The sequence below is a fragment of the Bacillus sp. NEAU-242-2 genome, from assembly GCF_027853835.1.
Lineage (GTDB): Bacteria > Bacillota > Bacilli > Bacillales > Bacillaceae > Bacillus > Bacillus velezensis.
Map to the genome: position 1 here is coordinate 1,035,773 of NZ_JAPNNY010000001.1, position 57,671 is coordinate 1,093,443.

The 57,671-nt window shown below is 47.3% G+C and carries 59 protein-coding genes, 1 tRNA gene and 1 riboswitch (1 of these 61 cut by a window edge); of the genes, 10 read left to right on the forward strand and 50 right to left on the reverse strand.

All coding sequences use genetic code 11. The features are described 5' to 3' along the window. The 10 genes from OWN49_RS04555 to OWN49_RS04600 form a co-directional block, all read right to left on the reverse strand. A protein-coding gene (locus tag OWN49_RS04555) for a phospho-sugar mutase (protein WP_071392057.1) crosses the window boundary here: on the reverse strand, positions 1–793 show its 5' portion. It extends 950 nt beyond the left edge of the window; the window shows 793 of its 1,743 coding nt (coding positions 1–793); the start codon lies at positions 791–793; the stop codon falls past the left edge of the window. Positions 794–932: 139 nt separating this feature from the next. Beyond that, entirely contained in the window at positions 933–2,600 is a 1,668-nt protein-coding gene (gene glpD, locus OWN49_RS04560; protein WP_003155341.1) for a glycerol-3-phosphate dehydrogenase, read from the reverse strand. A gap of 138 nt (positions 2,601–2,738) precedes the next feature. Continuing rightward, on the reverse strand, positions 2,739–4,229 hold the full coding sequence (gene glpK / locus OWN49_RS04565) for a glycerol kinase GlpK (RefSeq protein ID WP_007610291.1): 1,491 nt from the start codon (positions 4,227–4,229) through the stop codon (positions 2,739–2,741). 16 nt (positions 4,230–4,245) lie between these two features. Beyond that, positions 4,246–5,073, reverse strand: coding sequence for an MIP/aquaporin family protein (locus OWN49_RS04570; protein ID WP_077721989.1), 828 nt, complete (start codon positions 5,071–5,073; stop codon positions 4,246–4,248). 172 nt (positions 5,074–5,245) lie between these two features. Beyond that, complete coding sequence (locus OWN49_RS04575) at positions 5,246–5,821, reverse strand: glycerol-3-phosphate responsive antiterminator (protein WP_003155344.1); 576 nt, start codon at positions 5,819–5,821, stop codon at positions 5,246–5,248. A 16-nt stretch (positions 5,822–5,837) separates the two neighbouring features. Further along, entirely contained in the window at positions 5,838–7,190 is a 1,353-nt protein-coding gene (locus OWN49_RS04580) for an aspartate aminotransferase family protein (RefSeq protein ID WP_102422641.1), read from the reverse strand. A gap of 242 nt (positions 7,191–7,432) precedes the next feature. After that, positions 7,433–8,971, reverse strand: coding sequence for a bifunctional GNAT family N-acetyltransferase/carbon-nitrogen hydrolase family protein (locus OWN49_RS04585; RefSeq protein WP_003155346.1), 1,539 nt, complete (start codon positions 8,969–8,971; stop codon positions 7,433–7,435). After that, positions 8,964–9,653, reverse strand: coding sequence for an HAD family hydrolase (locus OWN49_RS04590; RefSeq protein WP_003155347.1), 690 nt, complete (start codon positions 9,651–9,653; stop codon positions 8,964–8,966). The genes OWN49_RS04585 and OWN49_RS04590 overlap by 8 nt, the downstream gene beginning before the upstream one ends. A gap of 127 nt (positions 9,654–9,780) precedes the next feature. After that, entirely contained in the window at positions 9,781–10,203 is a 423-nt protein-coding gene (locus OWN49_RS04595) for a CBS domain-containing protein (protein WP_003155348.1), read from the reverse strand. Between the two features lie 130 nt (positions 10,204–10,333). Next, a complete protein-coding gene (locus OWN49_RS04600) occupies positions 10,334–10,729 on the reverse strand; it encodes a DUF5365 family protein (RefSeq protein WP_007408448.1) in 396 nt (131 codons plus the stop codon). 109 nt (positions 10,730–10,838) lie between these two features. On the opposite strand from OWN49_RS04600, the gene OWN49_RS04605 reads away from it, so the two are divergent. Continuing rightward, a complete protein-coding gene (locus tag OWN49_RS04605; RefSeq protein WP_176283216.1) occupies positions 10,839–11,747 on the forward strand; it encodes an RluA family pseudouridine synthase in 909 nt (302 codons plus the stop codon). Here OWN49_RS04605 and OWN49_RS04610 read toward each other — a convergent pair. Both OWN49_RS04610 and OWN49_RS04615 read right to left on the reverse strand, forming a co-directional pair. Beyond that, entirely contained in the window at positions 11,744–12,340 is a 597-nt protein-coding gene (locus OWN49_RS04610; RefSeq protein WP_176283215.1) for a class D sortase, read from the reverse strand. The genes OWN49_RS04605 and OWN49_RS04610 overlap by 4 nt on opposite strands. Continuing rightward, on the reverse strand, positions 12,337–14,391 hold the full coding sequence (locus OWN49_RS04615; protein ID WP_176283214.1) for a 5'-nucleotidase C-terminal domain-containing protein: 2,055 nt from the start codon (positions 14,389–14,391) through the stop codon (positions 12,337–12,339). The genes OWN49_RS04610 and OWN49_RS04615 overlap by 4 nt, the downstream gene beginning before the upstream one ends. Positions 14,392–14,584: 193 nt before the next feature. Here OWN49_RS04615 and OWN49_RS04620 point away from each other — a divergent pair, with 193 nt between their 5' ends. Further along, a complete protein-coding gene (locus OWN49_RS04620) occupies positions 14,585–15,250 on the forward strand; it encodes a spore coat protein (RefSeq protein WP_014304688.1) in 666 nt (221 codons plus the stop codon). Here the strand turns inward: OWN49_RS04620 and OWN49_RS04625 are convergent. Continuing rightward, the gene (locus tag OWN49_RS04625; RefSeq protein ID WP_003155360.1) at positions 15,210–16,154 is read right to left on the reverse strand and encodes a hypothetical protein; all 945 of its coding nucleotides are present in this window, start codon (positions 16,152–16,154) and stop codon (positions 15,210–15,212) included. The genes OWN49_RS04620 and OWN49_RS04625 overlap by 41 nt on opposite strands. A 120-nt stretch (positions 16,155–16,274) precedes the next feature. Then, positions 16,275–16,814 (reverse strand): YhcN/YlaJ family sporulation lipoprotein, encoded by a 540-nt coding sequence (locus OWN49_RS04630; RefSeq protein WP_003155362.1) that lies wholly within the window; start codon positions 16,812–16,814, stop codon positions 16,275–16,277. 144 nt (positions 16,815–16,958) lie between these two features. On the opposite strand from OWN49_RS04630, the gene OWN49_RS04635 reads away from it, so the two are divergent. Continuing rightward, a complete protein-coding gene (locus OWN49_RS04635) occupies positions 16,959–17,531 on the forward strand; it encodes a hypothetical protein (protein ID WP_094247116.1) in 573 nt (190 codons plus the stop codon). Between the two features lie 67 nt (positions 17,532–17,598). Here OWN49_RS04635 and OWN49_RS04640 read toward each other — a convergent pair whose 3' ends face one another. Then, a complete protein-coding gene (locus tag OWN49_RS04640) occupies positions 17,599–18,990 on the reverse strand; it encodes an L-cystine transporter (RefSeq protein WP_003155366.1) in 1,392 nt (463 codons plus the stop codon). Between the two features lie 151 nt (positions 18,991–19,141). On the opposite strand from OWN49_RS04640, the gene OWN49_RS04645 reads away from it, so the two are divergent. After that, positions 19,142–20,221 (forward strand): GGDEF domain-containing protein, encoded by a 1,080-nt coding sequence (locus tag OWN49_RS04645; RefSeq protein ID WP_071392064.1) that lies wholly within the window; start codon positions 19,142–19,144, stop codon positions 20,219–20,221. Positions 20,222–20,237: 16 nt separating this feature from the next. Here OWN49_RS04645 and OWN49_RS04650 read toward each other — a convergent pair whose 3' ends face one another. Then, positions 20,238–21,068 carry a MetQ/NlpA family ABC transporter substrate-binding protein gene (locus tag OWN49_RS04650; protein ID WP_176283213.1) on the reverse strand — a complete coding sequence of 277 codons (831 nt, stop codon included), beginning with the start codon at positions 21,066–21,068 and terminating at the stop codon, positions 20,238–20,240. Between the two features lie 382 nt (positions 21,069–21,450). Here OWN49_RS04650 and cspB point away from each other — a divergent pair, with 382 nt between their 5' ends. Beyond that, the gene (gene cspB, locus OWN49_RS04655) at positions 21,451–21,651 is read left to right on the forward strand and encodes a cold shock-like protein CspB (protein ID WP_003155376.1); all 201 of its coding nucleotides are present in this window, start codon (positions 21,451–21,453) and stop codon (positions 21,649–21,651) included. Positions 21,652–21,742: 91 nt separating this feature from the next. Here cspB and OWN49_RS04660 read toward each other — a convergent pair whose 3' ends face one another. From OWN49_RS04660 to queG, 18 genes are all read right to left on the reverse strand, one after another. Further along, positions 21,743–22,690, reverse strand: a complete 948-nt coding sequence (locus OWN49_RS04660; protein WP_003155377.1) for an ABC transporter permease — start codon at positions 22,688–22,690, stop codon at positions 21,743–21,745. After that, the gene (locus tag OWN49_RS04665; protein WP_101562845.1) at positions 22,683–23,600 is read right to left on the reverse strand and encodes an ABC transporter ATP-binding protein; all 918 of its coding nucleotides are present in this window, start codon (positions 23,598–23,600) and stop codon (positions 22,683–22,685) included. Before OWN49_RS04665 ends, OWN49_RS04660 begins: the two co-directional genes overlap by 8 nt. Next, positions 23,601–24,317 carry an ATP-binding cassette domain-containing protein gene (locus OWN49_RS04670; protein WP_070081545.1) on the reverse strand — a complete coding sequence of 239 codons (717 nt, stop codon included), beginning with the start codon at positions 24,315–24,317 and terminating at the stop codon, positions 23,601–23,603. After that, positions 24,307–24,684, reverse strand: coding sequence for a GntR family transcriptional regulator (locus OWN49_RS04675; RefSeq protein WP_069473671.1), 378 nt, complete (start codon positions 24,682–24,684; stop codon positions 24,307–24,309). Before OWN49_RS04675 ends, OWN49_RS04670 begins: the two co-directional genes overlap by 11 nt. Before the next feature lie 2 nt (positions 24,685–24,686). Then, the gene (locus tag OWN49_RS04680) at positions 24,687–25,454 is read right to left on the reverse strand and encodes a hypothetical protein (protein ID WP_069473224.1); all 768 of its coding nucleotides are present in this window, start codon (positions 25,452–25,454) and stop codon (positions 24,687–24,689) included. Between the two features lie 119 nt (positions 25,455–25,573). Next, the gene (locus tag OWN49_RS04685; RefSeq protein WP_003155385.1) at positions 25,574–25,945 is read right to left on the reverse strand and encodes a hypothetical protein; all 372 of its coding nucleotides are present in this window, start codon (positions 25,943–25,945) and stop codon (positions 25,574–25,576) included. A 12-nt stretch (positions 25,946–25,957) separates the two neighbouring features. Next, positions 25,958–26,491, reverse strand: a complete 534-nt coding sequence (locus OWN49_RS04690; protein WP_003155386.1) for an NAD(P)H-dependent oxidoreductase — start codon at positions 26,489–26,491, stop codon at positions 25,958–25,960. A gap of 24 nt (positions 26,492–26,515) precedes the next feature. Then, positions 26,516–28,111 carry an MFS transporter gene (locus tag OWN49_RS04695; RefSeq protein WP_003155387.1) on the reverse strand — a complete coding sequence of 532 codons (1,596 nt, stop codon included), beginning with the start codon at positions 28,109–28,111 and terminating at the stop codon, positions 26,516–26,518. 40 nt (positions 28,112–28,151) lie between these two features. After that, positions 28,152–28,817 (reverse strand): HlyD family secretion protein, encoded by a 666-nt coding sequence (locus OWN49_RS04700; RefSeq protein ID WP_007610259.1) that lies wholly within the window; start codon positions 28,815–28,817, stop codon positions 28,152–28,154. Between the two features lie 36 nt (positions 28,818–28,853). Then, positions 28,854–29,318 (reverse strand): MarR family transcriptional regulator, encoded by a 465-nt coding sequence (locus tag OWN49_RS04705; protein ID WP_003155389.1) that lies wholly within the window; start codon positions 29,316–29,318, stop codon positions 28,854–28,856. Positions 29,319–29,503: 185 nt separating this feature from the next. Beyond that, the gene (gene yhbH, locus OWN49_RS04710) at positions 29,504–30,682 is read right to left on the reverse strand and encodes a sporulation protein YhbH (protein WP_166705989.1); all 1,179 of its coding nucleotides are present in this window, start codon (positions 30,680–30,682) and stop codon (positions 29,504–29,506) included. Positions 30,683–30,872: 190 nt separating this feature from the next. Further along, on the reverse strand, positions 30,873–32,768 hold the full coding sequence (gene prkA / locus OWN49_RS04715; protein WP_077721982.1) for a serine/threonine protein kinase PrkA: 1,896 nt from the start codon (positions 32,766–32,768) through the stop codon (positions 30,873–30,875). Between the two features lie 358 nt (positions 32,769–33,126). Further along, positions 33,127–33,837 carry a hypothetical protein gene (locus tag OWN49_RS04720; protein WP_077721981.1) on the reverse strand — a complete coding sequence of 237 codons (711 nt, stop codon included), beginning with the start codon at positions 33,835–33,837 and terminating at the stop codon, positions 33,127–33,129. Between the two features lie 11 nt (positions 33,838–33,848). Further along, positions 33,849–34,562 (reverse strand): polymer-forming cytoskeletal protein, encoded by a 714-nt coding sequence (locus OWN49_RS04725; RefSeq protein WP_229153921.1) that lies wholly within the window; start codon positions 34,560–34,562, stop codon positions 33,849–33,851. Beyond that, positions 34,553–35,185 carry a YhbD family protein gene (locus OWN49_RS04730; RefSeq protein WP_077721979.1) on the reverse strand — a complete coding sequence of 211 codons (633 nt, stop codon included), beginning with the start codon at positions 35,183–35,185 and terminating at the stop codon, positions 34,553–34,555. Before OWN49_RS04730 ends, OWN49_RS04725 begins: the two co-directional genes overlap by 10 nt. Before the next feature lie 136 nt (positions 35,186–35,321). Continuing rightward, positions 35,322–35,804 carry a tRNA (uridine(34)/cytosine(34)/5-carboxymethylaminomethyluridine(34)-2'-O)-methyltransferase TrmL gene (trmL, locus tag OWN49_RS04735; RefSeq protein ID WP_007610253.1) on the reverse strand — a complete coding sequence of 161 codons (483 nt, stop codon included), beginning with the start codon at positions 35,802–35,804 and terminating at the stop codon, positions 35,322–35,324. Between the two features lie 36 nt (positions 35,805–35,840). Further along, the gene (locus tag OWN49_RS04740) at positions 35,841–36,752 is read right to left on the reverse strand and encodes an amidase domain-containing protein (protein ID WP_094296108.1); all 912 of its coding nucleotides are present in this window, start codon (positions 36,750–36,752) and stop codon (positions 35,841–35,843) included. Positions 36,753–36,826: 74 nt separating this feature from the next. Next, entirely contained in the window at positions 36,827–37,987 is a 1,161-nt protein-coding gene (queG, locus tag OWN49_RS04745) for a tRNA epoxyqueuosine(34) reductase QueG (RefSeq protein WP_176283212.1), read from the reverse strand. Positions 37,988–38,071: 84 nt separating this feature from the next. On the opposite strand from queG, the gene OWN49_RS04750 reads away from it, so the two are divergent. After that, positions 38,072–38,695, forward strand: coding sequence for a hypothetical protein (locus OWN49_RS04750; protein ID WP_077721977.1), 624 nt, complete (start codon positions 38,072–38,074; stop codon positions 38,693–38,695). An 89-nt stretch (positions 38,696–38,784) separates the two neighbouring features. On the opposite strand, the gene OWN49_RS04755 is transcribed toward OWN49_RS04750, so the two are convergent. Next, a tRNA-Gly gene (locus OWN49_RS04755) sits at positions 38,785–38,858 on the reverse strand. A 188-nt stretch (positions 38,859–39,046) separates the two neighbouring features. Here OWN49_RS04755 and OWN49_RS04760 point away from each other — a divergent pair. Together OWN49_RS04760 and OWN49_RS04765 are read left to right on the forward strand one after the other, a co-directional pair. After that, complete coding sequence (locus OWN49_RS04760) at positions 39,047–39,250, forward strand: helix-turn-helix transcriptional regulator (RefSeq protein ID WP_003155407.1); 204 nt, start codon at positions 39,047–39,049, stop codon at positions 39,248–39,250. Further along, positions 39,247–39,714, forward strand: a complete 468-nt coding sequence (locus tag OWN49_RS04765; protein ID WP_012117138.1) for a hypothetical protein — start codon at positions 39,247–39,249, stop codon at positions 39,712–39,714. The genes OWN49_RS04760 and OWN49_RS04765 overlap by 4 nt, the downstream gene beginning before the upstream one ends. Before the next feature lie 20 nt (positions 39,715–39,734). On the opposite strand, the gene rpsN is transcribed toward OWN49_RS04765, so the two are convergent. The 6 genes from rpsN to OWN49_RS04795 all read right to left on the reverse strand — a co-directional run bounded on the left by rpsN (position 39,735) and on the right by OWN49_RS04795 (position 45,104). Beyond that, complete coding sequence (gene rpsN, locus OWN49_RS04770) at positions 39,735–40,004, reverse strand: 30S ribosomal protein S14 (protein WP_021494887.1); 270 nt, start codon at positions 40,002–40,004, stop codon at positions 39,735–39,737. A 174-nt stretch (positions 40,005–40,178) separates the two neighbouring features. Further along, positions 40,179–41,315: an FMNH2-dependent alkanesulfonate monooxygenase gene (ssuD, locus tag OWN49_RS04775; protein WP_077721976.1), complete on the reverse strand. Its 1,137-nt coding sequence runs from the start codon at positions 41,313–41,315 to the stop codon at positions 40,179–40,181. A 24-nt stretch (positions 41,316–41,339) separates the two neighbouring features. Next, positions 41,340–42,173: an ABC transporter permease gene (locus OWN49_RS04780; protein ID WP_176283211.1), complete on the reverse strand. Its 834-nt coding sequence runs from the start codon at positions 42,171–42,173 to the stop codon at positions 41,340–41,342. Further along, positions 42,173–43,162, reverse strand: a complete 990-nt coding sequence (locus OWN49_RS04785) for an aliphatic sulfonate ABC transporter substrate-binding protein (protein WP_176283210.1) — start codon at positions 43,160–43,162, stop codon at positions 42,173–42,175. Before OWN49_RS04785 ends, OWN49_RS04780 begins: the two co-directional genes overlap by 1 nt. 15 nt (positions 43,163–43,177) lie before the next feature. After that, positions 43,178–43,945: an ABC transporter ATP-binding protein gene (locus OWN49_RS04790; protein ID WP_007610240.1), complete on the reverse strand. Its 768-nt coding sequence runs from the start codon at positions 43,943–43,945 to the stop codon at positions 43,178–43,180. Positions 43,946–44,168: 223 nt separating this feature from the next. Beyond that, positions 44,169–45,104, reverse strand: coding sequence for an amidohydrolase family protein (locus OWN49_RS04795; protein ID WP_014304669.1), 936 nt, complete (start codon positions 45,102–45,104; stop codon positions 44,169–44,171). A 256-nt stretch (positions 45,105–45,360) separates the two neighbouring features. Here OWN49_RS04795 and katA point away from each other — a divergent pair, with 256 nt between their 5' ends. After that, positions 45,361–46,806 carry a catalase KatA gene (gene katA, locus OWN49_RS04800; RefSeq protein WP_003155420.1) on the forward strand — a complete coding sequence of 482 codons (1,446 nt, stop codon included), beginning with the start codon at positions 45,361–45,363 and terminating at the stop codon, positions 46,804–46,806. A 72-nt stretch (positions 46,807–46,878) separates the two neighbouring features. Here katA and OWN49_RS04805 read toward each other — a convergent pair whose 3' ends face one another. The 6 genes from OWN49_RS04805 to OWN49_RS04830 all read right to left on the reverse strand — a co-directional run bounded on the left by OWN49_RS04805 (position 46,879) and on the right by OWN49_RS04830 (position 52,666). Next, complete coding sequence (locus OWN49_RS04805; protein ID WP_176283209.1) at positions 46,879–47,844, reverse strand: ABC transporter ATP-binding protein; 966 nt, start codon at positions 47,842–47,844, stop codon at positions 46,879–46,881. Continuing rightward, entirely contained in the window at positions 47,837–48,823 is a 987-nt protein-coding gene (locus OWN49_RS04810; RefSeq protein WP_176283208.1) for an ABC transporter ATP-binding protein, read from the reverse strand. Before OWN49_RS04810 ends, OWN49_RS04805 begins: the two co-directional genes overlap by 8 nt. Next, complete coding sequence (opp4C, locus tag OWN49_RS04815) at positions 48,820–49,725, reverse strand: oligopeptide ABC transporter permease (RefSeq protein WP_052585569.1); 906 nt, start codon at positions 49,723–49,725, stop codon at positions 48,820–48,822. The genes OWN49_RS04810 and opp4C overlap by 4 nt, the downstream gene beginning before the upstream one ends. 12 nt (positions 49,726–49,737) lie before the next feature. Beyond that, entirely contained in the window at positions 49,738–50,694 is a 957-nt protein-coding gene (locus OWN49_RS04820) for an ABC transporter permease (RefSeq protein ID WP_176283207.1), read from the reverse strand. Between the two features lie 68 nt (positions 50,695–50,762). Further along, on the reverse strand, positions 50,763–52,484 hold the full coding sequence (locus tag OWN49_RS04825) for an ABC transporter substrate-binding protein (protein ID WP_058906656.1): 1,722 nt from the start codon (positions 52,482–52,484) through the stop codon (positions 50,763–50,765). 2 nt (positions 52,485–52,486) lie between these two features. Then, positions 52,487–52,666, reverse strand: a complete 180-nt coding sequence (locus tag OWN49_RS04830) for an FbpB family small basic protein (RefSeq protein WP_058906655.1) — start codon at positions 52,664–52,666, stop codon at positions 52,487–52,489. 254 nt (positions 52,667–52,920) lie between these two features. Here OWN49_RS04830 and OWN49_RS04835 point away from each other — a divergent pair, with 254 nt between their 5' ends. Further along, the gene (locus OWN49_RS04835) at positions 52,921–54,276 is read left to right on the forward strand and encodes an FAD-binding oxidoreductase (protein WP_069473670.1); all 1,356 of its coding nucleotides are present in this window, start codon (positions 52,921–52,923) and stop codon (positions 54,274–54,276) included. A 40-nt stretch (positions 54,277–54,316) separates the two neighbouring features. On the opposite strand, the gene thiC is transcribed toward OWN49_RS04835, so the two are convergent. The 3 genes from thiC to OWN49_RS04850 all read right to left on the reverse strand — a co-directional run bounded on the left by thiC (position 54,317) and on the right by OWN49_RS04850 (position 57,651). Then, entirely contained in the window at positions 54,317–56,089 is a 1,773-nt protein-coding gene (thiC, locus tag OWN49_RS04840) for a phosphomethylpyrimidine synthase ThiC (RefSeq protein WP_069473211.1), read from the reverse strand. 120 nt (positions 56,090–56,209) lie between these two features. Beyond that, a riboswitch (TPP riboswitch) is annotated at positions 56,210–56,320 on the reverse strand. A gap of 49 nt (positions 56,321–56,369) precedes the next feature. After that, positions 56,370–57,068 carry a peptidase E gene (locus tag OWN49_RS04845; RefSeq protein ID WP_176283206.1) on the reverse strand — a complete coding sequence of 233 codons (699 nt, stop codon included), beginning with the start codon at positions 57,066–57,068 and terminating at the stop codon, positions 56,370–56,372. Between the two features lie 73 nt (positions 57,069–57,141). Then, positions 57,142–57,651: a Na+/H+ antiporter NhaC family protein gene (locus tag OWN49_RS04850; RefSeq protein ID WP_229153915.1), complete on the reverse strand. Its 510-nt coding sequence runs from the start codon at positions 57,649–57,651 to the stop codon at positions 57,142–57,144. Between the last annotated feature and the right edge of the window lie 20 nt (positions 57,652–57,671).

Here is a 57,671-nt window from a genome sequence, read left to right on the forward strand (position 1 = left end):
GCTCTTGCTCCTTTACGACGGTGACGTTTTTGTAACCGAGTGCTTCAAGACCGCGGCGCACCGGTTTATTTGCCGTGCCGTGCAGCGGAGTGAACACGACGCTGACATCCACTTCATCCGAAAGCTCGGGATGTACGGAGATGGAAGTCAGTTTTTCAGTATACGGTTTATCAATTTCTTCACCGATTATTTTAATCAAACCTTTTTCTTTCAGCGACTGTTCATCTTCAACTTGAATCGTTAATTCATTTTCTATGGCATTCACTTCCGCAATGACGATGTCCGCTTCTTTCGGCGGCAGCTGTGCGCCGTCATCGCCGTACACTTTATATCCGTTATATTCAGGCGGGTTATGGCTGGCCGTCACGACGATGCCGGCATAAGCGTTCAGCTTTCTCACCGCAAAAGACAGCTCAGGCGTCGGGCGGAGCTCATCAAATACGTATGTTTGAATGCCTTGGGAAGCAAGGGTTTTTGCAGCTTCCATCGCAAACTCAGGAGATTTATGACGGGAGTCATATGCGATCGCAACCCCTCTTTTTTTCGCGTCTTCCCCCTGTTTCGCGATATACGCCGCAAGTCCGGCGGATGCTTTGCGGACCGTGTAAATGTTCATTCTGTTCGTACCCGGCCCGATTTCTCCTCTCATGCCTCCTGTTCCGAACTCAAGATTTTTGTAGAAAAAATCTTCCAGCAGCTGCTCGTTTCCTTCTGCGTCCGCCAATAATTTTTTCAATTCTGAATCTAATTGTTCGGCCTGATTCCAGCGTTCGTAACTCTTACTCCAACTCATGTTCGTCCTCCTATAATTTCAGCTTATGACCATATTTTAATATGAAGCGGCTGCCCGTGTCACTTGATAACTTAACCAAATGCTTTATGTAAAAAGATAAAAGAAGGGCTCATGCCTTTTCGGCACAGCCCTCCGGTTATTATTGTTCGAGCGGAACAACCGCGTCGTGCAGCAGCGTATTTAACCACTCAGTGTGTTTTTCTTTCGTTTCGTCATTCCATTGGAATCGGTCGCTCATGTAATCAATCACGGCCGTTTTATACGTTTGCACCCATTTGATGTCGAAGAACAGTCTTCCCGTTCTGCGGACGAAGAAATCGGCAGGTGTCGCAGCCATTTCTTCTTCGATGCTGTAAGCCGCTTCCGCCAGAATGTGAACCGGAATCTGGCGTTTTTCCGCTTCATCTTTCAGGCCTTCAATCCGGCTGAATACATTTTCAACGTTAGAGCCGTATCTGATGGCTAACTGCTTAGCGGTTTCCTGTGATAAACCGATTTTCAAGCCGTCTTTTGTCTTTGCTTCCACAAATGACTCGAAGTTTTTAGAGCCGCCGACATGTCCGCCGGAAATCGGCATCGTCTTCGTCTTGCAGCCGCCGAAGTCCTGGCCGCCCTCTTCTTTCAAGCGGTCGCGGACAAGATCGACAATGTGCTCAGCCATTTTACGGTAGCCCGTCAGTTTTCCTCCGGCGATCGTAATCAGGCCTGATTGAGATGTCCAGATTTCATCTTTACGGGAGATCTCAGACGGGTCTTTCCCTTCTTCGTGAATAAGCGGTCTGAGGCCGGCCCAGCTTGATTCAATATCGTCCGCCGTAATGTTCAGTTCCGGGAACATATAATTGATGGAGCTGACGACATAATCGCGATCCTGCACCGTCATGCGCGGGTGCTCAAGTTTTTGTTTGTAAACCGTATCGGTCGTACCCACATATGTTTTTCCTTCACGCGGAATGGCGAACACCATCCGGCCGTCCGGCGTATCAAAGTACACCGCCTGTTTAAGCGGGAATACGGATTGGTCGAATACGAGATGGACCCCTTTTGTGTGCTGGAGATGTTTTCCGCTTTTGCTGTGGTCTTTTTCTCTCAGCTCGTCGACCCACGGACCTGTCGCATTGACAATTTTTTTGGCGTACACTTTGTATTCCTTGCCTGACAGCAGATCTTCAATTAAAACGCCGACAACTTTTCCTTTTTCATAAAGCAGTTCTTTCACTTTAGAATAGTTGACAGGCTCCGCACCGAATTTAACGGCTTCTTTCATGACTTCAATCGTCAGTCTCGCATCGTCCGTCCGGTACTCTACATAATAGCCTCCGCCTTTTAAGCCGTCTTTTTTGACGAGCGGCTCTTTTTGCAGCGTTTCTTTAGCAGACAGCATGCTTCTGCGCTCTGATTTTTTTACTCCCGCTAAATAGTCATACACACGCAGGCCGATGGAAGTAGAGAATGAACCGAACGTGCCGCCTTTATGAAACGGCAGCAGCATCCATTCCGGCGTCGTGACGTGCGGGCCGTTTTCGTACACGATGGCGCGTTCCTTACCGACTTCAGCCACCATTTTGACTTCAAATTGCTTCAGATAACGCAAACCGCCGTGGACAAGCTTTGTGGATCGGCTTGATGTGCCGGCCGCGAAATCCTGCATTTCGCTCAAAGCGACTTTCATTCCCCTTGAAGCAGCGTCAAGCGCCGTACCGGCACCCGTAATACCTCCGCCTATAATAAACAGATCGTATGTTTTTTTAGTCATGTCTTCCAGCATATGATCCCGTTCCAAACTTGAAAATTGGTGATTCATCATTACGCTTCCTCCTTGTTGTCACGGTATAGAAAAAGAGACCACAACAGCCAAAGCGCATGTCATCACTTTGGTGCTGTGGTCTCTCCTCATCTCAGGACCGTTCCTATTAACTTGTTTTCAGTATACCATAATTTTATCTTATTTAAAAGCCATAGCTGCATTTACTGCTTTTTTCCATCCGCCGTACAATTCATCGCGTTTTTCATCTTCCATTTCCGGTTTGAATTGCTTATCAAGGTTCCACTGATCGGCGATTTCAGTGCTGTCCTTCCAATAGCCGACAGCGATTCCGGCCAAATACGCGGCACCGAGCGCCGTCGTTTCATTAATTTCCGGACGTTCGACCGGCACATCAAGCAAGTCGCTCTGGAACTGCATGAGGAAGTTATTTTTTACCGCTCCGCCGTCTACACGCAATGTTTTTAAAGAGATGCCTGAATCAGCCTCCATGGCATCAAGCACATCTTTCGCCTGATATGCGAGAGATTCAAGCGTGGCCCGGATAAAATGCTCCTTCGTCGTTCCGCGTGTCAGGCCGAAAACTGAGCCGCGCACGTCACTGTCCCAGTACGGTGTGCCCAATCCGACGAAAGCGGGCACGACATAAACACCGTCAGCGGAATCCACACGCTCTGCGTATGTCTCGCTTTCTTTCGAATCCTGGAACATCCGCATGCCGTCTCTCAGCCATTGGATGGCAGAACCTGCGACAAAGATGCTTCCTTCCAATGCATACTCGACTTTTCCGTCTAATCCCCAGGCGATTGTCGTCAGAAGGCCGTGATCAGAAGTGATGGCTTTTTCTCCGGTATTCATCAGCATAAAGCAGCCTGTGCCGTATGTGTTTTTCCCCATGCCTTCTTCAAAGCACGCCTGACCGAACAGCGCAGACTGCTGGTCTCCGGCCGCTCCCGCAATCGGAATGTTCTTACCGAAGAAATGATAATCAACCGTTTTCGCGTACACATGAGAAGACGGTTTCACTTCCGGCAGCATGGATTTCGGCACGCCTAAAATATCAAGAAGCTCGTCATCCCATTTTAATTCATGGATATTAAACATCAGCGTTCTTGAAGCGTTTGAATAATCCGTTACGTGCGCCGCGCCTCCGGACATTTTCCAGATGAGCCATGAATCAATCGTTCCGAACAGAAGATTTCCGTTTTCCGCTTTTTCCCGCGCGCCTTCTACATTGTCAAGAATCCATTTGACTTTCGTTCCTGAGAAATAAGGGTCGATCAAAAGTCCCGTTTTTTCTCTGAATGTATCATTATATCCTTTTTCACGAAGCTCTTCGCAAATGCCGGATGTTTGTCTCGATTGCCACACAATCGCATTGTATACCGGCTTTCCGGTATCTTTATCCCATACGACCGTCGTTTCCCTTTGGTTCGTGATGCCGATACCGGCAATTTGATCAGCGCTGATTCCGGACTCGGAAATCACAGTCGCGATAACGGCGAGCACCGATCCCCAGATTTCGTTCGCATTGTGCTCCACCCAGCCCGGCTGAGGGAAATGCTGTGTGAATTCCTTTTGAGCGGAATGCACGATTTTTCCTTCTTTATTAAAAAGAATCGCTCTTGAACTTGTTGTGCCTTGGTCAATTGATAAAATATAGGTCTCCATGATGCCGCTCTCCTTTTTAAATATATTCAGAATTTGATAATGTTTTCTGTGATTGAGATTTCTTGGTATAAATATAGAGTATGAAAAGCACTACAACCATTATAACGCTTACAAACCAAAAGCTAGGTGTCACATTTCCTTTAAACGCGGCATTGTAAAATACGCCGCCGAACGCACCGCCCATGATCGGACCGATTACGGGAATCCAGGCATATTTCCAATTTGACGGCCCTTTTTTCGGGATCGGCAGAAAGGCGTGAGCGATTCTCGGCCCCAGATCCCGCGCAGGGTTGATCGCATATCCGGTCGTCCCTCCAAGAGAAATCCCGATGGCAACGATGAGGAATCCGACAATCAGCGGGTTCAGCCCTTTTGTAAATTCATTCGCTCCGATTGCCAAAATGCCGAGCACAAGCACAAACGTACCAATGACTTCACTTATCATATTCCCAAATGTATGAGGAATACTCGGGCCGGTCGAGAAAACGCCCAGTTTAGCGGCCGGATCATCCGTCGCCTTCCAATGCGGCAGATAATGAAGGTACACAACAACCGCACCGATCATTGCTCCGATCATCTGTCCCGTAATATAAACAGGGACGTCTTTCCAAGGAAAGCTGCCTTCAAGCGCAAGGCCTATCGTTAAAGCCGGATTCAAGTGAGCGCCGCTGATGCTGCCGACGGCATATGCCGCCATGGCTACTCCCAATCCCCAGCCGAATACAATAACAATCCATCCGGATTGGTATGAAAGCGATTTCTTTAAGTTGACTCCCGCACAAACGCCGCCGCCGAAAATAACAAGCAGCATTGTACCGATTACTTCTCCCCAAAATGCTGTCATCATCATTCCTCCTAAATGACAAAATAGCAGGTTTGACAGAGTTATAGAGAATAAAAAACCCACAACAAACCGCTTTACGCTTTATTGCTTCCGTAAAGAGCTGTTGTGGGTCTCCGGGTCTCCATCACATAGTATTAACCTAGGTCTATTGTAACAATGGGTGTAAGCGGTGTCAATCTTTTTTTGTCATAGAATGTTCATATTTAGCCCATAGTTCGGTGTCTGAAGTCGTCACGGCCGTTGCTCCTGCCTGCAAGGCGTTTTCAACGTCCTGCTCCGTGCGGATAAAGCCGCCGGCAAAAATCGGAATCCCCGTCATTTCTTTAATTTCTCTGATTAAAGTCGGAACGATGCCCGGGAGAACCTCGATAAAGTCAGGCTTATGCTTTCCGACGAATTCCATGCTTTTCTCCATGGCGCTCGTATCCAAGAGAAACAGACGCTGGATCGCGTATATTTTCTTTTGTTTCGCTTTGACGATGACGGCGGATCTCGTCGAAATGATGCCCGCGGGCCGGATATCCTGACAAATAAACTCCGCACCGTATTCGTCATGCTTAATGCCGTGAATTAAATCGACGTGAACCATCAGAAGTTTTCCGTGTTTTTTCGCTTCATTCACGACACCTTTTAATTGACCGAGGTGGATATCTAAAATGACGCCGTATAAGAACGGACTCTCTAAAAATGCATCGAATTGCTTCATGTTCCGGATAGCCGGTAGAATCTTCTGGTTGTGAAAACTCATGTTTTACTCCTTTACATTAAAAATCAATGCTCAGCACGCTTTCCTTGACGGTCGAAATGATGAAAGAGAGCTCCTCGTCGGACAGGCAAAAAGGCGGAGACAGCTGAATGACATTATTATATCCCGCTACAGTATCACCATTTTTCCCGACAAGCAGGCCTTTTTCTCTGCAGGCGGTGATGACGTGCTGTACAAGGGCGGCATCAGCGGGTTCCTTCGTGATTTTGTCCTTGACGAGCTCAATGCCGGCAAGAAGGCCTTTGCCCCGTACATCACCGACCGCCGGATGTTCTCTGAGCGGCTCAAGCTCACGGAGCAGCCGTTCTCCAAGCTCCCGGGAGCGGGCGATCAGATTTTCGTCCTCCATCAATTGCAGGTTTTTCAAAGCAAGGGCGCAGGCTGCCGGATTGCCTCCGAATGTATTCACGTGCCGGAAGCGGCCGTACGGCTCACCGCCTGAATACGCCTCAAAAATCTCCCGTTTTACTGCCGTTGCCGACAGCGGCAGATAAGCGCTCGTAATGCCTTTTGCCATTGTGACGATGTCCGGTGAAACGCCGTAATGCTGAAATCCGAACGGCTCTCCCGTGCGGCCGAAACCGCAAATGACTTCATCACTGATCAGAAGCGCGCCGTGGCGGCGGCAAATGTCCTCTACCTTTGCCATATACCCGTCCGGGGGCATCAGTATCCCTCCGCCTGTAATAATCGGTTCCATAATAACGCCGGCAATCGTTTCGCTTAACTCCCACGTCATGATCCGGTCGATTTCATGCGCGCTTTCCAATGTGACGGCATCGCCGGGATTCCGATAGAGATCAGGCGGCGCCGCGTGCAAAAAACCTTGTGAGAGCGGCTCATATTTATATTTTCTCTGCGCCTGGCCGGTAGCGGCGAGCGCCCCCATCGTATTGCCGTGATAGCCTCTGTACCGGGAGATGAATTTGAAGCGGCTGTGATCGCCGTTTTCAATATGGTATTGGCGGGCAATTTTGAACGCGGTTTCATTTGCTTCCGATCCGCTGTTGGAAAAGAAGATTACATAATCGCCGCCGAGCCATTCATTCAGTTTTTCCGCAAGCTCAATCGCGGGTTGATGGCTTTGGGTCAGCGGATAATACGGAAGCTCCTTCAATTGGCTGTAAGCCGCATCGGCAAGCTCCTTTCTCCCGTATCCGATATTGACGCACCACAGTCCTGACATGCCGTCCAAATACCGCCTGCCGTCAATATCCGTAACCCAGGCGCCTTCCCCTTTTTGGACGATTATGCTGTCATCCGGCTCCGCCCCTTTCATCGCGTGCCAAATCAGCTCTTTATCCTTTTGTTTGAGTGACTGATTTTTTTGTACATGTTCCACACCGCTCATCTCCCTTTCAATATCATTGCACTGTATCGAAAGCTGCCCGGCTTCTGCGCCGATTCTCATGGTGAAGTTTTCCTCTTAATAAGAATATAAAGGCGCGGCATGGGCGAGTCAATAAAGCGGCGGCAATTAAAAAAACGCTTTCTCCCAGTAAGCGAAAGGGCTACAAGAGCATATCCCGAAACCGGGGCCGGCGCAAGTGTTTATATAAAAAAACCCGCCCCTTAAGCGGAGCGGGCGTTTTTTCATTTCAGATGCGTAATCCGGTAAATATCTTTGCGCCGGTCTTTCAGCTGGCGCACGGTTCCGTTTTCACGCTGCCTTCTTAAGATTTCAAGGTCCACATCCCCGATCACGACCATTTCGATATTCGGATTCGTTTCACCGACGATTCCGTCTCTGGCGAATTCAAAATCAGACGGAGCAAAAATGGCTGACTGCGCGTATTGAATATCCATATTTTCTGTTTGCGGCAGGTTTCCGACCGTACCTGAGATGACGGTGTAAATTTGGTTTTCAACCGCTCTCGCCTGAGAGCAGTACCTTACGCGCAAATAGCCTTGGCGGTCTTCAGTGCAGAATGGCGTAAAGATAATTTTCGCCCCTTGATCCGCGGCAATTCTCGCAAGCTCCGGAAATTCGATATCGTAACAGATCTGAATGGCGATCTTTCCGCAGTCCGTATCAAATACGCGCACCCTGTCTCCGGCGCTGATGCCCCACCATTTCCGCTCATTCGGCGTAATGTGAAGCTTATATTGTTTTTCAATCGTGCCGTCACGTCTGAATAAGTAGGCGATGTTATAAATTTTCCCCTCTTCTTCAACGAAGTGGGAGCCGCCGATAATGTTCACATTATATTTCACCGCGAGATCTGTAAAGAGGCTGATATAGTCCTCGGTATATTCGGTAATCCTCTGAATGGCCAGACTCGGAGAACGCTCTTCGAGAAATGACATAAGCTGCGTCGTGAAAATCTCCGGGAATACCGCGAAATCAGATCTCGCATCTGAAGCCACATCGACATAATATTCAACCTGATTGGCAAATTCCTCGAAAGAATAAATCTTTTTCATCTCATATTGAATGACGCAGATGCGCACCGGAAATGCCGATTTGTAATAGCGCTTTGACTGCGGCAGATAATCGACATTGTTCCATTCCATTAATGTCGCATATTTAATGGACGCGGTGTCATCCGGGAGATAATTCGGATTGATCCGCATGAGCGTAAATCCGTTCATCAGCTGGAAAGAAAGCACCGGGTCATAAATCTGATGGCGCGTCACCTGTTCGACATAGGCTCTCGCCGTCATTTCTTCCGCATACTTATGATAATTCGGAATCCGCCCGCCGATAATGATGCTTTTCAGATTCAATCGTCTCGCCAAGTCTTTTCTCGCCTCATACAGCCGGTGTCCGATTTTCATCCGCCTGTATTCCGGGTGAACCATTACCTCAATCCCGTACAGATTCAATCCGTCCGGGTTGTGGTTCGTGATATAACCGTCGTCTGTAATGTCCTGCCACGTGTGGCGGTCATCATATTCATCGAAATTGATGATCAGGCTTGAGCATGAACCGATAATTTCCCCTTCATACTCGGCGCAAAACTGACCTTCCGGAAAGTGCGCGAGATGGCTGATTAAATGCTCAGGCTCCCACGGCTCCATCCCCGGAAAACAATCCTTTTGCAGCTCAATAATTTTGTTGATATCTTTCTCTTCCATATTCCGTATGACCATTTTCTTTTCAAAACGGGTCAGATCAAGTTTCTCAGACAATGCTGCTTCCCCCTGCCGGTTCGTTTTGATCGTTCAATCGCTGTAAGAGTAATTCAAGTTCCATTTCCGCCATCGATTCCAGTCTGTGATCGTATTCTTCAAATAACAGGGCGCTCGTTACCTTATTCGGCACGATGACACATTTCATGCCGGCGCGTTTGGCTGCGATTGAGCCGTTGACCGAATCCTCAAAGGCAAGACATTCAGAAGGTTCAACGCCTAAATGTTCCGCAGCTTTCAGATAGAGCTCCGGATTGGGCTTCACTTCTTCTACGTCGTCAGCCGTCTGAATCACTTCAAATTCATCAAACAGGCCTAATTCCTTCAGATGGCCCGACACCCATTTAAAATCTGAGCTGGAAGCGAGCCCCACCTTCAATCCTAATTCTTTTGCCGCGGCTAAATAAGCCTCCACTCCGGGACGCGCCGTTTCCGTCTTCATCCGCTGTTCGAAGCGCCCGCGCCTGATCGCCGTCAGTTCATCATGATCGAGCTTTCTTCCCAGCTGCTCCTCTAAATATGCGAACGGCTTAAATCCCGCCGCCGTTCCGATAACCTTTCCCCAGACGGATAAAGGCAATGTTGAACCGTGTTCCTCAAACATTTCCTGCAGCACTTCATATTCATGGGTTTCTGTATCTAAAATTAACCCGTCAAAATCAAAGATTAATGCTTTTATCAATGGTTACAGCTCCTTTAGCTAAACGTACTGACCTATGTATACACTATACCGTGAATTTCTTTTGCATTCAAAATGTAACATTCTCACGGAAAGAAGAGCCTGCATGAGTGCAAGCTCTCTTCATCCGTTACTGTGTGTTTTGACTGGAAATATTGGAAAGAGCCGCTCCCGCAGACTCATTTGAACGCTGATCGACCGCTAAGTCTCCAAGCGCAACGATCCCGACCAGATGATTTTGATCGACAATGGGAAGGCGGCGGATTTGGTGTTGGGCCATCAGATGTGACGCCTCTTCAAGACTCATTTCCGGGTTTCCGGATACAACTTGAGAAGACATCACGTGTGAAACAGGTGTTTGGCCGTCGCGGCCTTGAGCCGTTGTTCTCAATGCGATATCACGGTCTGTCAGCATTCCTTTTAATTCCCCTCCGTCAACGACGGGAATTGCTCCGACATTATGCTGGTGCATCAGCGCAGCCGCTTCCTGGATCGTTTGGTTGGGAGAAACGGTAGCCACGTGGGTAGTCATTGATTGTTTGATTGAACTCATTGTAAAGCACCCCTTTCGCATTTTATTATGCTCGGGGATTTGACTCATTATAAAGGGAGTTAGAGGAAAGAAATTGTGGTATCATGTCAAGGAAGCAAAAAAGAGCCTGTCAAAAGGCTCTTTATACCCGTCAGATCAGCCTTCTGTGACCGCAGGCTTCTGATCCGGCCCCTGTCTCGAAATCATCATAGGTAAAGGGAAAATTCATTCCGCATTCATTCAGCAAAGCGCAATTTTTATCAAACAGCGCCCGCTCTTTGACGTCATATACGGGGTGCGGCTTTGACAGCATGATATGTACCGTTTGCAGACAAGCCATAATTTGAAACGCTTCTTTTAAAGTTCCTTGGTAACGTTGGTTTTGTAAAGACAATACGCCCCTTTTTTTAAAGCGCTGAATTTCCAGTTCGGAGAAATAAAGAGGAAAGACATTTTGAAACAATTCAGAGGAAAGCTCTTGTATCGCGCTTTCTTGTCCGTCAGTCGCTGCGTTCACAATTCTCACATCAATCACCTTTCTTGCCATGTGAATATCCTTAATCTTTATCAAGAATAGCATAGAAAAAAACGCGAAAGCTAAGGTAAGTGTTTCCTATTGAAACAGCCGCTTTCCGCTTGAAAAGGAGCTTTATGATATGAAACAAAATGACCGCGGTCTGGAACTCCTGATTACGGAAAAACACGCCGGACAATGGCTGTTTTCAGTCCTGAAATCTGAATTCCAGGCGTCAAAACCCGTGATAACGGAATGGATGAACCAAGAAAGCATTCAGGTGAATCGGACATCCCCGAAAAACAACATCATACTGAAAACCGGAGACCGCTTATTCATTGATCTTCAGGAAAAAACGGGTTCTTCGGTGATTCCTGAATACGGAGAGCCGGACATTTTATTTGAGGACAGTCATATGCTGATTGCAAATAAGCCGGCGGGAATGCCGACTCATCCAAATGAAGAGGGTCAGACCGGAACCCTCAGCAACCTGATCGCTTACCATTTTCAAATCAACGGCGAACAGGCGAAAGTGCGCCACGTTCACCGTCTTGACCGTGACACGTCAGGCGCGGTCGTTTTTGCGAAACACCGCCTGGCCCATGCAATCCTTGACCGTCAGCTCGAAACCAAAACATTAAAACGCACCTATATCGCCGCGGCGGAAGGAAAAGTCACGCCGAAAAAAGGCACGGTTGACTCGCCGATCGGCCGCGACAGGTCACATTCCGTCAGACGGCGCGTATCACCCGGCGGACAAGCCGCCGTCACCCATTACAAAGTGAAAGGCTATCATCCCGGTGCGCAGCTTACATTGGCAGAGCTTGAACTGGAAACCGGGAGAACACATCAAATCAGGGTGCATATGGCAAGCATCGGCCATCCGTTGGCGGGCGATGACCTGTACGGCGGAAGCAGGGCGCTGTTTCACAGGCAGGCGCTTCACGCCAAAAAAGTCAGTGTCGTCCATCCGATCTCAGGAGAAGAAATCGTTGCCGAGGCGCCGATGCCGGCTGATCTGGCTCATTTTACCGAAACGTATTTTTCTTAAACCGGGTCGGCATATATAATATATCGTTTCGGCGCATTTCCAATGTAAGAAAACGGATAGCAAGTGGTCAGGATCAGTTCCTCCCGCTTGTGTTGAAGGGTGATGACAGACGTATCATCCCGGCTGACGATTTTTGTGCGGCTGATTTTATAAGAAAACGTGCCGTAAGACAAAATCACGTTCAGTCTGTCTCCTTTTTTCAGTTCGCCGGTCCGGCGGAACACCGTGTCCCTGTGGCCGGATAACACAATTTGGCCGTGATCGCCAGGATAATAGCTGTCCTTATAATGTCCGACGCCTTTTGCTAAATCATCTGCGTCAGTCCCTTCGACGATCGGGAGCTCAGCGTCAATTTCAGGGATTTCTAAAATGCCGCTTGCCTCACCCGTTTCGGGGTGAAATTCTTTTTTGCGCTGTGTCAGCACAGCGCTTTTTGTTTCGTTCTTTTCCAAGACAGGTTCTGTTGCTTTTTTTGCTTCTTCAAGCGATTGGTTCGTTTTCATATGTGAATCAATGATCTTCCAGCTTCCGTAACATGTGATGATAACACCTGCGATGATGACGAGAAGCGGAATATGTTTCAGTTTGTTCATCGTGTGCGGGTTCCCCTTTTCTTTCTGAAAAGCCAATATACGCCGGCACCCGTGATCACCAGGCCGGCCAATGCCGTCTGATGGCTGCCCGCTGAAGTATCAGGCAATGGGCGGCCTTTTTGTGTGCCGCTTTCAGTCTGTTCTGTGCTTTGTTCCGAATTTGCAGCAGACGCCGGACGGGATTCGGGAATTGACTGCACTGTATCAGATGCTGTTTCTTCTGCGACAGGACGTTCAAGTTTTTTGGCTTGATCAGGCTGTTCTGCTGCATCCGGTTTTTTAGCGGGTTTTTCCGCTTGAGGTTTTTCTCCTTTATCAGGCCCGGTGCCGCCCGGTGTTTCCCCGCTTCCCGGCTGATTGCCGGTGTCATCAGGTGTTTCGGTGGCTGATGCCGTGCGGATGCGGCCGTCGGTTTGATAAGAAATCGGTGCGGAAAAGCTTTTGACATAGTCTACGGTCGCTTCCAAATCCTCAGGCCCCGTCACCGGATTCTTGCCGAGTTTCCCGATCGGACCGTATTTTGCCCCCGCCGCTGTCGCCATAAATTGATTGACTGTTACTGTATATCCTTTTTCGGGCTGTATGTCTGTGCCGTCCGCCATCTTTATATCCACCGCTTGTCCGGTTTCCGGGTTCCATGTATAGGAAAATCCGCTGATGCTGTAATCCGGTCCGTACACCGGAGATATTTGCGCGTTGATGATCTCCCGCAAATCTTTTCCTTTGATTTCAAGCTTCGTCAGCACATTGCCGAACGGCTGTACATTATATAGGTCTCCCCATGTGATCGTCCCTTTTTTTATGCCGTCCCGGATGCCTCCCCCATTCATAAGCGCAAAATCGGATTTCATCTTCGCTTTCATACCGTCGGCAATCAGATTTCCGAGCGCCGTGTCGCCGTCATTTGAATACCCGCCCGTTATATCACGGGCCGCTTCCCCGACCGTTTCGCTGATAATCGGTTTCACTTTCTCTTCATATTTGCTTAATATGCCTGCCGCATCCGGATCAGGCTTGATTTTACTTTGATCGATATATTGGATTTCCGCTGATTTTTTCACGATATCCTTCGATTCTTTATCTAGTTCGAGATCGGCGATTCCGATTGCTTTTCCGTATTCAAATGCCTGCACGATCAGCTTGCCGTTGATTTCTCCGTTTACGACTTTATGATTGTGCGCGGCGAAAATCACGTCAATCTCTGAGTCTGTTCCGCTTGCAAGCTTTGCGGATTCTCCCGTGATGGCTGAGCCATTTTGTTCAGCAGACATATGGGCGAGCACGGCGATTGCTTTAATTCCTTTTTTCTTCAGGTCAGCGGCGGCGTCATTGACGGCCTTTACCTCATCCGTAAACGTAATATTTTTAATTCCGTCCGGAATGACCATGCCCGCGGCCGATCTGGTTACAACCCCGATAAATGCGACCGGAATTCCGGAAACGTATTTGATTTCATACGGCGGCAGAAAGGACTCCCCTGACTTCAATTTACAGTTGGCGCAGACGAGCGGGAAATCTTGGCCGTCATAACCGCTTGTCCCCTTACCGTCCGGATGATCTCCTCCATTGATGATCCGTTTAAGCTCATTCGTTCCTTCATCGAATTCGTGATTGCCGACAGTTCCGACATCAAAACCGATGTCTTCCATCAGTTCTACTGTCGGTTCATCCTGAAAAAGGGCTGACACGGGAGAGCTGCCCCCGATCATATCGCCCGCATGCACGACAAAGGCGTGTTCTTTCTCGGCTTTCGCCTTTTTAATGTACGCGGCGGCGTAGTCCATCCGTCCGAAAGTGCCATCCGGTTTACCGTCTCCGTTAAGGTCAAGCTCATATTGCTGATCAATTTTTCCGTGCAGATCATTCATGCTGATGATTCTGAGCGGGATACGGCCGGAGTCTTCAGTCTGCCGTTCTTTATACGCTTTATCCGTTCCAGCTTCATTCAGTGATCCGGCTTGCCCGATTGCTTCCGCATCTTTCACGCTGAACATCATAAAACAAACCGTCAGCAAACAGCACGAAAGACGCAAACCCCTTTTTTTCTTCATTCATTTCCCCCCTTGTCTTCTAAGAAATACGTTAGCTTATTTTCTTAAGAATCACATCACTTTTTTGTAAAGATTGTCTTCGCTGGCGCAAAATAGTAAATAATCCCCATGTAACGAAATATGTCTTGATGTATAACGGATCGGCTTTTTTCACATCTTAAATGTGATTTGACATGAAGGAGGAAAACAACCAGTGGAACAGCAGCAGAATCAGCAGCAGCCGCCAGTAAATCAGGGGATTCCGGGTTCACCGCAAGTGAATCACGGAGGACATGAGCTTTTCGATATGCATGAAGTGCTGGCCGGAACAGTCGGCGTTTTGGATCAATTTATGATGCTCAGACAGTTTATTCAGGATCAGCAGCTGGCCGACATTCTTGACCGCCAGTATCAATTCATTCTCGGACTCTATAATCTGACGGCAGAATGCTTTAAGACCGGCCAAAAACCTTCTCAGGAAACGTCGACATATATGATGGAGGAACAGAACCAGGCCGTCTACGGTATAAAACCGACTCAGCCGAAAAAACCGAATCAATCATTAAATGATGTCAAAGATCTCGGAATAAGCGGCCATATGCTCGGCCTGATTAAAGCTCAAGCTTCTCTCTTGACGATGAGCTCGCTTGAAATGACCAATCCCGTCACAAGAAGAGTGCTCTCCGCCCAAATTCAGCAATATGTCGAAATGGCGTATGAAATCTTTTTATACCAAAACAAACACGGTTATTATCAGGTTCCTCAGCTCAATGCACAAGATATGCAGACCATGCTGAATTCATTTGCGCCGGCGCAGGGACAGCCGCAAATGCCTCCGATTAAAGGACAAATGGGACAGCAGCAGCAAAACCTCCATTAATGAAAAAAACGGCGTTGGAAACCTGACTCTCCAATGCCGTTTTCTTTTTTTCATATGCTTTTGTGAAATCATGTTCAAATTGTTTCAGACTTTCTTTCGTAGCCGCTTCAAAGCCTTTTTCAAAATCCTGTGTTTCGGCGGTTTTATTGATAATGGTTAAGATAATGCCTTCTCCGAATGTTTCGGTTAAATCCTTTATCATATAGAAACTTTGCAAATAGACATCCGTTTCATATTCCATACGCGATTTCTGCCATTTTCGGTCGGTCGTTAATTGATCAAACGGCACGACGGAAAATGCAATCGGATCAATGACCACATCATAATGCGCAACCCACTCGCTCAGCCCCTCATGAAACCAAAGCGGAAATACAGACGTATCCGTCCCCAATTGCCGCGTTTTTTGATGAAACGCGTAGTGTGTATATTCATGTATAATCAATTGCTTATACATGAAAACGGCCAGCTCATCTTTTTTCAAAAGCTGTTTTTTCTCTTCAGGCAAAAGCCCCATCATCTGCTCCTGCTCTGAATAAAAACCGACTACATTTTTCAATCCTGAGTATTGCTCCATTTCAGCTTCATCCGAAAAGAAAATGAGTTCAAGAGGCGCCGCTCCTTTATAGCCGACAATGATTTGGTTGATACGCTTTGCGTGGTCCAGCGTAAGCTTGGTCAGATCCAAGAGCGGCTTTTCATCCGCCGTATAGTAAATCGCTGTATGTTTGTAAATTTCTTTATTCATGTGTTCAGTCACTTGTTCCTTCGTCGGAACAGAGCGGCTGTTTTGGCCTGACAGGACGTACATCATACTTACTGAAACGGCTGAACTGACAGCCAATATGACAAGGACTCCGCACAGGATCAGAGTGAATGCCGCCCGTTTCCCCATGCCGTCACGCAAACAAGCTCCCCTCCCCGATCCTTTAATTTTCATCTCATTCTTTACTTTATGCTCAGGAGCGCTGGGTCGTGACGGCAGATAAAATAAAAAAGCCGCAGCAAATGCGGCTTTTCCATTCATTTATTTATTGGGGTTTGGGAATACACGCTGCACCATTTGGCCGAATTCATCAAACAGTCCGGATACCGGATGGCCGTTTTGGATTCGTTTTCCGTAGCCTTGCATACGTTCAACGAAGTCCGGGTTCGCTGATACATATACAGTCCGGACATGTTTATCGGCTGATTTCACCTTATCGGTAATCTTATTTTTCAAATGGTTGGCGATGGCGCCTTTTTGTCCGTTTGTCAGAACAACGGCTACATAAGCGCTGTTTCCGGCAACGATCACAGTCGCATTTTTAACTTCTTTTAAATCAGTCACCTTGTCGGCGGCTTTATCAGCCACTCTCAGGTTACGGTTGTCATTGTGATCGGTGTTTTGGTTATGACGGTTCACTGTATTCATATTTGTCGCACCGTCGTTAGGCGTGTTGCGGTAATTTACATTCTGGGTGCGGTTGTCATTTCGTTTTCCTTCTCCCTGGTTCCCCATACTGCACCCTGCGGTAATCAGCATCGGCAGAAGAAGGGCAGAAATAACTGCTTGTTTTTTTATCATGTGAATTCCTCCTTTCTCACTTTACGTATAGGTTTTTCTATTCGGCGGGATTTATGCACGCCGTTTGCATTCTGAGCGGTTTGGATAAATATCAGAAGGAAAGGGAAAGGTAAGCGTAATCAATTGAATGAGGAGGGATTTAACTTGTTCAGACAAAAAAGCGGCATCAGCCCGACAGCGCTGCTGATCGGATCATCGATTCTGATCGCAGCTTTATCACCCGAAATCCGCCGGAAAATCTCCGGAATGGTTTCAGGCCGAATGCAGCATAAAGATGGTACACACTCCATGCAGCCTGCTGACCTGATTCAACAGGCTTTCAGCGGGGAATCCGGCGGACAGCAGCACACGGACAAAGCACGGCATTCACAAACCGGCTCCATGCAGCCTGCTGAGCTGATCAAACAGGCTTTCGGCGGGGAATCCGGCGGACAGCAGCACACGGACAAAGCACGGCATTCACAAACCGGCTCCATGCAGCCTGCCGAGCTGATCAAACAGGCTTTCGGCGGGGAATCCGGCGGACAGCAGCATGAGCAGACTTCCCGCAACCACTCCGGCTCATCCCATACGGACGGACAGGCAGACCGCAGTAAAAAAACTTCGCCGAAGCCTCACTATACCGAGCCGATTCACTTCGAAGAAAGCGCGGTAAATGTTTTAAATGACAGCACCGTGATGAATATGCTGGAAGAAATTGAACCCGGAAATCATTAGAAACGAAAAAATCCTTCATTAGTTCAACGATGAAGGATTTTTCGTTTTAGCGCTATCTGCTTTTTTATTAAGCTTCTTCAGCTTCAATGACGATTGAGGAATCATTGTAAACCGCGGTATCGGTTTCCTTCGTCATTTTACTTGTTAACAGCCCTGCGGTCATACTGCCGCTGACATTTAAGGCGGTACGCCCCATGTCAATTAACGGCTCAATTGAAATGAGCAGCCCGGCAAGCGCGACAGGCATGTTCAAAGCGGATAGGACGAGCAGAGCCGCAAATGTCGCGCCGCCCCCCACGCCTGCTACACCGAATGAACTGATTGCCACGATGGCGATGACGGAGATGATAAATCCCGGTTCAAACGGGTTTTGCCCTACTGTCGGCGCAATCATCATCGCGAGCATCGCCGGGTAAATGCCGGCACAGCCGTTTTGACCGATCGATAAACCGAATGAACCGGCGAAGTTCGCAATTCCTTCAGGGACGCCCATACTTTTTTGCGTTTTAATATTAAGCGGCAAAGCCCCTGCGCTTGAACGGGACGTAAACGCAAACACCATGACAGGAAATGCTTTTTTCACGTATGTGATCGGATTTAAACCGCTGAACGTAATCAGCAGCAGGTGAATGATAAACATGACGATAAGCGCGGCGTATGAAGCGATCACAAACATCCCCAGTTTCGCAATGCTGTCGATGTCGCTTGTCGCGATCGTCTTTGTCATAATCGCCAATACCCCGTAAGGCGTCAATCTTAAAATTAACGTCACGACGCGCATAATAATCGCGTATACCGCATCGACAATTCCGCTGAACGTCGCAGCGTGCTCCGGCTGCTTCCGTTTCACGCCCAGAAAAGCGATGCCGAGGAAAGCGGCGAAAATAACGACTCCGATGGTGGAAGTCGGTCTGGCTCCCGTGAAATCAAGAAACGGATTTCCCGGCAGAAGCTCAACGATTTGCTGAGGCAGCGTTTTGGCCGTCATATCCTCAGATTTTTGCTGCAGCTCCTGGCCTCTTGATAACTCGGTGCTTCCCTGGTCGATATGGACGGCTTTCAGATCAAAAGAAAGCGCCGAAACAATTCCGACTGCCGCGGCAATTGCTGTCGTGGCGATCAAAATTCCGATGATCAGTCCGCTGATTTTCCCGATGTTATGGGTCAGTTTCAGCTTCGTAAATGCGCCGAGAATAGAAATAAAGACTAGCGGCATGACGATCATCTGAAGCAATTTGACATAACCGCCGCCGGCGATATTAAACCAATCGGCCGTTTGTGTCACGATATGTGATGCCGGCCCGTAAATCAATTGCAGTGCAAAACCGAATACAATGCCTAGTCCGAGCGCGGTAAAGACACGTTTAGAAAAGGAAACGTGTTTTTTTTGCATGACAAACAGACCTGCTATAAGCAAAAGCATAATAAAAACATGTAAGACTACAAATAAATTCTCCAAAACAGGTAAACACTCCCTTGCTCATTATCCTTTAACACTATATTATATCAATTCCGATCGGTCAAGTAAGGATTGACAATATATGTATTTTTATTGATTTTTCTCTTTTCTTTCCACCCTTTCTCTAGTAACTTATATAAGGGTGATTGTTATGCTGAAGGAACTGTTTCTTAATTTAACGATTTTAATCACATTTAATTATCTGTTCACCCTTCTTTTTAAAGAGTCGCTTTCGTATAAAGAAGACCGTCCGATGTTTCAATTACTGAAGGGAACGGTCTGCGGGCTTTTAGGGGTTTTTCTGATTGTTTTCGGCTTTTCTTACTCCGATTCCATCATTGATCTCAGAAATATCCCCATTATCATCGCCGCTCTTTACGGAGGCTGGGTGTCTACGGCAGCCGCCTTTGCGATTATCGTCGCAGGCCGTATCCTGATCAATTTCAATGCCAGCGCCATTTTTTCCATCGCCGCAGTCGGGGTTATTGCGATACTTTCTGCGGCCGTCCTCAGAGGAAAAAAGCCGGATCACAAAAAGGCGTTCGTTATGCTGCTTTTTTCAAATGTTATTTTCACCCTGACGCTGCTGTTTCTTATGCCTGAACAGCCTGCCGGGGCCCTCGTTTATTATTGGCTCATTTCCGTCTTGGGCGGAATGCTGTCACTGTATATCATCAAACACGAAGCCGATGCCCGCGTTTTGTTCAAGCAATACAAGTTTCAAGCGAATTATGATTTTCTGACGGGGATTTTTAATAAGAGAAAATTCGAGGACGTCTCGCGCGTTCTGTACGATCGGGCGTCTCAATCCCCCTCGTCTCAGCTCGCGCTTATTTATTTGGATATTGATCACTTTAAGCAGATCAATGATCAATACGGCCATTATGAAGGGGACCAAGTGCTGAAGGAACTGGGCGCGCGCCTGAGGTTCTTACTCAGCAGTTCTCATACGTCAGCCCGCATCGGCGGGGAAGAATTTGCCGTGCTTATGCCCAATTGCACCTATACAAAAGGGCTTCACCTCGCAGAGGAAATCAGGCACACGATTGACGCGAACCCGATTCTGCTGACGAGCGGAGATACAATTCCCGTGACCGTTTCCCTCGGCATCGCGCATTATCCGACAAATACACCGGATCCTCAGACATTGCCCCTGATCGCGGACCGGATGCTGTACAAAGCGAAAACATCAGGGCGCAATCAAGTGTGCAGCACTGAAAAAAAAGAATGATCGCCCGAAGAGGAAATCATTCTTTCTTTTCAGTGAGAAAGCCGCCCCTCAGGAAAACGGGAATCAGGCTGCCCTCATATTCTTTTTCAATCAACGCCGCGGTATCGTCTGATTGATACAAAGACAGGAGTTTTTGCAGCCGTTCATCATCTTTATCCTCAGCTCTGACGGCGATCAGATGAATATACGCTTCCTTCATTTGCGCCGATCGGATCAGCGCGTCCTTCTCCGCATGAAATCCTGCTTTTTTCGCCTCGCTTTGACTGAGAACTGCTGCGTCAGCATGTTCCGCCGCCTGATAGGCGTTCTTTTTTGTTTCCGTTTTTAAGGTCAGATGCTTCGGGTTGTCCTTGATCATATCCGTTGAACCCGTACCGGTGAATCCCTTTTTCAATGTAATCAGTCCGGCCTCCTGCATGAGAAAAAGCGCCCTGCCGAAGGCCGCCGCTTCATCAGGCACGGCAATGACCGCTCCGTCCGGTATATCCTTCAGCCGTTTATGCTGCTTGGAATACACCCCCAGCGATGCCGCATATGTCGTTCCTAAAGGAGCCAGCTTCTTTTTCACATGAGGCTGCAAAGATTTAAAATTAGTAACGGATTGAAACGCATTGGCGTCGAGATCCCCGCCGGCAAGTGCCAAATCGGCCTCGGCATAATCCGAAAACGTTACCAAAGAAAGCCGCAATCCTTCCTCACCGGCTTTTTTCGCGACAAACTCCCAGATCGATTGATCAGATTCATTGATTCCGATAGTAATGGTCCGGTTCCCATCAGGATAATGGCATGAAGTAAGTGACATGATCAAAATGAAAAGAAACAGACTGTTTATAAGCCGCAGGTTCAAGTTGACCTACTCCCTATCTATTTTTATGTACAGAAGCTGCACCATGGTATTCGGGCTCATGATTACATACAATACCGATTAAAAAAAGGGTTGTCAATTGCTTCCTTAAGAGGCTGCAATGCGGTTTTTATCAGCTGAAAATGGGCCGTTCTGGTCTCAAATCAGATTTCCGTATCAGAGCATTTTCCTCTTAAAACATGTTATTTCGAAAAAAGTTACATTTAGCAGTTGTTTTTTCTTCGGATTGCTGGTAGAGTAAAGGTAATTATTTTTGTTCGAACTATCTTTAAGAAGAAAGTTTTGTAAGAGTTTTCGTCTTGGAAGTTTGTTTTAGAGCAAGAATAGTGAATTTAAGCGTTATGTCGCTTTAGGAGGAAATTTCATGTTAGAAGGTAAAGTAAAATGGTTCAACTCTGAAAAAGGATTCGGATTCATCGAAGTAGAAGGTCAAGACGATGTATTCGTTCACTTCTCTGCTATTCAAGGCGAAGGCTTCAAAACTTTAGAAGAAGGCCAATCTGTTTCTTTCGAAATCGTTGAAGGAAACCGCGGACCACAAGCTGCTAACGTAACAAAAGCATAAATTGTTTTAAAAAACCTGCCGGTGTACGCCGGCAGGTTTTTTTCATCTAAAACGAAAAGCTGTTTTGCAAAGGCAAAACAGCTTTTTTATATCAGGTGGCAATATCCCGTTTTAAGAAGACGCCGAATGCGAGCGCCAGAAAAATAACGAAGTAAATCACAAGCATCACAACAGAAAATGTCATCGTCATCCCCTCTACTAAAGGAGTCCCGTTCATATATTGCGACAAATCTGTGTTCGCAAATAAAATATATTTGGTCCATTCAAATTTCGCAGCAAGAAATACCGTCGCCGTGTTCCCCATAACCAATAGAAAAATAGAAAATCCGACCGCTAATGAGCTGTTCCGGAATACCGCAGACAGCATAAACGCCATCGTCGCAAGCATAAAAGCGGAGACAGATTCATAGACATATGTTTTAGCGAGGAAAGCGATGATATTTTGCTCAAAAACATGGCCGTCTTTGTATACGAGATGAACATCAGCCGCAGTATCTCCGCCTGTACCAAAAAAGACCAATCCCAACAGAGCGGAGCCGGCAAATAAAATCACAAGCATCAGCAGTCCGAACAGCAGCACCGTCATATATTTAGATAGCAAAATCTGAAAACGGCTGAGCGGACGGATGGCCAGCAGCTTGATCGTCCCCCAGTTGAACTCATTCGCCACGATGCCTGCGGCAATGATAATCGTAAACAGCCCGGTCAAAACAGTCATCATCGAAGAATCAGCTACGTATGACCACACTGTGTACCCTGTATCCTCGGGGATGTTATGATCCATACGGTATTGATTTATCGCGACATTCTGTTTCAGGTTATCAATGAGCGTCTGATTTCCGGTTTCCTTCATCTGCTGTTTCATTTCTTTGTTTTCGGCCTGGAGCTCCTGTTTCCAATTCGGATTGGCTTCACTCGAGGTGAAATGGTTTGACAAAAGCGCAAAACCGATCATCGAAACGCCTAAAATCACAATCATAGCCCACGTCCCGACGCGGCTGAAAATTTTTATCCATTCATTATAGATCAGCTTAAACATATTGAACCTCCTCTTTCGTCCCGCCGGTAATCTCCAAGAAACGGTCTTCCAAAGATTTTGTCATGATTTTCACTTCATATAAGCGGATGTTTTCACGGACGAGCAGTGATATCACATCAGGCACTTCCTGTTTGGACAGCTGGATCTCAATGCCGTTTGTCTTCTTCACACAGTCAAACTGACTCAAAACGGCAAGAGCCTCTTCTCTTTGTTCAATATGGAAGTAGTATGTATCTTTATCCTCTTTTCCTTCATCCCTTACTTTTTGAATATCGACAAGCTCTCCTTTTTGCAGAATGCCGATTCGATCGCACATTAGCTCCATTTCTGACAGAAGATGGCTTGAGACGATGACAGCCATTCCTTTTTCACGTGTCAGCTTTTTCAGATGGTCCCTGATTTCTCTGATGCCGGCAGGATCGAGGCCGTTTGTCGGCTCATCCAGAATCAGCACCTTAGGATTATGCAGCAGGCTTTGGGCGAGGCCGAGACGCTGTCTCATCCCGAGAGAGTAGGTTTTTACTTTGTCATGTATTCTGTCCTGCAACCCGACGAGCTCGATGACCTCATCTATTTTTTCTTTCGTAACGCCTTTTACCATCCTTGCGTACTGCTGTAAATTTTTATAGCCGCTCAAGAATTTGTACAGCTCCGGGTTTTCCACGATGGCTCCGACGTGCCTGACCGCTTTTGAATAGTTTTTCGTAATGGATTCCCCGCAGATTACGATGTCTCCCTGAGACAGTTTCATTAATCCGACCATCATTCTGATCGTAGTGGTTTTCCCCGCTCCGTTCGGCCCTAAAAATCCAAACACTTCGCCCGCCCGGACGGAGAAGCTCAGATCATGAATAATCGTTCGTCCTTTTATCGTTTTCTTTACCTGTTGCAGTTCTAATACCGTTTCCAATTAGAATCCCCCTTCTATTTCGTGCGCCTGCATGACGCTTCTATACCATTGCAGCACGGACATTCCTTCCTGTTCCCGAATTTCTTCGACCTCGCGCCGTTCAGCGATTTTCCCTTTTATGAAAACCATCACTTCGTCTAACAGCGTCTCAATCTCGCCGATCTCATGCGTGGCGATGACAACGATCTGGCTGTCAAAATCAATATAAGATACGAGACTGTTGACAATCGACTCCCTGACCGCCGGATCAAGACCTGAAAACGGCTCATCCAGCAGAATGACCGATGCTTTTCTCGACAGGGCCAAAACGATTTTCAGCCTGCCCCGGCTGCCTTTGGACAGCTCTTTTATCTTCTGCTCCGCTGAAAGATTCATTTCCGCTAATAGGTTATGTGCTTTTTCCAGCTGAAAATCCGGGAATTGCGAATGATAAAATGTGAGCATATCACCGACAGTCGTCCGGGCGGAAAACATATCATGTTCGGTTAAATAAGCCGTACGAAACAGCATGTTCCTGCTTACTGCGCAGTCTCCCATCCGGACGGCGCCCGATGTCGGGAACGCAAGCCCGGCAAGCATTTTAAGCGTTGTTGATTTACCGCTTCCGTTCGGCCCTAAAATTCCGTAGATTTTACCCGGAGACAATGAAAATGATACATCGCTGACCGCGATCCTGCGGCCGTATTTTTTTGTTACGCGTTCAAAATCAAGATTCATCGTTTGCTTCCTCCGCATATTGTTTGATCCCGTCGAGCATTTCCTCAGGAGATAACCCCAGCTCCGCCATTTCCTGAATAAAGCGTTTGAAAACGTCTTTTGTCAGCCTGTCTTTCAGCTCTGCTTTCAGATCGGATCTTTCCGCTATAAAGGTTCCCTGTCCTCTTCTCGTCTCCACGATCCCCAGCCTTTCCATTTCACTGTACGTTCTTTGTATCGTGTTCGGATTCACTTTCATCTGTACGGCCATCTCCCTTACGGACGGCAGTTTGTCCCCCGGTGAAAGCTCACTTCTGATCAGCCGGTAATATATACGATCGGCAATCTGCAGATAAATCGGCTTGGATGACCGAAATTCATTCTCCATCATTACACCTCAACCTTTCGATTCAGCAGCATAGAGGCCAGCGCGAGACAGAGCGCTGCAAGCACGATCACTGCCAGGAAGCTGAAAAGCGAAATGTGGACGGCTTTCAGCTCCATCGTCCATCCGGTCAATTTTGTATAATGAAAATGAAAATTCGCATACACTTTTACCGGCCATAAATCATGTTGAGATGAAGTGAAAGGCGTAATGATTTTATCGTCAATATAGGTCCAGACAAACGCAAGCACGATGCAGATCACCCAACGGAGGACGGGAAAATGTTTTAATGAGTGAAAAACAGTCCAAAATACGGCCACGATCACAGATAAGTACGCTGAACTGATCAGCAGGTAAGCATTCAGCCCGGTTAATGTGCCGGCCAGGGGAATGGTGTGTTCCAGCACTCCTTTTGCAGAAAGCATCCGGTACATCCAAATGCCGTAACCGGTCAGCGCCAGCTGCCCGATCAACTGATACAGCAGTGAGGCCGTCAGTTTGGAAGCCAGCAGATAAAATCCCCCATTCGGATTGTAAAGCCACAGCTGATTTTTTCCTTCTTTATGAAGGTGATAGTACATAAAAAGCGGCGCTACAAGAAATTGAAAAAACCCCATTGCCGTAAAAAAGCCGAAAATGACGAGCGGTTCTTTCTGACGGGCAGCGATGATGTGGGCTGCAAACGCCCAGCAAATCATGCCGCAAAGCCACACCGCGAGCCAAATCCATGAAACTTTCGCATCTTTTTTCAGCAAACCTAAAAACGATGTCATTCTTTCTCTCTCCATTCGGATCAAGTGTATGAGTAACATAGTACACTAGATCATCATGTATTACAATATCTTCAATAAAAAAAAGACAAATCCGCTCTTACGCGGATTTGCCTTTTCAATTACTTCTTTTTGTTTTTTAAGGAGAGCAGCGCATCACGATAGCTGCTATCCTGCATTTTGCCGCCGCTATCAGGATCGTTTGGTTCCTGATCCGTCTCAGAAGTCTTAAACTTCTGAAGCGCCTGACGGTACACATCATCGCCCATTGTATTCTTTTTCTCACGGGGAGATTCAGATTTTACAACGACGGGAGCATGCTCGGCTGAGCGCTCCTCGGCCGGATCATGCTTTTCCGGCTGTTCGGCTGTAGTGCCGATCGCTTCTCTCTTTTCTTCTTTGACATCCTGTCCTGCAGAAGTGCTGCGGACATTGAATGTGATAAGAAGTGCAATCACAATGACAGCAGCAATAACCGCTATAATAATGGCCATATAACCCTCTCCTTACTGTCGTCCGGCAGTTAGATTACCAGTGACCTGGCTGACACGTCTGCCAAGCGCACGGCCTAATTGAAGGCCTTCTTCCGTCATCAGCACATCGCTGTCAACCGGGCATGTGACGCCTGCGCCGTAGTAAGAGCCGTACAGCGCGTTTTCAGGAACGTTGCCGGGAAGACCGACAACAATCATGCCTTGGTGAAACATAGGAGTGATCAGATTGTGCATTGTCATTTCTAATCCGCCGTGTGTTGTCGCCGTCGTACAGAATACAGCGCCGACTTTATCAATCAGCTCGCCTTCAGCCCACAGATAGCCGAGTCTGTCGATCCACGCTTTTAAGCCTGAACTGATGGTGCCAAAGTGTCCCGGGCATCCCCAGATAATGGCATCCATGTCTTTCAGCTTGCGGATGTCTGCTTGATCGACATGGTCGATCAGGACTTCAGCCTCAGCGTTTTCTCGTGCTCCTTCGGCAATGGCTTCAGCAAGGTGTTTTGTGTGTTCGCCTTCACTATCGTACACTACGTAAATTTTCATTCAGGAAACCTCCCATTCAGATGATTAAGATTCCTTCACTTCTTTAGGGGCCGGAAGCAATGACAGCTCCTCTTTTTTCTTCGCCCGCTGTTTGTCTTTCCGTACGTCACGCAAGAACAGGCTCAGGACTACGCCGATAACCGCAAAGATCGTCGCCCACATAAACGCGTCATTAATCCCCATAACGTTGGAATTAAGTGAAGCTGTTTTGTAGAGATATGAATAAACGGTTTGTTTCGCCGCATCAAGCGACATGTTCATGTTGACCATTAAATTAGAAACCGCGCTTTGGAACGACTGCATGAAGCTTGGATCAGCCGTGCTTGTTTTATCCGCAATCTGCGAATAATGCATTGTCGTACGGTTCGTATAAATCGTTGTGATCAAACTTGTTCCGATTGATCCGCTGATCTGGCGGAGCGTGTTGCTCATCGCCGTGCCGTGGCTGTTCAACCGTGCCGGAAGCTGGTTCATTCCGGCTGTCATAACAGGCATCATTAACAGTGACATACCGAATGCGCGGATGGCATAGACAAGCATAATGTGCGTGTAAGGTGTGTCAATTGTCAATTTTGTGTACTGGAATGTCGTTGCGACCGTGATGACCAGCCCGATAATCGCAAGCGGTCTCGGACCGATTTTGTCAAACAGAATACCGGAAATCGGCGACATGATCAGCATGACAATCGCGCCCGGCAATAGCAAGAGACCCGATTGCAGCGCCGTAAAGCCGACTAAGTTCTGCAGGTAAATCGGAAGCAGGAACATTCCTGTGTAAAGCGCAACGGTAATAATGATATTAATGACACTGGAAAGTGAGAAAATATCATATTTAAATACCCGGAAGTCGAGCATCGGTTTTTCAGAGCGCAATTGCTGAATGACAAACGCGGCAATCGCGATGACACCGACAATGACGGTAGACAGCACGATCGGATCTCCCCAGCCGTCGCTGCCCGCTTCACTGACTCCGTAAAGCAATGAGGCGAATCCGACAATAGATAGAATCGCACCCAAGCTGTCGAGTTTGATTTTTTGCGGTTCCACCAAGTTCTTAAAGAGGAAAAACGCTATGATAATAACGATTGCCCCGATCGGAACAAGGCCGTAGAACATAATGCGCCATGTGTAATGCTCGATGATCCAGCCGGATAGAGTCGGTCCGACCGCCGGAGCAAACATCATCGCAAGACCGAAAATCCCCATTCCTTTCCCCCTGCTTTCAGGCGGGAAGATAAGCAGAATGGTTGTCATGACCAGCGGCTGCAGGATACCGCCGCCGACCGCCTGAATTAACCGGCCGATCAGCATGGTTGAGAAGTTAGGCGCGATTCCGCAGACTAACGTTCCCGCTGTAAAACAGAACATGGCTACGAGAAAGAGGCTTCTCTGTCCGAACCGGGTAATTAAGAACGCAGATAACGGAATCAAAACACCGTTGACCAGCATGTATCCGGTCGTAAGCCACTGAATCGTCGTCGCACTCACACCGAACTCGGTCATTAAGTGCGGCATCGCCACGTTAAGAAGCGTTTGGTTCAAGATCGCCAGGAATAATCCGGCCATAAGCACAATAAGCAATGTTTTAGGACTTTTTACTTGATTATCTGATTTAGCCACCTAAGACAACCTCCCTTCATGGTTTGATGACTGATCTGTATTATTCAGAGATTTTTACAGATGCGTTCATACCAGGAAGCACCTTGTCAGATGGGTTGCTGAGTGAAATTTTAACAGGAACTTTTTGCGTTACTTTAGTGTAGTTGCCGCTTGAGTTTGAAGAAGGCAGCATATCAAATGTTGAATTTGTCGCATAACCGATTTCTTCTACTGTTCCGTCAAATGTTGTATTAGGATCGCCGTCAACAATTACGTCTACTTTGTTTCCTACTTCAATGTCTCTAATGTCTGTTTCTTTAATGTTTGCAGTGATGTAAAGGTGTTTCATGTCAATTTCCTGGGCAATTGTCGTACCGGCTTGCACCATTTGGCCGTTTTTCACTTCGTTTTTCACGATTGTTCCATCCATGATGGCTTTTACGTCAGCATTTTGCTGTCCTTTAATTTTTGCAACAACGTCGTTTTTGCTTACTTCTTTCCCCTCATCAAGGTTCCAGTCAGTTACTTTACCCGCAGCAGGAGCTGTGATAGCAGCCATGTCGCCGGCAACTTTCGCTTCATCGGTTTTTACATAGTGTGTGCTTTGATAATAGTAGTAAGCACCTCCGCCTATAATTGCAAGAACAACAATCAAACCGATAATGTTGGTCAGAATTAAACGTCCTCTGTTCATTTTGTTTTCTCCTTTCGTTTCTTCCTCTATCATTTTGTGGAATGATGATAAAAATATGTGGGGATTTTTTTATTTTCCGTTTTTCACTGCACAGCCGTTTGCAAGCTTCGTTAAACTTTCCGCAAGCTTGCGCAGGTACTGCAGTTCAGCGGTATTGAGCTGCCGGTATAAGACCGCCGCTTTTTCGGCATATTGAACAGCAGCTTTCTTTAGAAGTTCTTCCCCCTCTTCGGTTAACTGAATCATAACAACACGCCGGTCGTCGTGATAGTCGCTCCGAACCATTAGGCGGCGCTTATACAGAATATCGGTCATTCTCGTGACAGACGCCGGTTTCAGATCAAGCGACAAAGCCAGCCTTGAAAGCTGCGTGCTTTTGCTCTTATGTATTTTGAACATCAGCAGATACTGCAGCACTGTAATATCAAAAGGTTCAAGCACTGTCTCCAGAATCATTTTCTGCTTTTTGTAAATCGATCTGGAAGTATCAAACAGTTGTTCAAAACTGAGCAAAGCGAGCTCTGATTCAATCACCGTATTTTCACCTCATTCCCTTAATAATAGTTCACAAGATAAAATATTAATAAATGAAAGAAGGTTTGTAAAGAGAAAAGTTTCATTTTTTAAGGATTTTTTTTATGCCGGTTTTTCTCTTTATTTTTAATTTAAAAAAGCCGGGTAAAGAACCGCGCCGCACGATTCTTCACTCGGCTTTATATTTAATACGATGCTTTGCTTACATCGGCTTCCTCATTTTTAAAAAAGCTTTTCAGCGCTTGAAATACGTCCGATTTCTGTTTCAGGATGTAGTATTTAAATTTATCATCTTTGACATTTTTATAGGCGGACATAAGGGTGGAATGCCTGTTATATTGATTGACCTCACCGTAACAGAACAGATTCGATTTTTTCATGATGTCATTGACGAGCTTTACGCACCGGGCGTTATCCGAAGTCAGATTATCTCCGTCTGAAAAATGAAACGGATAGATGTTGTAGCGGGCGGGGTCATATTTTTCATCAATTAATTCAAGAGACTTCCGGTAAACGGAGGAACAGATGGTGCCCCCGCTCTCGCCTTTCGAGAAAAAATCTTCTTCCGACACAACCTTCGCTTCCGTATGGTGGGCGATAAATTCGATATCAACCGTTTCATACTTTGTCCGTAAAAATCGTGTCATCCAAAAAAAGAAGCTCCTCGCCATATACTTTTCCCATACGCCCATCGAACCGCTTGTATCCATCATGGCTAAAACGACAGCTTTCGATTCCGGCTTCGTCACATCATTCCATGTTTTGTATTTCAGATCTTCCGGATAAATAGGGTAAAACGACGGCTTGCCTGTCATAGCGTTTCGTTTATAGGCCGACAGCATCGTCCTTTTCTTATCGATATTCCCTGTCAGCCCGGTTTTCCGGATATCATTGAACTCGATATCGGTATGGACGATATTGTCCCTTTCCTTTTGCTGCAGATTCGGCAGTTCTAATTCCTGAAACAGCGCTTCTTCCAGATCCATCAATGAAACTTCCGCTTCATAATAATCCTCGCCTGCCTGATCGCCTGCTCCCTGGCCTTTTCCGGCGCCCTGCTTTTTATCTGCGCCGTCTCTTGCGACGACATCGCCGACTTCGCTGTCGCCGTCGCCTTGGCCGACATGTTTATTTTTATCATAGTTATAACGGATTTTATATTCATCAAGCGAACGAATCGGGATTTTCACGACATCTTTTCCGTTGGACATAATAATGCTTTCCTCAGTGACAAGATCCGGAAGGTTGTTTTTTATCGCTTCCTGCACTTTCTTTTGGTGGCGCTGCTGGTCGTCAAAGCCTTTGCGATGGAGGGACCAGTCTTCCTCTGAAATCAAAAAATTTCCGCTGTCATTACGGGACATGAATTCCCCTCCTTAACCGTTATGGTCGTTTTACATGTGTATTCCGGCTTGGTCCTGTTTATGAAACAAGTCCGGCGAAAAGATTTATTTTTATCTTATGCCGGCCGGACTCTCCAATTGACAAACAATTGCGAAAAACAGACAAAAGAACCCGTCCTTTTACAGACGGGCCTCTCGATGAAATCAAATATCAGCGGTTTAACAAGCTTCCGACATACTTCAGCAGTTCATTAGCGCTTGTCGAATTATAGCCGTGTTCATCTATTAACCTTGCCACTACCTCATTGACCTTTTTAAGCTGCTGTTCATCCGGCGTTTTGGTGGAGGTCGTAATTTTCACTACATCTTTTAAGTCTGCGAACAGCTTTTTCTGAATCGCTTCGCGGAGTCTTTCGTGCGAATTATAGTCAAAGCGTTTTCCTTTTCTTGCATAGGCGGATATGCGGATTAAGATTTCTTCGCGGAACGCTTTTTTCGCGTTTTCTGAAATGCCGATCTGCTCTTCAATGGATCTCATCAGTTTTTCGTCAGGATTCATTTCTTCACCCGTCAGCGGATCGCGAAGCTTATTTTTATTGCAGTACGCTTCCACATTATCTAAATAATTGTCCATAAGAGTTTTCGCGGATTCTTCATATGAATAGACGAACGCCTTCTGCACTTCCTTTTTGGCGATGTCATCGTACTCTTTCCTGGCGGCGGAAATAAAATTCATATACCGCTCTTTGTCCTCGGCGGAGATGGACGGATGCTGGTCGAGTCCTTCTTTTAAGGAACGCAGCACGTCAAGCGAATTGATGGATTCCATATTTTTTCTGATAATCGTTGAGGAAATGCGGTTGATGACATAGCGCGGGTCAATTCCGCTCATTCCTTCATCATGGAATTCCTTCTTCATATCCTCCAGATCAACGGAATTGTAACCTTCAACGCTTTCTCCGTCATAAAGTCTCATTTTTTTGACGAGATCAATATCAGAGCGGTTCGGTTCCTTCAGCCGGGTCAAAATAGAAAACATCGCGGCCACTTTTAATGTATGGGGGGCGATGTGTACGTCAGAAACATCACTTTCAGAAATCATTTTTTCATAAATCCGTTCTTCCTCTGACACCTTTAAATTATAAGGAACAGGCATCACGATGATCCTGGAGTGAAGGGCTTCATTTTTCTTATTGGCAATAAACGAGCGGTACTCCGTTTCGTTCGTATGCGCAACAATCAATTCGTCGGCGGAGATGAGCGCAAACCGTCCGGCTTTGAAATTCCCTTCCTGCGTGAGTGACAGAAGGTGCCACAGAAATTTTTCATCGCATTTCAGCATTTCCTGAAACTCCATCATTCCGCGGTTCGCTTTATTTAATTCACCGTCAAACCGATAAGCGCGCGGATCTGATTCCGAGCCGTATTCGGCAATCGTCGAAAAATCAATGCTCCCCGTCAAGTCGGCGATATCCTGTGATTTCGGATCAGACGGGCTGAAGGTACCGATTCCGGTACGTTTATCCTCCGAGAAGAATATACGTTCAACCTTTACATCCTCAATTCTGCCGCCGTATTCTTCTTCAAGCCGCATGACATTAAGCGGAGAAAGGCTGCCCTCAATTCTGATGCCGTATTCTCTGTAGAAGTCGTCGCGCAGATGATGGGGAATGAGATGGAGAGGATCTTCATGCATCGGGCAGCCTTTAATGGCGTAAACAGCGCCGTTGTCTGTCAATGAGTAGGCTTCAAGCCCTTTTTTCAGCATGGTGACAAGAGTTGACTTTCCGCCGCTGACGGGTCCCATCAATAGTAAAATCCTTTTTCTTACATCGAGCCGCTTGGCAGCCGGGTGAAAGTATTCCTCCACGAGCCGTTCCAGAGATTCCTCAAGGCCGAACAGCTCCCTCGAGAAAAAGCTGTATGTCTTTTTCCCGTCACCCTCTTCGATTCCGCTGTCTTTTATCATATTAAAAACGCGAGAATGAGCAGACTGCGCGACCAATGGATTTTCTTTTATGATCTCCAAATAATCAGCGAACGTCCCTTCCCATTTGAGACGCTGCTCTTCCTCTCTGTACTTTTCAATTTTCTTTAATATATCCATAAGAACCTCCTCTATCATGGTTAATGCACTAGAAATAAGGTACTTTGTTACAATCTATGCGGTGACGTGATAATACATGCTTTTCGTTTCTTAAAAATAAAGACGTGATAAGGCCGTCATTGACAAGGGTCCGGTGCACCGTTCATAATGAAATAAATACAGTTTCATCCAGACTCGGACATCAAATGGAAAAGCAAAGAGGAGGAGACATGATGAAAACGATCATTTTACTTGGGGTCATTCTCACTTTTTTAGTATCCATTTTTACGGCGGGTTACGACAGCAAACCTGAAAACAAATAACGGCAAAAGGGTGCTCTTTATGGAGAGCACCCTTTCCTGTACAACATAACAATGTTTCATATTTGAATATGTTCTTGGACAGTTGATTTTTCATGAGACTTGCAGCTTGTTTGATACTCGATTTTTCCGATTTTGCACCCCGGGCCGATTTCCACACGCTTCCCTCTGACAATGTCCGCTTCCGTGTATTCGAGGTAAATTGCGTCTCCTTCGATCAATTCAGCAGAAAGCATGCCGGCTTTCCGTTTAAGAAAACCGGGTTTCCGTCTGACGGTGATCGATGTGCCGCCGATTTCTTTCACACGGCTTCGGTCATAACGCAAATGGATGTTTACGTCCCCTGCGTTTAACAATCCCGCCACATTGATACATCCTGTTACATGAAGCAGCTCCGTCTCGCAATCGCCGCCGACGGTGAGACTGCCTTTTATGTGACACTGCTCTCCCGCGGCCCCGCCGCCAATTTCAGCAAGTCCTTTCAGCCTCATTCTGGCGAAACGCATGGAGCCGCCGACTTTCAATGTGCCGATCACATTTGCTGAATGTGCTGATAAATCTCCTGCAACTTCATGCTCTCCGAAAATTTTCAGCCTGTTGATCTCGGCATCTCCGAGAAAAAGTCCCGTGCCGAATATCCGGCAGCATTCGCTTTGAAGTCCTTCGCCGACAGTTCCTTCCCCTTTAATGCTTACATTTTGGTAGGAACCGCCGGAGGCGTGTCCGGCTCCGTACATTTTTAAATGACTCAATTTTTTTGTCGTTTCCATCGCAGCTCCTCCTATCGTTTCATGACTTTGTTAACCAAAGCGGTAGGATCACATGCAAAATCGCCGCTGTATTCCACCGTCCCAATGGTGCAGCCTGCGCCGATCCGCACATGATTTCCGCGGACTGTCTTCGCGTTCGTGTCCGCCAATTCAATGATGTCACCTTCAATCAGCTCTGCTGTCAGCACCGGGGCCGGCATCAGCTTAAAACGCGTAAGCACGCTCTTTCTGCTCATCACTTTCAAATGGCGGCAGCCAATTTCTTTCACCCGGCTCTCTCCCGCCGCCAGCTTAATACTGACTTCATCAGCATTCAGCAGGCCGCCGATCTTGCATTTGCCTTCCGAACGGAACGTCTCTGTCTCGCAATCGCCTTCAATCCCGGCTTTCCCGGATATGAAAATATCATCAGCTTTCACACCGCCGCCGAAAGATGAAAATCCCGCGACGTTCAGCCGCTCCGTTTTGACATCACCTTTAATGACACCCGTTCCGTTGATACGGATGGATTCAGCTTCGGCGCTGCCGGAAATTTTCCCCGAACCGCTGATCGTCAGCGTTTGCGTCTTGACATGTCCGTCTGTTTTTCCGCTGCCGTTAAACAAAAGGCTCGTGCACTCCACATCACCTGACACCGTGCCGCTTCCGTTGATCTCCACTGTATGAAAACGGCCTCCTTTTGAACTTCCCGAACCGTTAATGATTAATTTATCTGTTACTTCCATTGATGGTCCTCCTGCATCCATTTCGTTTTTAATTCTTCCGATGCCGCAGCAAGCGCCACCCGTTCAACCACTTTGACAGTCGGTTCAAACAAAATATGTTCCGCGTCTGCGATGAAGCACGTCGTTACGCCAAGCTTTCGGAGCATGACAAGCTCCGTATTCGCTTTCAGCTCGGAAGCCTCATACGTTTTCAGCACCCCTGCTGCCAATTTTCCTTCCTCAAGGCTGATATTGCCCGATTGCAAAAGCCCTTCAAGCACATATAAAGACAGCAGCGCGCGGGACGTGAATGTCACGCCGTCTTCGCCATAAACTTGCAGCGCGGCTTTTGAAATCAGTCCCTTTTGAAGCAGTTCCGCAGACGTTATATTGACATCAGTCATTTGCGGAGACAGCATTTCTCTCATTTCATCCAGAGACAGATTTTCTTTCATTTTCTGTATTTTTGAGATGCGTTTTAATATTTCCGCCCTCGGAAAAAATGTTTCCTGGCCTGTAAACGTCGATTTTCGGATAAACCATTCTTCAGGAATTAAATTTTTCCGTTTCCACCGGTACAGCTGCCCGTATGAAATTGATGTTTCTTCCAGCAAATCTTTTTTAGAAATCAGTTGTTCCTCCATGAATCCAGCTCCTTCGATGAATGTATTGTAACATAACACTGTTACGTTGTTAAGGCTGAAAATATAAAAATGCCGTGAACCGCTGCTGCCCGTCTTTTTATTCAATAAAAAAACGCCCGGATGCGGGCGTTTTTTCTCACGTCAAATCTCTGTAATTTTGCTGGCGCAGCGCTTCATATACAAGAATCGCGGCCGTGTTGGACAGGTTTAATGATCTCACATGCTCGGTCATCGGCAGACGCAGGCAGCGGTCCATATTGTTTTCGATCAATTCTTTCGGAAGTCCGCTCGTTTCTCTGCCGAATACGAAGAAAAAGTCTTCCTCCGTATTTGAGTAATCAAATGATGTGTGCGGCTTTTGGCCGAATTTTGTAATGAAGAAAAACTTTCCGTTCTCATATGCCTCAAATAATTCTTCCAATGAATCATGATATACGACGTTGACGAACTCCCAATAATCGAGTCCGGCGCGCTTCAGCATTTTATCATCGGTTGAGAATCCGAGCGGGCGGATCAAATGAAGCGTTGTGTCTGTTGCCGCACAAGTACGTGCAATATTTCCCGTATTGGCCGGGATTTCGGGTTGATATAAAACGACATGTAATGCCACGATGTTCACCTCTGTTTTTTATTCCGCCCACCATTATATCATTAATTACTCTTTTGTCGTATCATCCGTAATATGAAAAAACGCATATCTGATGGAAGGAGTATACGCCGTTGAATCCTCATATGACCAATATCTCATTCTGCTGTCATACGTTTGGGCATTGACGAGCGGCATATTGCTTTTATCTTTTGCGACCACGATCGCCGTATGATTAAAACGGCCGTCTCCTTCAAAATCATAGCAAATGATATCTCCGGGCATCAGTTCTTCAGCTCTTGATACTTGCAATGCGCGGAGCCCTGCCTTGGATTGGGCCAGATACATCTTCATCGAATGCGCGACCGTCCAGCTGTAGCTCCACGAGCTTGCCTTCATCCACCAGCCTGAGCCTCTGTTCGGATGCCCCCGCATCGGTGCTTTTCCGGCATGTAAACATTGGGAAATAAAATTGGTGCAATTATCGCTGAAATTTTTATAAGCGGGATTTCGTTTATTCCAAAACTTCTCCGCGTACTGCACGGCAGCCAGACGGTCGTATTGAAACGCCCGCCCGAAATCTTCCCGTTCACTCCGCTCATATTCAATTACGCTGTTTCCGTCAGAAAATCCAGCCGGTTTTTTCTTTACTTCCCGGTCTTTAATCAAAAGCTCATCATAGAGAAATGCAATCCGTTCCTCAATCTGCTCTTCTAAGTAAAGGTGTCCGTCATGCTCCTTGCACAAATATTCGAAATGAATCGTGTACATGACACATAACGTGCCGTCGTCCTCAAGACTGCTTTTGACAATGACGGCTTTTGCCTTCGCCTTCACGATATCAACTTTCCGTTTTTCAAACAGCTCTTTTTTTCTCGTCAGGACCTCAAGATCGCCGGCCTGCCCATTCTGCCTCATCTCGGTTCCGTTGATTAAATAATGAAGCCGGGCCTCCGCTAAATCTTCAATAATATGCTTCAAGCGCTCCACCCCATACGATTTTATAAAGAAAAAACACTTGAACTCCGGCCAAGTGCTTTTTCTCTATACATATGTCAGGACCGGCCGGTTTTAGTCTTCTCAGAAACCGATAACAGCTCCAGTCCCTTTTCAATTTCCCGTATGGCGTCCTCATCCTGCTCCTTTTGAAGCGCTTTTTCTAATTCCTCCGCATAATCAGGATCACCGATTTTCCCGATGGCCCAGGCGGCCGTACCCCTGATGACGGGGCGCGGATCTTGGTGCATCAAGACCGTTAATTCCGGAAGAGACGAGGCATCTTTAAAATGAGCCAAAGCTAAAATCGCATTCCGCTGTATCGGCTTCTTGCCGCGCCATGATCCCGATACATGTCCGAATTTTTCTTTGAATTCGCGGTTGCTTATGGTCAAAAGCGGCTTTAACAGCGGCTTTGCGATTTCCGGATCAGGCTCCATCTGCGGATGAAGATGAAAATCTTTCCCCTTATTAATCGGACAGACCGTCTGGCACGTGTCACAGCCATACAGACGGTTTCCGATTTTCGTGCGGAACTCATCCGGCAAAAATCCCTTTGTCTGGGTCAGGAACGAAATACAGCGCTGGGCGTTAAGCTGTCCGGGATTGACGAGTGCGCCGGTCGGACAAGCGTCTAGACATTTTGTGCACGTACCGCACATATCTTCAATCGGCACATCCGGTTCAAAGGGCAGATTGGTGATCATTTCAGCCAGATAGACGTAAGAACCGTATTCAGGCGTGGTGATCATGCAGTTTTTGGCGCTGAAGCCGATTCCCGCCCGTTCAGCCACGGCCCTGTCGGACAATTCTCCTGTATCCACCATTGACTTTGTGCGGATATCCTCATGTTTGCTTTGGAGAAAATTTTCCAGCAGATCAAGCTTTTCCCGCAGCACATCATGATAATCCTTCCCCCAGGAAGCTCTGCAAAAAATGCCGCGCCGCCCGTCTCTCGTGCTCCTCGGCGCATCTTTCATTTTGGAAGGATAAGCAAGGGCGATGGCGACGATTGATTTGGCTTTCGGGAGAAGCAAAGACGGAGTAACCCGTTTTTCAATATCCGGCTCTTCAAAACCGGATAAATAGCCGAGTGATTCCTGAAGAATCAGCCGGTCCCGCAGACTGTCGAACGTATCAGCCGTCGTAAACCCTATTTTGTCAACTCCGATGCTTTTGGCGTATTCGATTAATTCCTCTTTCAGTTTATGAATATTCATTTTTTGCACAGCCTCCTTTCTTTGTGATCAGGCTCCCGCACGGGTATAATAGAGTTTTATCATCCCGAAATGGAGTGAACACACTTGAACATCAGTTTAGATCCACTTATTGCTGAACGGGTGCCGGGGATCAAAGCGGCAGCCGTCTTATATGAACAGATCGAAGTCGGGCCCGCTCCGCAAATGCTGAAAGGCCGCCTCCGTTTATTTCAAGAATCTCTTTACTTTGATTATGCTGACGGCGGTATAGATGAGCAGCCTTTTGTTAAAGAGTGGGCGCGTATAATGGAACAGCTCAGTCCCGCCTTTTCAGGACAAAAAACGCCGATGGAGCTTATGCTCGGCGATATTTCCCGGGAACGATTCATTGAAAGTGTGAATTCAGCCCATGATACCATACTTTTTTTCTCCTTGAAATATTCATTGCCTATCATGGCGTATGACGCCGCAGAAATAGATGAACCGATTTCGATTACAATCGGAGAAAAAGAACACGTACTTGCTTTTTCCGACTCTGGTGGCATTTTCGGCGGCCTTACCGGACATCTCAATACCCGCCCTGTAACAACCGGCACAAAGAAAATGCTGCAGCTGATCTTTTTCCCGCCTTCATTTCATGCCGACGCGGCGGATGAGCTGCTATCATCTTTAACCAAAATGTTTGAACAAATTCACGGAGGCACGCATACCGTCTCTTGGCTTTCATAAAAAGACACGCCTTCGTGTCTTTTTTCACATAAAAAAACGCAATACTTCGTTTATCAGAGAAACGAAACACTGCGTTAATAACGTATGTATGGAGCGGGTGATGAGAATCGAACTCACGACATCAGCTTGGAAGGCTGAGGTTTTACCACTAAACTACACCCGCATCAAAGTTTTTTGTCAGTACCGATTTGATGTTTCTAATATTACATGTATATTTTTTTTTCGTCAAGGGAATGTTAAAAAATTTGTCGAAAAAAATTCTTTTTTTGTCCACATGTTAAGTCAGGTTTACATTTTGTTAAGAATCTCATACAATATAAAAAAGAAGAAAACTTGAGGTACGCCCTGATGATGAAAAATAAAGTAAAAGAGCTGAGAGCCAGATTCGGCTATTCTCAGGAAACGCTCGGAAAAGAAGCCGGAGCCACCAGACAGACGATTGCAGCGATTGAAAAAGGAGATTATGTGCCTTCACTCTTATTGGCGCTTAACATCTGCCGGGCTTTCTCACTGCCGATGGAGGAAGTTTTCTGGCTGGAGGAGGAGAAAAAATGAGTTTGAAAAGAAAAGCGTGTTTTCACCTTGCACTCTACGGATTGGCCTGCTGGACGCTTATTTCCTTTATGGAAGCGGCACCGCGGATCGCTCAGTTTTTCCAAACGGAGGGGAGCGGTTCATTTGAGCTGAATATCACTCCGTTTCTGCTGTTTACCGTTTGTGCCGCATTGTATATCTATGCCGAAAAGAAAAAACGAAACGGCAAAAAGCACAGGCTTGTGCCCGATGAATTTGAGGAACAGGATGAAAGAGAACGAATGATGACGGCTAAAGCTTGCCGTTCCTCGTATATTGCCGTTTACTTCTCATTGCCGGCCGCAGCCGTTCTGCTTTTGTTTTATCCGCTGATTCAGCCGCATCTTCCCTTTTTTCCGATTCTTTTGATTTTCATTCTGATGATGATTCAGCATTTGGCTTATGTTTTCACATTTCATAAGCACGGCAAAAACTCCGGTTCATGACAGATCCGGAGTTTTTTACATTACCAGCTCGCTTTTTTCACCCCGGGAATCCGGCCTTTATGGGCCAGCTCCCTGAATGCGATTCTGGACAATTTAAATTTTCTCATATATCCGCGGGGCCGCCCCGTCACCGTACAGCGGTTATGAAGCCTGGCCGGAGCAGAATCACGCGGCAGTTTGCTCAGCGCTTCCCAGTCTCCTTTTGCCTTTAATTCTTTTCGGATGTCCGCATATTGTTCAACAAGCTTCTGCCGCTTGAGCTCTTTGATCACTTTTGATTTTTTTGCCATTTCAGCACTCCTAACAAATCGTAATAATTACGTTTTGTATCATATCATCCATAGGAGCATCGTGCAAGCTAAGCGCTTAAAAAGGCGGGTGAATACCCGCCTTCACTGCCGGCATTTCCCCGGAAATGAATCCGCAGAAAGCGCCCGCCGTCAATGATCCGCCTTGCGACGTCATCAGACTGTCGCTTTATTTCCTCTTGCAAAATGGTCGTTTCCCATTGCTTCACCCAGTCTGCGCTCAAGCTTTTTAGTCCGTTCATTCTGAAACGGCAGAAGCGGAAACACGAGTTCAGCCAGATAATAAGCTTCTTCCAGATGCGGATAGCCTGAAAAGATAAACGACTCAATGCCGAGTGCCTGATACTCTAAAATTCGATCAGCGACAGTCTGCGGATCACCGACAAGCGCCGTGCCCGCTCCGCCTCTGACCAGTCCGATGCCGGCCCAGAGATTCGGGCTGATCTCAAGCTTCGAGCGGTCACCGTTATGAAGATCGGCCATCCGTTTTTGTCCCGATGAATCAGCGCGCCGGAGCGCAGCCTGCGCTTTCGCAATTGTCTCTTCGTCTAAGCGGCTGATTAATCGTTCAGCCGCTTCCCATGCCTCTTCCTCAGTCTCCCGGACAATCACGTGAAGTCTGATGCCAAAACGCATCGTCCTTCCTTCCTTGGCAGCCTGTTTTTTAACGGTTTCAATCTTTTCTTTTACCTGCTCCGGCGGCTCTCCCCATGTTAAATAGACATCTGTATGTTTCGCCGCAGCCTCAATTCCCGCCTGTGATGAACCGCCGAAATATAATGGCGGATGCGGAGACTGTTTTGGCGGAAACAGGAGGTTGCTGTTTTCCACTTTGATATGGTCCCCTTCATATGTCACCGTTTCGCCCCGCATGAGTCCGCGCCAGACGGTTAAAAATTCCTCAGTCGCCTTATAACGTTCATCGTGGCTGATAAACATGCCGTCTCCCGCCAGTTCATAAGGATCTCCGCCTGCTACGACATTTACAAGCAAACGGCCGTCTGACAGCCGGTCCATTGTCGACGCCATTCTCGCGGCGACAGACGGCTGCATCAGTCCCGGCCGGACCGCCACTAAAAATTTCAAGTCACTCGTTTCCCCCGCTAAAGCGGCAGCCGTCAGCCACGGGTCTTCACATGATCTCCCCGTCGGCAGCAGAACCCCCGTATACCCGAGTCTGTCCGCCGCCTGTGCCACTTGCTTAAAATAAAGATGATCCGCCGTTCTCCCTCCCGTTTGCGTCCCTAAATACCGGCCGTCACCATGCGTCGGAATAAACCAAAGAATCTCCATATGAATCTCTCCTTTTTTAATAGGTTACCCTTCATAACTGTTCCGCCATTTTAATAGTTTCCGCTCGAGCATTCTGACCAATGCATCTGTCAGCTTGCCGACAGCCGCAAAAATGATAATGCCGACAAACACCTTATTTGTCTGTGAAAATTGTCTGGCATCCATAATCATATAACCGACGCCCTCGCTCGATCCCATCAGTTCCGCCACCACAAGACCGAGCCATGCAATGCCTAGAGAGAGCCTGATGCCGAGCAGGATATTCGGCAGAGATGCCGGAAGAATTAATTTCGCCATCTGCTGATACCAATTAAATTCCAGCACCCGCGCGACGTCAAACAGCTTCGCGTCCACGCTGCGGATTCCGAGAAACGTATTAATGTACACGGGAAAAAAAGCCCCCAATGCGATCAGCAGGATTTTTGATGTCTCATCAAATCCGAACCACAAAATGAACAGCGGGGTCACGGCCAAGTGCGGAACCGTCCTGAGCATTTGCAGAGACGGATCGAGATACGCTTCCGTCCGCTTTGAGAAACCGACCAGCAGCCCGAAAACAAGTCCGAGGCCCGCGCCAAGCAGAAATCCGGCAGCCGCCCGGTATAAACTGATCTCTAAATGACCCCACAGCTCACCTGAAAGAAGAAGTTCCTGAAACGTCTGCAAGATGACGACAGGTGACGGGAGCACCGTTGCAGAGACGATGCCCAGACTTGCGATAAACTGCCATACTGCGATGACCGCAGCCGGGAGTACAATCCCTTTCATCCATTGGTATGAATACTTCCGGGATCTTGCCAGAGCTTTCTTTTCTGATTGGCTTATTGCGCCGGCAGCCGTTGGTGCTTCTGCTTTCATTACTTGCCATCCCCCGTTTCACGCGCTTTTTTAATAAATGAATTGTCGACAACGTCTTTTACGTGAATTTTCTTATGAATCGCTTTTGTTCGAAATTGAAAATCAGCGGTTTCCTGCTGGGCTTTGACAATATCATCATTGATCGGTTCATTAAGAGGCTCAGTATTGTTAAGCACGTTTCTGACGACTTTCGGATCAAGATGTTTGATTTTCGCATATAAGGAGACGGCTTCATCTTTGTGTTCCTTTTGCCATGTAACTGCTTTATTGAACACTTTCAGAAAACGGACAACCTCATCCGGGTGTTCTTTGGAAAATCCCGTTCTGACTAACGTGAAACCGGGAGAATATAAATCTGTGCTTTCTCCGTTCGCCAATATTTCCGCCCCGTGCTGCAGCGTTTCAATCGACAAATACGGCTCCCAAATGGACCATGCGTCAACTGATTTGTTTTCAAAAGCGGAAACCGCCTCATCAGGCTGAAGCTGGATGATAGTGACGTCATCGGCGGAAAGCCCCGCTTTATCTAAAGCTTTATAGAGAAAATCAAAGCCGCTGCTGCCTTTGGCTACGGCGATTTTTTTACCTTTCAATTCTTTCAGGCTCTGAATCCCGCTGCCCTTGTTTACGAGAATGCCGTTTGCCTTTAATCCGTCCTGAGACAGCCCGATCTCTTTAAAATCAATTCCTGCCGCCTGACCGGAAATGACCGGTGAATTGCCGACCTGGGAAAAATCAAGCTTATCGGCGGCAAGACCTTCAAATTGCGGAGGACCGCTTTGGAATTCGACCCATTTTACTTTTATTCCGTCTTTTTTGAAGGCCTCTTCAAACCAGCCTTTTTCCTTGGCAATGAGAAGCGGGCTTAAACTCTGCTGGATGCCGATCCGGATTTCTTTCACCGTTTTCCCGCTCCCCCCTGTCCCGTCTGCACTGCATCCGGCTGACATCATGACTGCTGCGGCTAAAAGAATGATGATTTTTTTCACTTCGCTTCGTCCCTTCTATATCCCGGACCCGTCCGCAAACCGGAGGTCTTCCGTTTTCTCAAATTCAGAAAGCACCTTCTGCCGGACGGCCTGAAAATCCGCTGACGTCCGATTGCGCGGATGCGGAAGCTGAATCGGCATCAGGCTGTGCAGCCGGCCGGGCTTTGCCCTGAGGATCGCCAGCTTATCGCCTAAATAGACGGATTCATCAATATCATGCGTGACCAGAATCATCGTCGTTTTTTTCTCGCGCCATATATCAAGCAGCACATCCTGCAAATGTTTTCTCGTAAAAGCGTCAAGCGCCCCGAACGGTTCATCTAAAAGCAGCACCTCCGGCTCACGCAAAAGGGCTCTGGCGATGGCAACCCGCTGCGACATGCCGCCGGATAATTCGCGCGGATAAGCGTTCTCTGCTCCCTGCAGCCTGACAACCTCAATCAGATCATCCACTTTTTTCCGAACGGCCGGGTCGTTCATATTGAGATCGGCAGCGATGTTTTGTTTTACCGTCAGCCAGGGAAACAGCCGGTGCTCCTGAAAGATAAATCCCTGCCGGATGCCCGGTCCCGACACATTGCGGCCGTTTATTGTGACAGAGCCTTTATAATCGGTATCAAGACCGGCAATCAATTTTAAAAGCGTGCTTTTGCCGCATCCGCTCGGTCCGATGACAGTCAAAAATTCTCCCGATGCAATTGACAGCTCAATATCATTCAGCACCGGCGTTTTCCGGCCTTCATGCTCAAACACTTTTTCTTGTATGCTGATGGTTACAGCCATCTGTCTTCCCCTCTCTTTCTGCCGCATGCGATCGAAAAACAAAAAGGCCCCCATCTCCGATTGCTTGCAGAGATGGGAGCCTTCGGCGGTCCGATCGGCAACCCGTTTGTTTTTAAATTTGAATATCATGTTAATTCAAATTATTCCGACTTGTCAACTGTTTTTTGTATGAATTAAAAATGCGCCTTCCGGCATAAACCTGCCAAAGAGCGCATCGGCTGTATCACGTATTTACTTCCTTTTCTTTCCGGGCGATTTTCAATAATGTCCGCGCGTTGTTGCCGAAAATGTTTTCTATATCTTCTTCCCGCATATTGATTTCCCGGCAGGTCCTCACCTGCTCCTGAAGATATCTGTATACATATCCTCTCGGAAATCCGTTCGAATCCGTCCCGAAGATGATCCGTTCAGCACCGATTAATTCAGATGTCTTTCGAAACAGAATTTCCAAATCAAGCCGGTACGGCATCCACCTCATCCACTGATTTGAGCCGGACGTGTCAATATACACATTCGGGCAGCTCCAGCACAGCTGCAGCAGTTCCTGATAATATCCGGCGCCGAAATGCGGAATGATGAACGGTATATCAGCATACTCTCTCGCGACGCGATAGATGGAGAGCGGGTTGATGTTGCGATGGCTGACAATGCCACCCGCTCTCCCTAAAAGTCCGAAGTGAATTAATACAGGCAGTCTTTTGTCAGCCAGATACGTCCACAGCTTTTTCAGCGACGGATCATGAAACTCGATGTCTGTCAGCGGCCCGAACAGTTTATATCCTTTCAGACCGAGCTCTTCAACCGCTCTTTTCAGCTCCTCATACGCATCCTTTTGTTCCAAAGGATGATATGCAAATCCGGTAAACCTCGCGGGATTGGCTTGAATAAACGCCGCCATCCGGTCATTGCTCTCTGCTGTTAAAAAATTCAGCACGTCAATGCCGTACTTATCTAATTCTTTCTCCCATCTTGTCATCAAAGCGATTTCGCCGTCATCGCCATCAACATCATGCGGATCAGGAAAATCCCAAGTGAGATTCATTCTTTCCGACCGCTCCCGGTTATAATCGGAAAATGTCTTATCGTTTTTGCCGAAATTAAGGCTGTACGGCAGATGACCGTGAATATCGACAGGTTTAAAATGCTGCCTGAAAAGCATACAATTGCCGCCTCCCTTACCGCCTGACAATAAAAAAAGGCCCTTATCCAGTGAAGAATAAGAGCCTCTTGTGTCCAAGTCAGCGGTTTCTATTTTTTCTCATATTAAACCCATTATTCCCCTCAGTCAAGTGGTCTTTCAAACCCGAACTTTCTTTTCGATAATAAAAATAATTATTTTATAATCATTATAAAATAATATTGACTTTTTACTGATAGGTGATATTATGTTCTTATAAATTTAAAGAGGTGATCACATGAGTTCAAATAAATTGACAACCAGCTGGGGCGCTCCTGTCGGAGATAACCAAAACTCAATGACGGCCGGCGATCGCGGTCCTGCTTTAATACAAGACGTCCATCTGCTTGAGAAATTGGCGCACTTTAACAGAGAACGCGTTCCGGAGCGTGTCGTTCACGCAAAAGGCGCGGGCGCACACGGTTATTTTGAAGTCACAAATGACGTTACAAAATATACGAAAGCCGCATTTCTGTCAGAAGTCGGTAAACGCACGCCGCTTTTCATCCGTTTCTCAACCGTTGCGGGCGAACTGGGCTCTAGTGACACAGTGCGCGACCCGCGCGGATTTGCCGTTAAATTTTATACAGAAGAAGGAAACTACGATATCGTCGGAAACAATACACCCGTGTTCTTCATCCGCGATGCCATCAAGTTCCCTGACTTTATCCATACACAAAAAAGAGATCCGAGAACACATCTGAAAAATCCGACGGCCGTTTGGGATTTCTGGTCTTTGTCACCCGAATCCCTGCACCAGGTAACCATTCTGATGTCAGACCGGGGCATTCCGGCGACTCTTCGCCATATGCACGGATTCGGAAGCCATACATTTAAATGGACAAATGATAAAGGCGAAGGCGTCTGGATTAAATATCACTTTAAAACAGAGCAAGGCGTGAAAAACCTTGATGTTAATACAGCCGCAAAAATCGCGGGCGAAAATCCCGATTACCATACGGAAGATTTGTTCAATGCGATTGAAAACGGCGATTTCCCCGCATGGAAATTATATGTTCAAATCATGCCGTTAGAAGATGCAAACACATATCGCTTTGATCCGTTTGACGTCACAAAAGTGTGGTCTCAAAAAGACTATCCGCTGATCGAAGTCGGCCGCATGGTTCTGAACCGCAATCCGGAAAATTACTTTGCGGAAGTAGAACAGGCGACGTTCTCTCCCGGCACATTAGTCCCCGGCGTCGACGTCTCACCTGACAAAATGCTTCAAGGCCGGTTGTTCGCATACCATGACGCGCATCGCTACCGTGTCGGCGCGAACCATCAGGCGCTGCCGATCAACCGTTCCCGCAATGAAGTGAAAAACTATCAGCGTGACGGACAAATGCGTTTTGATGATAACGGCGGCCGCTCCGTCTATTACGAGCCTAACAGCTTCGGGGGCCCTAAAGAGTCACCTGAAGATAAACAGGCGGCATATCCTGTATCAGGTTTCGCTGACAGTGTAAGCTATAACCATCATGATCATTACACACAAGCCGGCGACCTGTACCGCCTGATGAGCGAGGAAGAGCGCGCGCGCCTTGTCGCCAATATTGTCAGTGCGATGAAACCTGTGGAAAAAGAAGAAATTAAGCTGCGCCAGATCGGCCACTTCTACAAGGCTGATCCTGAATACGGCAGACGCGTTGCCGAAGGACTCGGACTGCCGTCACCAAAATAACATCAAAAAAACCTGCCGGTCTGCCCGGCAGGTTTTTCCTGTTTATTATCAATAAAACCGTTTTTTTCTCAATTACACGAAGTGGCATGCCGCAAAATGATGAAGCCCTTTTTCTGACAGCGCCGGACTTTTCTCAGCACATATCTTCTTGGCTTCCGGACATCTCGTTCGGAATTTACAGCCTGAAGGCGGATCAGAGGGGCTCGGTATATCACCCTTTAAAATTATCCGCTCCCTTTTCGCTCCGGGATCAGGAACAGGCACGGCTGATAACAGCGCTTTCGTATAAGGGTGAAGCGGCCGTGAAAAGAGCTCCTCCTTTGACGCGTATTCCACAATCGTCCCTAAATACATAATGGCGACCTTCGTACATAAGTGCTCCACCACGCTTAAATCATGAGAAATGAACAAATATGACAGCCCGTGCTGTTTTTGAAGGCTGCTGAACAAATTGATCATCTGCGCCTGGATGGAGACATCTAACGCCGCCACGGGTTCATCCATAATGATAAATTGCGGCTTGAGCGCCATCGCTCTTGCAATCACGATCCGCTGCCGCTGCCCTCCGGAAAATTCATGCGGATATCGGTCGATAAAGGTTGCGGAAAGTCCGCAGGCTTCAAGAACCTCCGCCGCTTTATCACGCGCATTCCGCTTCACCGCCAATTGATGCTCGATCATCGCTTCACCGATGGCTTCTCCGATCCGGCGCCGGGGGTTTAAAGAACTGAACGGATCTTGAAAGATGAGCTGCGCTTCCGATCTGAAAGTTTTGAGCTCGCGCCGGCTCATCCGAAACACATCACGCCCCTGAAAAAACACCTCTCCCCCTGTTTTCTCATGAAGCCTCAAAATGGTCTTGCCGATTGATGACTTTCCGCTGCCCGATTCTCCCGCTAAGCCGAACACTTCTCCCTTTCCTATCGTAAAACTGACGCCGTCGACCGCTTTTACGGGTTTTTTATGAGTCTTTCTCATCCCCCCATGCTCCTCGTAATATTTTTTCAGCCCCTTGACCTCCAGCAACACATCACTCATCTGCTTTCTCCTCTCTGTAAAGCCAGCACGCCGCCTGATGCCCCTTCCCGAATTCAGTAAAATGCGGGCTCGATCTCCGGCATATTTCTGTGCTGTGTTCACATCGCTCCGCAAAATAACAAGACGATCCGGACAGGTCCGCAAGCTCGGGGACCTGCCCCGGAATGGTGTAAAGCGTCTCCCTTTTTTGACCGATAACCGGCTTGGCCGCGAGCAGCCCTTTCGTATACGGATGCTTCGGATCAGAAAACAGCTCTGCAACCGGTCCTTCCTCCACAATTTTTCCCGCATACATGACAATCACATAATCAGCCATTTCAGCAACCACGCCAAGGTCATGAGTAATGAATAAAATAGACGTGCGAAATTGCTTTTTCATATCCCGCAATAAATCCAATATCTGCGCCTGAATGGTTACGTCAAGCGCTGTCGTCGGCTCGTCGGCAATGATCAGTTTCGGATCGCAGCTTAGCGCGACAGCCGTCATGATGCGCTGCAGCATGCCGCCGCTCAGCTCATGAGGATATCGGTGCATAACCTGCTCGGCATTCGGGATCTCCACTAACGTGATCAGTTCAACGGCCCTCCGCCATGCCTCTTTCTTACTCAGCAACAAATGTTCGCGAATCGGTTCGGTCAGCTGCTCACCGATTGTAAATACCGGATTCAAAGATGTCATCGGTTCCTGAAAAATCATCCCGATTTCGCTGCCGCGGATTTTCTGCATGTCTTTTGATTTCAATTCCAACAGATTCTGTCCGGAAAAATGCACTGCTCCCCGTTCGATTCTCCCCGTCTCGGGAATAAGCTGCATAATGGACAATGACGCCATACTTTTCCCGCAGCCGGACTCTCCTACAATACAAACCGTTTCCTCCTCATGTATCGTAAAGCTGACACCGTCCACGGCCTTTACCGCACCCTCCTCTGTATAAAAAGCCGTTTCCAAATGCCTCACTTCTAAAAGCGGTTTTTTCATTTCATTTTCACCTGCCGTTTTACCTTAGGATCAAAAGCGTCTCTTAAACCGTCTCCAAGCAGATGAATCGCCACAACGGTCAGAAAAATGGCCGTTCCCGGCGGAATCCACAGCCACGGGCGGAGTGTAAAATCCATAAAATGATTCGCCGCTTCCATCATGTTTCCCCAAGAAGGTGTCGGCGGAGCAACGCCAAGCCCGAGAAAACTCAGCGCAGATTCACTCAGCATCGCTCCCGCCACATGCAAAGTCGCCGCTACCAGTAATAACGGCAATGTGTTGGGAAGCAAATGATAGAGGATTTTCCGTTTATCACTAAGCCCCAAAACTTCCGCGGCCATCATAAACGGCTGCTCCTTCAGCGACAAAATCTGTCCGCGTACAAGCCGCGCCAAACCGGGCCATCCGATCAGGCTTAACATCATCATAATCAGGTACATTCTGTATTCAGAAGGCACTTTCCACTCCGACATCACCGCAGCCAAAATCAAAAGCAGCGGCAGGCCCGGGATGGACATGAGCATATCAGCAATGCGCATAATGATCATATCAGCGGCTCCCCGATAAAACCCGGCCGCAGCCCCGAGTAAAGAGCCGATGACAAGCGACAGCACCATTGAAGCAAGCCCCACGGTCAGAGAAATCTGCCCCGCCAGCATCAGCCTCGTCAGCACATCTCTCCCGTACTGGTCGGTGCCCAGCCAGTGATGGATTCCCGGATGCTGATTGGCATTTGAAATATCCGTCCGATCTGTTATGTACGGAGAAAAAGACGGCCCGATAAAGCACAATAAAAACATAAAACATAAGAAAAGAAGACTGATGACCGTCAGCTTATGCTGCAGCAGGCGGCGGTACGTCTGCTTCCAAAGAGAAGGCGGCACCCCTTTTTGTTTTTTCATTCCGCACACCTCCTATTTCAGCCTGACCCGCGGATCAACCGCGGCATAAGCGATATCCGCCAAGAAGTTCCCCACAATCGTTAAACAAGACAAAAACAAGGTAAACGCCATCAAAACCGGATAATCACGATAATGCACGGATTCAAGCTGAATACGGCCGACACCCGGCCACCCGAAAATCTGTTCAATAATGATGGCTCCGGAAAACAGTCCCGGCAGTTCAAAAGCAAGCAGGGTGATGGCCGGAATAAGCGCGTTTTTCAACGCATGTTTCCAGATGACGGTGTGCTCTTTCAATCCCTTCGCTCTCGCCGTTCTGATATAATCCTGTCTGATCACGTCCAGCATGCCGGAGCGGAAATACCTTGTCAGCGAGCCGATGCCGAGCATAGATAAAATCACGACCGGAAGAATCATATGTCTGGCGGCTTCAAGCACGTACGAAAAACCTGTACTCGTGCTTCCGGTATCAATCATCCCGCCGACGGGCAATATTTTCAAATCCACCCCAAACCACTTAATAAACAGAAGGCTGATAAAAAAAGATGGAAACGCCATGGAAGCAAAAACAAGAAACGTCACGATCCCGTCAAACCATGAGTATTTCCTGACAGCGGATATGACACCCGTGATCATCGCGGCTGACCATGTGACAAGCAACGCCAAAAAGGCGACAAAAAACGAATTCCAGACATATTTCCGAAGCAGTGACAGGACGTTCTCCTGATATTTCAAAGAAAACCCAAAATCTCCGCTGAGCACATTTCCGAGCCACGTCACATAACGCTTCCAAATCGGCTGATCCAGCCCGTAAAGCGCTTTTAACTCCTTCGCTCTTTCCGGAGTCAGATTTACATTGGAATCAATATAATCGCCCGGCAGCATGGCGAATAAGAAAAAAATAATAAAGGACGTACCGAATAAGATCACAAGCATTTGAATGAATCGTTCTGCGGCATACCGTTTCATAAAAAGCCCCTCCTTTCCGCTGAAAGGGCAAAATCCCCAGGATGCATCGGGTATTTTGCCCAACCGTTCTATCGAATTGAGACATTTGAGAGACTTGAACTGATTCCAGAATAATTATCAGGCTCAAGCCCTTTTATTTTTCCGCTGACCGCCCTTGCGCTCTGACGGTAATGAATCAGAATGTAAGGCGGGTTTTCCCCGAGCTCCCGGTACAGCTGGTGATAAATCTCTTTTCTTTTGCTGATATCAAGCGTGCCGGCTCCTTTCTCTATCAGCCGGTCCGCTTTCGGATTGGAATACCCCGTCACATTATTGGGATGGCCGGAAGCCAGCTTTTCCACCGTGTCATTCGGATCAAGAATCTGCGAGGTGGAAACGGCGGCAAGGTCATATTGTTTGTCATTGATTTTCGCTACTTCTGTATTAAAATCCATCACTTCCGGTTTTAATGAGATTCCGATGTCCGCATAATTTTCTTTCGCTATCGGGATGAAATCATCATCCGCTTTAGATGTGTAATAGCTGATTTCAAGCTTTTTGCCGTTTTTTTCACGTACACCGTCTTTGCCCGTTTTCCAGCCTGCTTCATCAAGAAGCTTTTTGGCTTTTTCAGGGTTAAACGCGTACCGATTGACACCCTTGTCATCATAAGCCCACGAAACCGGAGACACCGGAACATTCGCGACCTCTCCGTAGCGTTTAAAGCGGACATCGACGATTTTTTGACGGTCAAGTCCGTAAATAAGCGCCTGGGACACTTTCTTATCTTGAAAAGGCGGACGCTTGTGATTGACGTATACAAGCCCGTAATCATTCACGACAGATACGCTTATATTGGCAAAACCGAGACTTTTTAAATGCTGAACCGTATCATCATCAGGTGAGAAAGAAGCGTAATCAAGGTCACCCGTTTCAAACAGCTGAAGGGAAGTTGACGGATCGATAATTTTATAAATCAGCTTTTCCGTTTTCGGTTTTCCGGCATAATAGTGTTCATTAGCCTGATAGCGTATTTCCTGTCCCGGAAGGTATTCTGTAAATTGGTAAGGTCCCGCTCCGAGAGGTTTGGCATAAAGCTCTTTTAAATAATCCAGTTTGCCGAATTGATATTTCTTCCCGTAGTAAGCTTCTGACAGCACCTGCCCGCCCAAAAGAAGCAGCGACTTCGCACTGACTTTCTCAGTCGTAATTTGAATGGTTCTGTCATCAAGGACGCGAATGCCCTCTATCGTCTTTGCCTTTCCTTCTTTGTAAGCCTTACCGCCTTTAATATAAGCCGTGGTGATATCTTCATAGCCCGCGTATGCAGGATCATGCAGCAGTGTTAAAGTGAATGCGGCATCCTTTGCGGTCAACGGTGAACCGTCGCTGAAAACGAGATTTTTTCTTAAACGGAACGTGTATGTTAGCTGATCTTTGGAAATTTTCCAGCTTTCCGCAAGAGCCGGAGCAGGCTTCCCCGTTTTATCCAGTTTGACTAACGGTTCAAAAATAGGATCTGTCGCATTTCCATCCCAGCCGTTTTCGTAAAAGTACGGCAGAAACACGCCGCCCGGCGCGGAAATCCCAGCAACAAAAGTGTCAGTTCTGGCTTTCGATTTAGCGGGAATCGCCGCCGGATGAGAAGCTTTAAATTCCTTTGTCTTGACATGGGCGATACGTGTTTCTTCCTTTTTATCAGCCTCAGATGACGGTTCTTCCCCGGCACTCCCTAACGCGCACCCTGATAACACGATGGATACCGACAGCGCGAGTACCGTTGTTTTTATCCTCCATTTTCTCTCCTTCATCTTTATCGAACCCCCGCATGCTTTTCATCTATCTTTATATAAATCTGCTCCATCTGTTCCTCATTTCTCATAATCTCCCGTTTGTTTTTCTCTACAAGCAGTTCGAAATTCAATGTGTGTTTTCTGTACTTTTTCCGTTTTTTGCTCTTTTTGCGCACATGTGTCACCTTTTTTAAACCCACTTTTCATCCCTCCGCTTTTCATTTAATGACTTTCACGCAAAAAAGGCCCTTATCTGTTTAATAGATAAGAGCCTTCGGTGATCCGATCAGCCATCGTTTGGAAATATGTAATGATTATGTTAATTCATACAATCCCTACCTGTCAACTATAATTTAAAATATCGTGTCCTTCCGGGGGTTTTCCTCATACACTCTCTCATTTTTCCGCATATGCTAGAAAACATAGCAGATTACAAGTGAAAGTGAGTGAGAATGTGGAAAAGACAACATTGACCGGTCGCATCGTCAAAAAAGATGACCCGGACTATAATGCTGCAAGAACCAATATCAATTTAAGCCTGCAAAGATATCCAGACATCATTGTGTTTTGTCAAAACAAACATGACGCCCTCAATGCGGTGAGATGGGCGCGTGAGAACAATGTGCCCTTCCGTATCAGAGGCGGAAGACACAGCTACGAAAATTTTTCTCTGTTAAATGACGGACTAGTCATTGATCTCAGTGAAATGAAGAAAATAAGAGTAAATGAGGATAAGCGGCTGGTCTCGATTGAAGCGGGAGCCGAATTGGGGGAAGTCTACCGGACACTCTGGCGGTACGGCTTGACCCTTCCTGCGGGAACCATTGCGAATGTGGGAATCACGGGGCTGACGCTCGGGGGAGGAATCGGATATTTAACAAGGACTGCCGGACTGACTTGCGATCGTCTCCTCCAGCTCGAAATGATCATAGCGGACGAAAAAGCGGGTGCTGACTTGATCACGGTCAACCGCTCAAAGCACTCTGATCTATTTTGGGCATCTCAGGGCGGAGGGGGAGGCAACTTCGGCATTGTCACATCCATGATGTTTAAAGCCGTGCCGATCTCGTGCGTGTCTGTTTTTTCTGTCACTTGGGGCTGGGATGATTTCGAGGAAGTATTTAACACGTGGCAGCGCTGGGCTCCATTTACAGACAACCGGCTTACCTCATCAATTCAGTTTTGGCCTAAGGAAGTCAACCGCATAGAAGCGCTCGGTCAATTTACCGGGACAAAAGAGGAGCTGAAAGAACTGCTGGCTCCGTTAATGAAAGCGGGAAAACCGACAAGCGGCATGGTCAAGACAGTGCCATTTATTAAAGCGGCAGCCTTTTTTAACAGCCCGGGAGGCAATCAGCCGCAAAAGATGAAGCGGTCAGGATCCTTTATTGAAAAACCATTATCAACACGCGCAATATCCACTTTAAAGCGCTATTTAGAGCACGCTCCGAACGAAAACGCCAGTGTCTGGCAGCAATCTCTCGGCGGGGCGGCCGGACGGATCGCTCCGGACCAAACGGCATTCTACTATCGCAACGCAATCATTGCCCAAGAATATATTACAACTTGGACATCTGCTGAAGAAGAAAGACAAAATGTCCGCTGGATCGAAGGACTGAGAACGTCCCTATCAAGAGAAACGATGGGAGATTATGTGAATTGGCCTGATAGAGAAATCAGAAACTGGCTGCAAACGTATTACGGAGAAAATGTTCACCGCCTCCGTCAAGTCAAAACGAAATATGATCCGGAAAATATATTCCGCTTCGAGCAGAGCATTCCGCCGCTTCGCCGTTCACCGTTTTTCTAAAAAAGATGAAGATGGACACTCTCCATCTTCATCTTTTCTTTTATTGATATAAGCGGCTTCCCTTCTCTGCAAACTCTTTTGCTTTTTCTTTCAGCCCTTCATTGACGGCCTCGTCTTCAGTAAGTCCGTTTTCCTTCGCATAATCACGAATATCCTGAGAAATTCTCATGCTGCAGAACTTAGGGCCGCACATCGAACAGAAGTGAGCCGTTTTTGCGCCTTCAGCCGGCAGTGTTTCATCATGATATTCCATTGCTCTTTCAGGATCAAGTGACAAATGAAATTGATCACGCCAACGGAATTCAAACCGCGCCTTAGACAGAGCATCGTCACGGATCTGTGCACCCGGATGCCCTTTAGCAAGGTCTGCGGCATGTGCCGCGATTTTGTACGTAATGACGCCTTCTCTTACATCATCACGATTCGGCAGCCCCAAATGCTCCTTCGGCGTGACATAGCAAAGCATCGCCGTCCCGTACCAGCCGATCATCGCCGCGCCGATCGCTGAAGTAATGTGGTCATAGCCCGGAGCGATATCCGTCGTTAATGGGCCGAGCGTGTAAAAAGGCGCCTCTTTACAAATTTCCAGCTGTTTGTCCATGTTTTCCTTAATTTTATGCATCGGCACATGACCCGGCCCTTCGATCATCACTTGCACATCGTGCTTCCACGCAATCTCCGTCAATTCTCCGAGAGTCTCCAATTCCGCAAACTGCGCTTCATCATTGGCATCCGCAATCGAACCGGGACGAAGCCCGTCACCAAGTGAAAAAGCGATATCATAGGTCTTCATGATTTCACAAATTTCTTCAAAATGCGTGTACAGAAAGCTTTCCTGATGATGAGCCAGGCACCATTGCGCCATAATCGCCCCGCCGCGGGATACGATTCCCGTCGTGCGTTTGGCCGTTAACGGGACGTAACGAAGCAATACGCCGGCATGGATGGTGAAATAATCCACGCCCTGCTCCGCCTGCTCAATCAATGTGTCACGATAAATGTCCCACGTTAAATCCTCGGCAATGCCATTAACTTTTTCAAGCGCCTGATAAATCGGCACCGTCCCCACAGGCACGGGGCAGTTGCGGATAATCCATTCACGCGTCGTATGAATGTCTTTTCCCGTGGATAAGTCCATCATCGTATCGGCGCCCCAGCGAATCGCCCACGTCATTTTTTCGACTTCTTCTTCGATAGAAGATGTAACAGCCGAGTTGCCGATATTGGCATTAATTTTCACATGAAAATTCCGGCCGATAATCATCGGCTCGCTTTCCGGGTGGTTGACGTTAGAAGGAATAATCGCCCGGCCGCTGGCTACCTCGTCTCTGACAAATTCGGGAGACACATGCTCGCGAATTGCGATAAACTCCATTTCCGGCGTAATGATGCCTTTTCTCGCATAATGCAATTGTGTTACATTTTTCCCCGGCTTGGCCCGAAGCGGTTTCCGCTGCAGGCCGGGGTATTCGGCGGCACGGCCCTCTTTTTTATAGCCGTTGTCTTCAGGTCTCACGGTCCGGCCGTTATATTCTTCTACATCTCCGCGCCCGGTAATCCACTTTGTGCGGAGCGCCCCCAGACCTTCATGAATATCAATCTGTACATCCGGGTCTGTATACGGTCCGCTCGTATCATAGACACGGACCGGCGCATTCTCCTCTTCCCCGAACGCCCCCGTTGTCGGACTAAGGCTGATTTCCCGCATCGGCACTCGTATGTCGGGCGAAGAACCTTCTGCATAAACCTTTTTACTGCCGGAAAAGCTCGACATAATGGAAATGTTCGCTTGCTGTACTGATTGATTTTGCATACAAATCTCTCCTTTATCATTTGAATAACAGAACCAAGCTCAGCACCAGCACAAAAAACCGGGTTCAAAGAAGAACCCGGTTTTGCAGTCAGAAAGAAACTATTATTGTTTTCATCAACAATAATAAAACCTTTACTTCCCCACGCTGGTACGAACCAGATCAGGTCCAAAGGGTTAAGAAGCCGCTGCTTCTCTCTCAGCCCGCTCAGACGGGCACCCCCAGTAACTATTGATTTCGCTCTCATCGTAACATAAGTTGTGTACAAAAAAAAGCATATTATCAAAATTCAGATAACGAGACGGTCATAAGCTCTGTTTCCCGAACGCCTTCTTCGGTATTAAAAACCCGATAACCCTTTGCGGTTTCCCGGGAAGAGACAGCCCGGAACAGCTGACCGTCTTTATAATGAAGCGCAGCGCCGTCATCAGCGGCATAGCCCTCCCTGAGTTTCTTTTCGGAAATCAGACGGTGATAAACCGGCCGGCGCTCCGCTTCTCCGTCATAGTGCGGACAAAAGCTGCCCGGCAAAAATCCTAAAGCTCTTAACTCTCGCAAATCCCCCGCTGAATCCGTCACACCTTCTTCATACCAGCAAACCGCTCCGGCGCTGAGACCCGCCAAGATGATGCCGTTTTCCCAAGCCTCACGAAGAATAAGGTCAAGCCCCCACTCTTTCCATAAGACAAGCATATTGCGCGTATTTCCGCCGCCGACATATATAATATCTTTCTTCATGAGAAAGGATCTGAGATCAGAACCCGGCGGTTTAAACAGCGACAAGTGATCCGGCTCACACCGCAGCTTTTGAAAGGCCTGATAAAACCTGCCGGTATAATTCTCCGAATCTCCGCTTGCCGTCGGCAAAAAACAAACTTTCGGCTTTGACCGCGCCGACTGCTCTAAAATATACTGATCCAGCACAAGATGATCCGGCTCCATGGAAAACCCCCCGCCGCCCATTGCAATAATCTGCTTCAATGTCATCACCCTTTTTTTTTCTCAAGTATAACAGCTCATTAAAAAGGCGTTATCCCAATTTCGGATAACGCCTTCAAAAAGTATTTGTTATCTGAAAAATACGCCCGTATAACATAACGGAGATCCCTGCGGCGATAAGCGCCGGAACAAGCTTCGAACGGGCATACTTCACAACATCGATCCCCAACACCGTATTATCACTGAGGGGAGAAGCAAATCCAATGTTCCGCTCACAAACACGGCCCCGATCGCTAATAATAAGCTGGTATGTAACTGAACCGCCAGCGTCCCAAGTCCCCCAGGATGACCCGATAAAATAGGATATAACAGCCCCCAGTATAAAAAGAGACGGCGCAATAAACATATGAGGGATCCATGATGTTAAATGAGAAGTAACATATTTCGAGAATCCCAGATTTTCAGCTACTGCTGTTACGGCCCAAATCAGCGATAACATAATAATAACGTTGACCAATTCGTTTCCGCCCTTAATAAAATGGGTAACAAGCTCGCCTGCAGGAAAGCGCTGAAACATAAAAAGAGCTAATGCTGCAATAACCGCTGCCAATAATGCGGTTAACATGCCCCCAAACATATCGCTTT

Excerpts from the sequence above, each read along its gene's own strand:
- OWN49_RS04805 (WP_176283209.1), bottom strand. The coding sequence starts at position 47,844 with ATGAGTGATGTGTTGCTGGAGGTCAAGGGGCTGAAAAAATATTACGAG.
- OWN49_RS04820 (WP_176283207.1), bottom strand. The coding sequence starts at position 50,694 with ATGAAACGGTATGCCGCAGAACGATTCATTCAAATGCTTGTGATCTTA.
- OWN49_RS04575 (WP_003155344.1), bottom strand. The coding sequence starts at position 5,821 with ATGAGTTTTCACAACCAGAAGATTCTACCGGCTATCCGGAACATGAAG.
- thiC (WP_069473211.1), bottom strand. The coding sequence starts at position 56,089 with ATGCAAAATCAATCAGTACAGCAAGCGAACATTTCCATTATGTCGAGC.
- OWN49_RS04730 (WP_077721979.1), bottom strand. The coding sequence starts at position 35,185 with ATGGAGGAACAACTGATTTCTAAAAAAGATTTGCTGGAAGAAACATCA.
- OWN49_RS04580 (WP_102422641.1), bottom strand. The coding sequence starts at position 7,190 with ATGAGCGGTGTGGAACATGTACAAAAAAATCAGTCACTCAAACAAAAG.
- rpsN (WP_021494887.1), bottom strand. The coding sequence starts at position 40,004 with ATGGCAAAAAAATCAAAAGTGATCAAAGAGCTCAAGCGGCAGAAGCTT.
- yhbH (WP_166705989.1), bottom strand. The coding sequence starts at position 30,682 with ATGTCCCGTAATGACAGCGGAAATTTTTTGATTTCAGAGGAAGACTGG.
- OWN49_RS04690 (WP_003155386.1), bottom strand. The coding sequence starts at position 26,491 with ATGAAAATTTACGTAGTGTACGATAGTGAAGGCGAACACACAAAACAC.
- OWN49_RS04780 (WP_176283211.1), bottom strand. The coding sequence starts at position 42,173 with ATGAAAGCAGAAGCACCAACGGCTGCCGGCGCAATAAGCCAATCAGAA.
- OWN49_RS04685 (WP_003155385.1), bottom strand. The coding sequence starts at position 25,945 with ATGGCCATTATTATAGCGGTTATTGCTGCTGTCATTGTGATTGCACTT.
- OWN49_RS04675 (WP_069473671.1), bottom strand. The coding sequence starts at position 24,684 with ATGGAGAATGAATTTCGGTCATCCAAGCCGATTTATCTGCAGATTGCC.
- OWN49_RS04670 (WP_070081545.1), bottom strand. The coding sequence starts at position 24,317 with ATGAATCTTGATTTTGAACGCGTAACAAAAAAATACGGCCGCAGGATC.
- OWN49_RS04795 (WP_014304669.1), bottom strand. The coding sequence starts at position 45,104 with ATGCTTTTCAGGCAGCATTTTAAACCTGTCGATATTCACGGTCATCTG.
- OWN49_RS04700 (WP_007610259.1), bottom strand. The coding sequence starts at position 28,817 with ATGATAGAGGAAGAAACGAAAGGAGAAAACAAAATGAACAGAGGACGT.
- prkA (WP_077721982.1), bottom strand. The coding sequence starts at position 32,768 with ATGGATATATTAAAGAAAATTGAAAAGTACAGAGAGGAAGAGCAGCGT.
- glpK (WP_007610291.1), bottom strand. The coding sequence starts at position 4,229 with ATGGAGACCTATATTTTATCAATTGACCAAGGCACAACAAGTTCAAGA.
- OWN49_RS04615 (WP_176283214.1), bottom strand. The coding sequence starts at position 14,391 with ATGAAGAAAAAAAGGGGTTTGCGTCTTTCGTGCTGTTTGCTGACGGTT.
- OWN49_RS04720 (WP_077721981.1), bottom strand. The coding sequence starts at position 33,837 with ATGGAAACGACAAAAAAATTGAGTCATTTAAAAATGTACGGAGCCGGA.
- ssuD (WP_077721976.1), bottom strand. The coding sequence starts at position 41,315 with ATGGAGATTCTTTGGTTTATTCCGACGCATGGTGACGGCCGGTATTTA.
- OWN49_RS04570 (WP_077721989.1), bottom strand. The coding sequence starts at position 5,073 with ATGACAGCATTTTGGGGAGAAGTAATCGGTACAATGCTGCTTGTTATT.
- OWN49_RS04810 (WP_176283208.1), bottom strand. The coding sequence starts at position 48,823 with ATGAAAAAACCGCTTTTAGAAGTGAGGCATTTGGAAACGGCTTTTTAT.
- OWN49_RS04825 (WP_058906656.1), bottom strand. The coding sequence starts at position 52,484 with ATGAAGGAGAGAAAATGGAGGATAAAAACAACGGTACTCGCGCTGTCG.
- OWN49_RS04630 (WP_003155362.1), bottom strand. The coding sequence starts at position 16,814 with ATGATAAAAAAACAAGCAGTTATTTCTGCCCTTCTTCTGCCGATGCTG.
- queG (WP_176283212.1), bottom strand. The coding sequence starts at position 37,987 with ATGAATATTCATAAACTGAAAGAGGAATTAATCGAATACGCCAAAAGC.
- OWN49_RS04725 (WP_229153921.1), bottom strand. The coding sequence starts at position 34,562 with ATGGAAGTAACAGATAAATTAATCATTAACGGTTCGGGAAGTTCAAAA.
- OWN49_RS04850 (WP_229153915.1), bottom strand. The coding sequence starts at position 57,651 with ATGTTAACCGCATTATTGGCAGCGGTTATTGCAGCATTAGCTCTTTTT.
- OWN49_RS04600 (WP_007408448.1), bottom strand. The coding sequence starts at position 10,729 with ATGGCAAGAAAGGTGATTGATGTGAGAATTGTGAACGCAGCGACTGAC.
- OWN49_RS04595 (WP_003155348.1), bottom strand. The coding sequence starts at position 10,203 with ATGAGTTCAATCAAACAATCAATGACTACCCACGTGGCTACCGTTTCT.
- OWN49_RS04610 (WP_176283215.1), bottom strand. The coding sequence starts at position 12,340 with ATGAACAAACTGAAACATATTCCGCTTCTCGTCATCATCGCAGGTGTT.
- katA (WP_003155420.1), top strand. The coding sequence starts at position 45,361 with ATGAGTTCAAATAAATTGACAACCAGCTGGGGCGCTCCTGTCGGAGAT.
- OWN49_RS04765 (WP_012117138.1), top strand. The coding sequence starts at position 39,247 with ATGAGTTTGAAAAGAAAAGCGTGTTTTCACCTTGCACTCTACGGATTG.
- opp4C (WP_052585569.1), bottom strand. The coding sequence starts at position 49,725 with ATGAAAAAACAAAAAGGGGTGCCGCCTTCTCTTTGGAAGCAGACGTAC.
- glpD (WP_003155341.1), bottom strand. The coding sequence starts at position 2,600 with ATGATGAATCACCAATTTTCAAGTTTGGAACGGGATCATATGCTGGAA.
- OWN49_RS04680 (WP_069473224.1), bottom strand. The coding sequence starts at position 25,454 with ATGACATCGTTTTTAGGTTTGCTGAAAAAAGATGCGAAAGTTTCATGG.
- OWN49_RS04760 (WP_003155407.1), top strand. The coding sequence starts at position 39,047 with ATGAAAAATAAAGTAAAAGAGCTGAGAGCCAGATTCGGCTATTCTCAG.
- OWN49_RS04790 (WP_007610240.1), bottom strand. The coding sequence starts at position 43,945 with ATGGCTGTAACCATCAGCATACAAGAAAAAGTGTTTGAGCATGAAGGC.
- OWN49_RS04645 (WP_071392064.1), top strand. The coding sequence starts at position 19,142 with ATGCTGAAGGAACTGTTTCTTAATTTAACGATTTTAATCACATTTAAT.
- cspB (WP_003155376.1), top strand. The coding sequence starts at position 21,451 with ATGTTAGAAGGTAAAGTAAAATGGTTCAACTCTGAAAAAGGATTCGGA.
- OWN49_RS04605 (WP_176283216.1), top strand. The coding sequence starts at position 10,839 with ATGAAACAAAATGACCGCGGTCTGGAACTCCTGATTACGGAAAAACAC.
- OWN49_RS04660 (WP_003155377.1), bottom strand. The coding sequence starts at position 22,690 with ATGTTTAAGCTGATCTATAATGAATGGATAAAAATTTTCAGCCGCGTC.